Genomic DNA, 53842 nt, shown 5'->3' with positions numbered 1-53842 from the left:
CACCCGGTCTTGCGGGCGCTTCGGGCCGGCCAGCGACGGGGTCACCGAGGCCAGGTCCAGTTCCAGCGTGTCGGTGAACACCGGGTCGGCGGCGCCCGGCTCGTGCCAGAAGCCCTGGGCCTTGGCGTAGGCTTCCACCAGGGCGACGCGGTCGGCGGCGCGGCCGGTGGCCTTCAGATAGTCGATGGTCGCGCGGGTGATCGGGAAGAAGCCGCAGGTGGCGCCGTATTCCGGGGCCATGTTGGCGATCGTCGCCTGGTCTTCCAGGGTCAGGTGCGCCAGGCCCTCGCCGAAGTACTCGACGAACTTGCCCACCACGCCCTTCTTGCGCAGCATCTGGGTGACGGTCAGCACCAGGTCGGTGGCGGTCGCGCCTTCCGGCAGGGCGCCGGTCAGCTTGAAGCCGATGACTTCGGGGATCAGCATCGGGATCGGCTGGCCCAGCATGGCCGCCTCGGCCTCGATGCCGCCCACGCCCCAGCCCAGCACCGACAGGCCGTTGACCATGGTGGTGTGGCTGTCGGTGCCGACCACGGTGTCGGGATAGGCGATCTCGGCGCCGTCGGCGACGGCGGTCCACACGGTCTGGGCCAGATGCTCCAGGTTCACCTGGTGGCAGATGCCGGTGCCCGGGGGCACCACGCGGAAGTTGTTGAACGCCGACGAGCCCCAGCGCAGGAAGCGGTAGCGCTCCAGGTTGCGCTCGTATTCCCGCTCGACGTTCTCCCCGAAGCTCTTGGCCGTGCCGAAGTAGTCGACCATCACCGAGTGGTCGATCACCAGGTCGACCGGGTTCAGCGGGTTGATCTTCTCGGGGTTGGCGCCGAGCTTGGTCATCGCGTCGCGCATGGCGGCCAGGTCGACCACCGCCGGCACGCCGGTGAAGTCCTGCATCAGCACCCGCGCCGGGCGGAAGCTGATCTCGTGCTCGACGCTGCCCTTGTTGACCAGCCAGGCCGCGATCGCCTTGAGGTCCGCTTCGCCGACGGAGACGCCGTCCTCGTTGCGCAGCAGGTTCTCCAGAAGCACCTTCATCGAGACCGGCAGGGCGGAAATTCCGGCCAGACCGGCTTCCTCGGCGGCCGGCAAGCTGTAGTAAGCGTAGGTCTTGCCGCCGACCGTCAGGTCGCGGCGGGTTTTGAGGCTGTCGATAGACGCCATGAGAGGGTCCTTTCCCTGTTCCAGGCCGCCCGAAATCCGGTCACGGGATCGCGCGCTGATCGAGACGGACACACAGCGTCCGTCCCCGCGCGGCGTCGCCCCCGCACGGCCGCCGGCTTCATAGCCGTAGCCTTTCCCTACGTCCATGCGTCGGGGGCCCGCCATTGATCGAATCGATCACGATCTCGGGCCTCGCCCTGCAAAGAGGCGAACGTCTGCTGTTCAGGGACCTGACGGCGAGCGTCGCCCGCGGCGAGGCCGTGGCGCTTACCGGCGCCAACGGGGCGGGCAAGACCAGCCTGCTGCGCGCCGTGGCCGGCTTCATTCGCCCGGCGGCCGGCGCGGTCCGATTCGAGGGCCCCGGCGGGGCCGAGATCGAGGCGGCGGACGCGCGCCGGACCAGCTGCCACATTCTGGGCCACCAGGACGGCCTGAAGAGCGGGCGCACGGCGCGCGAGGAACTGATCTTCCAGGCGCGCTGGGCCGGCGGCGACGCGGCGTCGGCGCTGGAGGCGGCGCGGCTGCTGGGTCTGGTGCGGCTGCTGGATCTGGAGGTCCGCAAGTTGTCGGCGGGCCAGCGGCGGCGACTGGCGCTGTCGCGGCTGATCGCCGCGCCGCGCCCGGTGTGGCTGCTGGACGAGCCCATGGCGCCGCTGGACGGGGCGAACCGCGCCCTGTTCGGCGAGCTGATGGCCGAGCACCTGGCCGGGGGCGGCCTGGTGCTGGCGGCGGTGCACGACCCGCTGCCGGTGCCCGCGCGCGGCGTCGAGATCGCCCCGCCGGCGATGGCGCCGGCATGAGCGCGCTCGCCACCCTGTTCCGGCGCGAGCTGGCCCTGGCCTGGGGACGCGGCGGCGGCCCGCTGCTGGCGGTCGGCTTCTATGCCGGCGCGGTCACCCTGCTGCCGCTGTCCGTCGGTCCGTCGACGGCGAAGCTGGCGGCCATGGCCGTCGGCGCCTCCTGGGTCTGTCTGGCGCTGGCCTCCCTGCTGTCGCTCGAGCGGCTGTTCGAGCGCGACTTCGAGGATGGGGCGCTGGACCTGCTGGCGCTGGGCCCGCTGCCGCTGGAGATCGTCTGCCTGGTCAAGGCCCTGGCCCAATGGCTGACCACGGGGGCGCCGCTGGCCTTGGCCGCGCCGCTGGGCGCCATCGCCCTCGGCGCGCCGCTTGCGGCCGCCCCGCTGCTGGCGGTAGCGGCGGCGCTGGGCGGAGTGGCGTTCGCCTTCCTGGGCGGCGCCGGCGCCGCCCTGGCGCTGGCCAGCCGGCGGGGCGGGCTGCTGATCGCGGTGATCGTGCTGCCGTTGCTCGTGCCGCCGGTGATCTTCGGCGGCGCGGCGGTCAGCGCCTACCTGGCGGGGCTGCCCTGGACGGCCGGTTTCGCCTTCCTGGCGGCCTATGCCGCCGGCGCGGTGGGCCTGACGCCGTTCGCCATGGCGGGCGCCTGTCGCAACGCCCAATCCTGAGCCGCCCGCGCTCGCGGCCCTGACCGCATGGTCGTGATACCGCCGCCTTCACGACTGTAACAATCGGCGCAGGGCGCGTCATTCGCCGGACAAAACCAACCGTCACAGTGGCTCCAGTTCACTTGGAGACCCCTGATGACCGCACGACCCCTGCGCGCTCTGATGCTCGGCGGCCTGGTTCTGCCCTTCGCCTTCGCCACCGCGGGCCTCGCCCAGGACCAGCCGCCCGCGCCGCCGGCCGACGCGCCCGCCGGCGGACACCACCATGGCTGGGGCGACCCTGCCCAGCGTGCGCAGATGATGGCCAAACACCTCGAGCGCGAGGCGGCCCGCCTGCGCGACGCGCTGCAACTGCGGCCCGACCAGGAGAGCGCCCTGCACGCCTTCCTGGAGTCGATGAAGCCGCCGGCCGACGCCCTGGAGCACATGAAGAAGGACCGCGAAGAGGACGCCCGGCTGACCACGCCGCAGCGCCTCGACCAGATGATGGCGCACATGGACGAGCGGCGGGCGCACGCGGTGGCCCACGCCGAGGCGGTGAAACGCTTCTACGCCCAGCTGTCGCCGTCGCAACAGAAGGCGTTCGACGCCCTGGGGCCGATGATGCACGGCCCGCACGGCATGGGCGAACACCGCGGCATGGGGCCGCACGGACCGGAGGATGGTCCCCCTCCCGGTGGGCCGATGGACGGCCCGCCGCCGGCCGCCTGACGCGCCTTTCCAGCTTCGGCCGTCCGTCCAACCCCCCAGCGAGGGGCGGCCGCAGGGCCCCGGCGCTTGCTCGCAGGCGCCGGGGCTTCTATTGGGGGCGACGATGATCAACGCCCTGGCCAATCCGCACCGGTTCATGGCCTTCTCGCGCTGGGCGGCCCCGGTGCTGGGCGCGTTGTCGGCCGCGCTGATCGCCGCCGGCCTGTGGTTCGGCTTCAGCGGCCCGGGCGACTACCAGCAGGGCTCCACGGTGCTGATCATGTACATCCACGTGCCCGCGGCCTGGATGGCGATGTTCAGCTACGCCTGCCTGGGCGGCGCCAGCTTCTTCGCCCTGGTGTTCCGTCACAGCCTGGCCGACGCCGCCGCCAGGGCCGCCGCGCCGCTGGGCGCCGCCTTCACCTTCCTGGCCCTGGTCACCGGCGCCCTCTGGGGTCGGCCGATGTGGGGCACGTGGTGGGCGTGGGGCGACGCGCGGCTGATGTCGGTGCTGATCCTGTTCCTGCTGTTCATCGGCTACATGGCGCTGCGGGCCAGCATCGACGACGAGGCCAAGGCCGGCCGGGCCGCGGCGATCCTGGCGCTGGTGGGGCTGGTGAACCTGCCGGTGGTGAAGTTCTCCGTCGACTGGTGGAACACCCTGCACCAGGGCGAGAGCATCTTCCGCGCCGACGGCCCCGCCGTGGCGCCGGTGTTCCTGCTGCCGCTGGGGCTGATGGGGGTCGGCTACACCCTGGCGTTCGGCGCCCTGTGGATGGTCGCCACCCGCGCCGAGGTCTGGCGCCGCCGCGCGTCCAGCCTCGCCATGCAGGCCGCCTTCACTTGAGCCTGCCCCACTTCGACGTCGGCAAGTACGCCGCCTTCATCTGGCCGGCCTACGCGGTGAGCGCCGCGGGCTTCGCCTGGATGGTGGGCGCCACCCTGGCCCGCGCCCGCCGCTGGCGGCGCGAGGTCGAGCGGCTGGAAGCGGCGCGCCCGAAGAAGCCCGGCGCGGCCGGGGAGGGCGCCGCGTGAGGCGTCTGATCGCGCTGCTGCCGCTGGCCGCCATGGCCGTGCTGGTGCTGGTGTTCGCCTTCCGCTCGCTGCACCGCGATCCGCAGGTGACGCCGATGGCCACCGTCGGCCAGCCGATGCCGGCCGCCAGCCTCGCGCCGCTGGCCGGCGGTCCGGCGACGCCGATTCGCACCGCCATCAAGGGGCCGGTGCTGGTGAACTTCTTCGCCTCCTGGTGCGCGCCGTGCATCTCCGAGGCGCCGGCGCTGATGGCGCTGAAAGCCGAGGGGGCTCCGATCGTCGGCATCGCCTACAAGGACCGCACCGAGGACACCCAGGGCTTCCTGGCGCAGCACGGCAACCCCTATAGCCAGGTGCTGGCCGATTCGGACGGGCAGGCGGGAATCGGTTTCGGCGTCACCGGCGTGCCCGAGACCTACGCCATCGACGCCCAGGGGGTGATCCGCGGCAAGGTGGCCGGCCAGCTCAGCGCCGACCAGGCCGAAGCCCTGCTGCAGAAGATCGGCCGCTAGGGGGCTGGGCGGCGAGGGCGGAGCCCCTCACCCTCCCATGGCTATCGCCATGGGCCCCTCCCTCTCCCTGTGGGAGAGGGGAATTATGTCGCGGATCGTACTGGAGAAATTTCCTCTTCCACAGGGAGAGGAAGGGGCCCGCGCGGCTTGCGCAGCAAGGCGCGTGGGAAGGTGAGGGGTTACGCCCCCTCGCCGCGCGGCCACGCTGCGCCGTTAACGCCTCATTGACCATGTTTGGTCAGCTTCGTTAACCTCACGCCATGGCCGACATCCGTACGCCCAACTGGCCCGCCGCCGGCAACAGCGGCAACGCCCTGGTCCCCCAGAAGGGGACCGGCAGCCAGCGTGCGGAAGCCCAACGGGCCTTCTTCCAGGCCGCGCTCACCGGCCAGGCGGTGACGGCGCCCCAGACCGCCGCACCCGCCGCGCCGACCCAGGCGACGGCGACGTCGCAGGACGCCCCCCGTGGCCGCCGCCCGGACCTGACCATCGAAGTGCCCAAGGACGAGCCGCAGAAGATCCTGCGCCCCGGCTCGATCATCGACATCTGGGTCTAGGGCGGCTTTCGCGGAGGGGCCTGAACCCCTCACCTTCCCAAGTCCAGCGCTGACGCGCTGAACTCGGGCCCCTCCCTCTCCCTCTGGGAGAGGTGATTTTCCTGTAGCGCCGCAAGGGTCTGGTCCTCTCCCGTAGGGAGAGGAAGGGGCCCGCGTGGCTTGCGCGAGCAAGGCGCGTGGGAAGGTGAGGGGTTACGCCCTCCCCCGCCAAGCCCCCTAGGCCGCCGCTTCCACGGCGCGCAGGGTCTTGGCCGCCTTCTTGGCCTTCTTCTTCTTGGCCTTCTTGTCCGGCTTGTCGGCCTTGGGCTTGCGCGGGGCGTCGGCGTCGCCGTCGGTGAGGCTGGCCAGCATCTTCATGAAGCTGTCGCGCTTCTTCGGCGACAGCAGGGCCAGGAAGCGGGCGTCCGCCTCGCTGGCGGGGCCGGCGCCCTCGGCCAGGGCCACGCGGCCGGCCTCGGACAGGCGCACGGAGTTGGCGCGCGCGTCGGTGGCCGAGCGCTCGCGCTCCAGCAGCCCCTTGCGGATCATGCGCGCCACCAGGTCGGCCAGGGTCGAGCGGTCGATGCCGGTGGCCCGCACCAGGTCGCTCTGGGTCAGGCCTTCGGCGGCGCCGGCGGCGGCCAGCACCGCGAACTGGCGCTGGGTGAGGCCCTCCGAACCCGCCGCCTCGGCGTGGTAGTCGAGCGCGATCTGCAACGCGCGGTGCAACAGATGGGTCGCCGACGCGGACAACACGTCGCTGGATGCCTTGCCCTTGGTCTTCGCCATGGCGAACCCCCTTCGCCGCCGGTTGACGTCGGCATGAGGAGTATCCGCGTTTCGTTGCGGTTTGACGACACCTCCGTCGGCGGAAGGATGCCGCCGCCGCGTCGCGCCCTCAGAACCCCGGATCGGGCGGCTCGGGCGGCTTGGGCGTCTCGCTGAACGCGCCGTTCTTCAGCAGGAACGGCGTCTGGGCCAGGGAGAAGACAATCGCCGCGCCCAGGATCACCAGACGGAACACCCCCCAGACCTCGGCGGTCTGTGTGCGGCGCACCACCTCGTTGGCGGCGGCGCAGAACCACCAGAAGGCGCCGTAGCGGATGGCCAGGGTCGCCCAGGCCTTGTCCGACAGCTGGAAGGCCTGGCCAAGCATCAGCTTCAGCGGGTTGCGCCCCATCGCCAGGCCGATGAACAGCGCCGCGCCCAGCAGGCCGTCGACGATGGTCATCTTCATCTGCAGGATGTCGTTGCGGTGCAGGGCCAGGCTCAGCCCGCCGAACACCAGGGCCAGGCCCCCGGACACCGCCGGCAGCGGCGCGATCCGGCGCTCCGCCACCAGGTTCGCCGCCAGGGCGACCGCCGAGGCGGCGACCAGCGCCCAGGTGCCCTTGCGAAAGTCGTGGGTGATCAGCAGCACCGCCAGGAACAGGATGGCCGGGGCGGCGTCGATGCTGTTGCGCAGCCAGGGCGGCGCCTTGCGCGCGGAGCGTTGCGGAGCGGCCATCGGTCAGGCGGCGTCCAGGCCGACCAGGGAGCGCGAGAAGGCCCGCGCATCGAACGGCTGCAGGTCCTCGATGCCCTCGCCGACGCCGATCAGCTTGATCGGACTGTCGGAGGCCTGCGCCACCGGCACCAGCACCCCGCCGCGGGCGGTGCCGTCCAGCTTGGTCATGACGATCCCGGTCACCCCGATGGCGTTGCCGAAGATGTTCTCCTGGTTCAGCGCGTTGCGCCCGACGGTGGCGTCCAGCACCAGCAACACCTCGTGCGGCGCATCGTAGTCGAGCTTGCGCACCACGCGGATCATCTTGGTCAGCTCGTCCATCAGGCCTTGCTTGTTCTGCAGCCGCCCGGCGGTGTCGATCAGCACCACGTCGTAGCCCTCGGCCTTGCCCTTCTCGACGGCGTCATAGGCCAGGCCGGCGGCGTCGGCGCCGTTGGGCGCGCTGATGAAGTCCGCGCCGGCGCGGTCGGCCCACACCTTCAGCTGTTCCACGGCCGCGGCGCGGAAGGTGTCGCCGGCGGCGATCAGCACCTTGGCCCCGCGCCCGGTCAGGTCGGCCGCGATCTTGCCCAGGGTGGTGGTCTTGCCCGAGCCGTTGACGCCGATGAACAGCACCACATATGGCCGCGGCCCCGACAGCGGGTCGAACACGCCCTGGCGGCTGACCAGTTCATTGGCGACGGCCTCGGCCAGGGCCTGCTTGATCTCGTCCTCGGAGCATTCCTTGCCGAACCGCTGCTCGGCGAAGCTCTGGGTGATGCGCGCCGCAGCCTTGGGGCCGAGGTCCGCCTCGATCAGCATCTCCTCCAGCTCGTCCAGCTTCGCCTGATCCAGCGGCTTCTTGACGAAGGCGCTGGTCACCTGCTCGGTCATCTGCCGCGACGAACGCGACAGCCCGTCGGTCAGGCGCTGGAACCAGCCTTTCTTGGGTTCGGTCATGGGGGCTTTCTAGTGGAGGGCGCGGGCCGCGGCGAGACGTTCAGTCATGGTCGGGGTGCTGATAGCTGACGATCTCAGCGATCCACGGCGTGTCGTCCTCGGGGCGGACCGGCAGACTTGCCAGATGCTCGAACCACGGCACGCGGCTCGCCGTCGAGAACTGGATGGTCGGCGGAGCGACGGACGGATCGTCGAAGGCGCCGATGGCCAGGGCCACCAGCTTGTCATTCCATTCAAAGGTCAGTGGCGTGCCGCAGTCGGGACAGAAGCCGCGCTTGACCCTGTTGGAGCTCTGGAAGCGCTTCGGCTCGCCCCGGCTCCAGGTCAGGCCCTCGGGGGCGTTCACATACGGCCCGAACGGCCCGCCGGTGGCCTTCTGGCACATGCGGCAATGGCAGATCGAGGCGACGCCCAGCGGCCCCTCGACGGCGAAGCGCACCGCGCCGCACTGGCAGCCGCCGGTCCAACGTTCGCTCATGCCGCCGTCCAGTCGCCCAGCCTCGCGCGCCGGCCGTCGTGGCCGGTGACGACGCCGCGGATCAGGGCGCCGGAGGGGGCGTCGCCGGCGAAGGCGATCTCGGTGAAGTCCTCGGCCCGGGCGGTTCCGTCGCGCTCCACCAGCACGCAGAGCTCGCGGCCGAGCTGCCGATCCAGGTGGCGGGCGAGGGCGGCGTCGCCGGCGGCGCGCAGGCGTGCGGCGCGGTCCTTGATCACCTTGCCGGGGACCGGCGGCATCCGCGCGGCGGGGGTGCCGGGGCGAGGGCTGTAGGGGAACACGTGCAGGAAGGCCAGGCCCGCCTCCTCCACCAGCTTCAGCGTGTTGTCGAAGGCCTCGTCGCTCTCCGTGGGAAAGCCGGCGATCAGGTCGGCGCCCAGGGCGATGTCGGGCCGCGCGGCGCGCACCGCGGCGACCAGGGTCAGGGCGTCGGCGCGCAGGTGGCGGCGCTTCATGCGCTTGAGCACCAGGTCGTCGCCCGCCTGCAGCGACAGGTGCAGATAGGGCATCAGCCGTGGTTCTTCGGCCAGGCAGCGCATCAGGTCGGCGTCGATCTCCGCCGCGTCGATCGACGACAGGCGCAGGCGCGGCAGCTCGGGGACCAGCTTCAGGATGCGCGAGACCAGCTGGCCGAGCGTCGGCTGGCCGGGCAGATCGGCGCCCCAGCTGGTCAGGTCCACGCCCGTCAGCACCACCTCGGCGTAGCCGGCGGCGGCGAGGCCGCGCACCTGGTCCACCACCGTGCCGGCGGGGACCGAGCGGGAATTGCCCCGGCCGTAGGGGATCACGCAGAAGGTGCAGCGGTGGTCGCAGCCGTTCTGCACCTCGACGTAGGCGCGGGCGCGCTCCTTCAGGCCGCCAAAGCCGCTTTCGACCAGGTGGCCGGCGGTTTCCCGCACCGACATGATGTCGTTGACCCGCACCCGGGCCCCGGTCTCCAGCAGCGCCCCCGGCGCGGCCTTCTCGGCATTGCCCAGCACCAGGTCGACCTCCGGCATGGCGGCGAAGGCGGCCGGGTCGATCTGCGCCGCGCAGCCGGTGACGATCAGGCGCGCGCCCGGCCGCTCGCGCCGGGCCTTGCGGATCGCCTGGCGCGCCTGGCGCACCGCCTCGGCGGTGACCGCGCACGTGTTGAACACCACCGCATCGCTCAGCCCGTCCGCCGCCGCCTGCTGGCGGATGGCCTCGGATTCATAGGCGTTCAGCCGGCAGCCGAAGGTGACGATGTTCACGCCATCCCCCTCTCCCTCTGTCATCCCGGAAAGCGCGGAGCGCTTATCCGGGACCGCGGCAGACGCCGACGTCACCGAAGCGGCTGGCGACAGTGCTTCCGGCGGTCCCGGATCGTCGCTGCGCGCCGTCCGGGATGACAGAGAAAAGGAGGGAGGAGGTTCAGCCACCCGTCTCGTCCTTCGGGCCCGTCTCGTCCTTCAGGAACGCCGCGAAGGCGTCGGCGTAGTCGGGATGCCAGCGGCTGAGCGGAGGCCGGCCCTGGGTGATGTCCTGCATGGTCCAGGTCATCCGCGCGTTGTCGATCTCGCGCGTGACGTCGTTGTCCGGGCAGATGATGTAGAAGTCGCCGGCGGCCATCCGGGCCAGCATGAAGTCGGCCACCTGTTCGCCGGTCCAGGCGCCCGGCGGCTTTTCCCCCGCGCCGGGCCGGGTCATGCCGGTAAAGGTGAAGCCGGGGACCAGCAGGTGCGCCGTCACCTGGCTGCCCGCGACGTTGCGCAGAGAGTGCTGCAGCCCCTCGGTCAGGGCTTTGATGCCCGCCTTGGAGGCGTTGTAGGCGGTGTCGCCCGGCGGCATGGTGATGCCCTGCTTGGAGCCGGTGTTGACGATCGCGGCCGGGCGTCCAAGGTCCAGCATCGCCTGGGTGAAGGCCTGCGTCCCATGCAGCACGCCCATCAGGTTGACGGCCAGGATCCGCCGCCAGCCATCCAGGTTCTCGTAGGCCGAGCCGCCGCGGCCGACGCCGGCGTTGTTCATCAGCAGGGCCACGTCACCGAACCGCTTCAGGGTCGCGTCGCGCAGCGCCTCGACCTGGGCATGGTCGGAGACGTCGGTGGCGATGGCCTCGACCTGGGCGCCGTGCGCCGCCGCCGCCAGCACGGCCGAGGCGGCGTAGTTCAGCGGCGCGCTCGGCACGTCGGCCAGCACCACGTTCAGCCCCAGGCCCGCCAGGCGCACGCCCGTCGCCAGGCCGATGCCACTGGCGGCGCCGGTGATCACGGCGGTGCGGCCGGCAGTGATGGCGGGGTGCTGGGCGGTCATGCGGCGCGGTCCTTCAGGGTCCCGGTGAACTCCACGGCCACCGGGCCGGTCATCAGCACGTGGCCGTCCGACTCGCGCCACTCGATCACCAGCTCGCCGCCATCCATCTCCACCGTCGCCTTGCGGTCGGTCAGGCCCCGGCGGGCGGCCGCCACCAGGGCGGCGCAGGCGCCGGTGCCGCAGGCCTTGGTCAGGCCCGCGCCGCGCTCCCAGACCCGCAGGCGGATGCGGTCGCGGCCCTTGATCTGCGCAAAGCCGACGTTGGCGCGCTCGGGGAACAGCAGGTGGTGTTCGATCATCGGCCCCACCTCGCGCACCGGCGCGGCCTCGGCGTCGGGCACGAAGAACACCACGTGCGGATTGCCCATCGAGACGCAGCCGGGGGTGTGCAGGATCGGATCGTCGATCGGCCCGACCTGCAGCTCCACCCCGCGGGTGTCCATTTCCTCGGCCAGGGGGATGTCGCGCCAGTCGAGGCCCGGGACGCCCATGTCGACGGTGACCTGCTTGGCGCCGTCCGCCGCATCCTCGGCGCGGGCCACCTGCAGCAGGCCGGCCTCGGTCTCGATCGCCGCGCTGGGCCGCCCGCTGGCCTCCAGCAGCAGCCAGCCGACGCAGCGGGTGGCGTTGCCGCAGGCGGAGACCTCGCCGCCGTCGGCGTTCCAGATGCGCATGAAGGCGTCCGCGCGGTCCGAAGGTTCGATGCCGATGATCTGGTCGCAGCCCACGCCCGACGCCCGGTCGGCGATCGCGCGCGCCTCGGCCTCGCTGGGGCGGAAGGGGGCGCTGCGGGCCTCGACCACGACGAAGTCGTTGCCGAGCCCGTTCATCTTCAGGAACGGACGGCTCATCGCCGCCATATAGTCGCAAACCCGCGCCGACGCACCTTCGCGCAGGGGCGGCTTGCGGCCCCGGTCGCGCGGCCTATGGTTGCGCCCTTCGCGCCCAAGCTATCCGAGGTCTCATGCGCCTTGCCGTCCGCTTCGCAGCCGCCGTCGCCGCGGCCCTGGCTTTTCCCGCCCTCCTGCACGCCGAGACCCCGCCCGTGACCAACGCCGCCGCAGTCCCCGCCCCCGCCGCCGCCCTGCCGGACGACCCGTACATCTGGCTGGAGGAGATGGAGGGCAAGCGCGCCCTGGACTGGGTGAACCAGGAGAACGCCCGCTCGCTGGCGATCCTCAAGGGCGACCCCCGCTACGAGGGCCTGCACCAGGATGCGCTGAAGATCGTCAACGCCACCGACCGTATCGCCTATCCCGCCCTGATCGGCCGCACGGTGTTCAATTTCTGGCAGGACCCGACCAACGTGCGGGGCCTGTGGCGGCGCACCACCCGGGCCGACTACGCGACGGCGGAGCCGAACTGGGAGACGGTGCTGGACCTCGACGCCCTGTCCAAGACCGAGGGCGCGAACTGGGTCTGGAAGGGCGCCAACTGCCCGCCGCCGCGCTACGACCGCTGCATGCTGTTCCTGTCCAACGGCGGCGAGGACGCCATCGAGGCGCGTGAGTTCGACCTCAGGACCAAGGCCTTCACCCCGGGCGGCTTTCATCTGAGCCGCTCGAAGCAGGATATCGACTGGCTGGACGACGACACCCTGATCCTGACCCGCGACTGGGGTCCGGGCACGATGACCACCTCCGGCTACGGCTTCGTGGTCAAGACCCTGAAGCGCGGCCAGAGCCCGGACCAGGCGGTGGAGGTGTTCCGCGGCCAGGCCAGCGACGTGGCGGCGGGCGCGAGCGTGCTGCACGACAGCGACGGCGCCCGGCTGGTGCTGCTCAGCCGCGCCACCGACTTCTTCCACACCGAGTACTCCATGCTGACCGAAAAGGGCGTGGTGCGCCTGGCCCTGCCGGCCAAGGTGGCGATCCACGGCTTCTTCCAGGGCCAGCTGATCTTCGCGGTGGAGGAGGACTGGAGCTTCGGCGGCCACGCCTATCGCCAGGGGGACCTGCTGTCGGCCGCGCCCGCGACCCTGGCCGGCGGCGGCGGCGCCGTCAGCCTGATCTTCGCGCCGGGGCCGCGCCAGTCGATCGAGCAGGTGGCGACGACGAAGAGCCGGCTGGTGGCGGCGATCTACGACAACGTCCGCGGCGGCCTGACCAGCTTCACTCGCGAGGGCGGCGCCTGGAAGGCGGCGACGCTGCCGGTGGCGGCCAATTCCTCGGTCGGCGTGATCAGCGCCAGCGACCTCGATGACAGCCTCTACTACAACGTCGACGGGTTCCTGGATCCCTCGCGGCTGTGGCAGGCCGACGCCGCCACGGGCAAGGCCGTGTCGATCAAGGCCCTGCCGGCCCGTTTCGACGCCTCGCGCGACCGCGTCGAACAGTTCGAGGCGACCTCCACCGACGGGACCCGCATCCCGTACTTCGTGGTGCATCCCAAGGACATGAAGCTGGACGGCTCGAACCCGACGCTGCTCTACGCCTACGGCGGCTTCCAGGCCTCGGAGCTGCCGACCTATTCGGCCAACATCGGCAAGCTGTGGCTGGAGAAGGGCGGGGTCTACGTCCTGGCCAACATCCGCGGCGGCGGCGAATTCGGGCCGGCCTGGCACGAGGCCGGGCTGAAGACCCACCGCCAGCGGATCTACGACGACTTCGCCGCGGTGGGTAAGGACCTGATCGCCCGCAAGATCACCTCGCCGCGGCGGCTGGGCATCGAGGGCGGCTCCAACGGCGGCCTCTTGATGGGGGTGGAGTTCAACCAGCATCCCGAGCTGTGGCGCGCGGTGGTGATCCAGGTGCCGCTGCTGGACATGCTGCGCTTCGAACAGATCGGCGCCGGGGCGTCCTGGGCCGGCGAGTACGGCTCGGTGTCGAACCCTGAGGAGCTGGCATTCCTGAAGACCATCTCGCCCTATCACAACCTCAAGGCGGGCGTTGCCTATCCCGAGCCGTTCTTCGTCACCTCCACCAAGGACGACCGGGTGACGCCGGTGCACGCGCGCAAGATGGCGGCGCGGATGCAGGCCATGGGATTGCCGTTCCTGTACTTCGAGAACACCAACGGTGGCCACGCCGCCTCGGCCAACCTGCAGGAACGGGCCGAACGGGTGGCGCTGGAGTTCACCTACCTGATGCGCAAGCTGGTGGACTGACCGCATGGACCGCGCAGCGTTGCTGGCCGCCTTCGACGCCCAGATGCGGTCGGACCCGCCGCCCGAGGCCGGGGTGGCGCGGGTGTGGGTTCCCTATGGCGCCGGCCGGGTGCTGCGCACGGTGGGGGCCTACAACTTCATCGGCTGGTGGTCCCTGACGCCGCAGACCATGGGGCAGGCGGCGGACGGCGAGGCGACGTACTTCCGGGCGCTGGGCCAGGAGGCCGAGTGGAAGGTGTTCAGCCACGACCAGCCGGCTGGGCTGGAGCGGGCCCTGGCCACGGCGGGCTTCGTCGCCGGCGGACCGGAGACCTTCCTGGCGATCGATCTGGCCGAGGCGACCCTGGCGGCGCCGCGGACCGAGGGCATTTCCGTGCGCCGCGTCACCGACCGGGCCGGCGTCGACGACCTGGTGGCCGCCAACAGCGCCGCCTTCGGCAAGGCCGAGCCCTGGCGCGCCGACGCCCTGGCGCCGCGGCTGAACGACGGTTCGCTGGCGCTGTTCGTCGCCTATGCCGACGACGGCCGGCCGGTCTCGTCGGGGCGGCTGGAGCTGGCGCCGGGGCGTGACTTCGCGGGCCTGTACGGCGGCGGCACGGACCCCGCCTTCCGCGGGCGCGGGGTCTACCGGGCGCTGGTGGCGGCGCGCGCGGACGAGGCCCGCCGCCTGGGGGTGCGCTACCTGACGGTCGATGCGCGCGAGACCAGCCGGCCGATCCTGCAGCGTCTGGGCTTCACCCCGCTGGCGACGATCACCGGTTGGGAAATCCACCCGTAGAGGCCCGCCGTCGGCGAAGCCGGCCCTCAGTCCGGGCCGCCGGACTCCAGCGTCCAGGCCATCGCCTCGCGCACGGCGAAGGCCAGGATCAGGCCGCGCAGCGAGGGTTCGTCGACCAGCTCGGCCGCTTCTTCGGCGGAGAACCAGTGGCCGGTGCGCTGGCCCTTCTCGCGCCAGGTCTGGCGCTGGCGAACCACCCTGAGCGGATAGACCTGCACCGTGCAGTCCAGGGGCGCGCCGTTCTTCAGCCGCTTGACGTAGACGTATTCCCCCAGGGGGGTCTTCTCGACCTTGCCGGTGACGCCCGCCTCCTGGCGCGCCTCGATCGCCGCCACCTGGTGCGGCTTGCGGCCCTTCATCGGCCAGCCCTTGGGGATCACCCACCGCCGGGTCTCACGCGAGGTGATCAGCAGCACGTCCACGTCGCCGTCCCCGGTGGGGCGATAGGGCAGGGCGGCGTACTGTTGCCCCGGCTCGGGCGAGCGCAGGGCGACGGCCGTCGCGGACTCGTCGGCGAACGATTCGCGTGCGGATGGATGTCTCGCGCTCAGCCCCATCCCCGTTCCTTAACCAGCGCCGACGGTGACGCCCAGCCGGCGCGAGGTCGCGGGCCTGCCTGACGCCCGGCGCCTATTCGGTGATCACCACCGCCTGGGGCAGGTTCACATGGATCACCACGGTGTCGTCGGCATGCAGGGTGTGGCCTTCGCCGGGCGGGGTGAAGATGTAGTCGCCCGGACCGAAGGCGATGTCGTTGAGCCGGCCCGAGCCCTGGACCACGTAAATCTCCTCGCCGCCCGGGTGATCGTGGGCGGGCGAGCGCGAGCCGGGCTCGAAGCGCATCAGGAACGAGCCCGCGCCGGCCGTCATGTTCAGCGGCGCCAGCGTCACGCCCTCGCGCACGGGACGCCAGACGAGCCCCTCGTTGCGGGTATGGTCCATGCGCGTCTCCACCTTCTGATTGTGCGCAAGCCTAGGCCCATCGTCCGCGGCGGGCTAGCGTGGGCAAAACAGGCCATGGGAGGCTGCCGATGCGTTCACCCGATTTCCTCACCGCCGTGGGCATCGGCGTTTCCGACCTGGCCCGCTCGGAGGACTTCTACGCCCGGGTGCTGGGCATGAAGCGCACCGCCGTGTTCAAGCTGGCTGAGATGGACGAGGTGATGCTGGCGCACGAGGGGCGCAGCGCCGTGGTGCTGATGCACTACACCGACGGGCGGGCGATCAGCTATCGCGACAACCCGGTGAAGCTGGTGTTCTACGTCACCGATCCGGCGGCGATGATCGAGGCGATCCGCGCCGAGGGCCTGGCCATCACCCTGGAGCCGGCGCCGAACGCCAGCCTGGGCGGCGCGGTGGTGGGCATGGGCAAGGATCCTGACGGCTACGGCGTCGAGCTGATCCAGGCGCCGGCGCGCGCCGACGCTCCGACCGGCTGACCTCAGGCTTCCTGCAGCACCTCGGCCAGCAGGCGGCCCTCCAGCGCCCGGCTGGAGCCGGCCCGCCAGGCGACCACGATCTCGCGACTGGCCTGCTCGGCGTCCAGCGGCCGCACGCTGACGTGCGCGGCGTCGGCCAGGCCAGCCTCAACCGCCATGGCGGGCAGGAAGGACACGCCGAGGCCCGAGCCCACCATCTGCACCAGGGTTGGCAGGGAGGTGGCGGCGAAGCCCTCGTCGTCGGCGTGCCGCGGCGGGGCCAGACCGCAGGCGGCCAGGGCGTGCTCGCGCAGGCAGTGGCCGTCTTCCAGCAGGATCAGCTCCTCGCCCTCCATGCGCGCCGCCGAGACCTTCTTGTTGGCGGTCAGGGGATGGTTGGCGGGAAAGGCGGCCATCAACTCGTCGTCGTCGACGTGCTCCCAGTCGAGGCCGGCCATGTCGTAGGGCAGGGCGATCAACGCGGCGTCCAGAGCCCCGCTCTTCAGCCCCGAGATCAACCGGTGGGTCAGGTCCTCGCGCAGGAACAGCCGCAGCTTAGGGAAGCGCTGCTTCAGCATCGGCAGGGCCTTGGGCAGCAGGAACGGCGCCACCGTGGGGATCACGCCCAGGCGAAAGCGCCCCGACAGCGGCTGGCCCGCGCCGCGCGCGGCCTGCACCAGATCCTCTGTATTGGCCAGGATCGCGCTGGCCCGGGCGATGGCCTCCTCGCCAGCGGCGGTGAAGATCACGCCCGAGCGGTTGCGGTCGACCACCGGGGTGCCGAGAATCTTCTCCAGCTCCTGGATGCCGGCCGAGAGAGTGGGCTGGGTGACGTGCGCCGCCTCGGCCGCCCGGCTGAACGAGCCGTGCTCGGACAGGAGCTTCAGGTACTGGAGTTGGCGCAGTGTCGGCAGCATGGCTGTCATATAGAGACTGCCAATCGAGATTTGAATATCAATCGACCGTATTTGGAGCTTTCCTGTGGACCGATTGGGGACCATCTAAGGGCCATGCTTCTGGACTCGCTGATCCAGGCCCTGCCGCCGCATGCCCGAGATGTGGCCCGCGGCCTCACCGCCCTCGAGGCCGAGACCGTGCTCTCGGCCGTCCAGTTGTGGGGCGTGGTGCTGGCGAGCGCACACGCCGTCGGGACCCGGGCGGTGGTGGAGATCGCCGAGCGCGCGGCGGCCCAGGCAGGCCTTGGCGAGACGGCGCGCGCGGCCGCCCGCGGCGCGGCCGCGGTGATGGCGCAGAACAACGTCTATTTCCGCGCCATCGAGCTGATCGGCGACCCGGTGCTGGAGGCCGAGCCCTCGCGCCTGCGCATGAACACGGTGCACCGGCCGGCGGTGGCCGCCGTGGACATGCACCTGATGTGCCTGGCGGTCTCGGCGATCAATGGCTGCGGGGCCTGCATGCGTTCGCACGTCGACGCCCTGAAGGCGCTGGACGCCCGTCCGCCGACCCTCGCCGCAGCCCTGCGCGCGGCGGCGCTGATCCACGCGGCGAGCCGCGTGCTGGCCGCCAACGATGGCGCCCCTCCCCTTCATGGGGAGGGACAGCCCGCGTAAGCGGGTGGACGAAATTTCTGCCTGGAAGAGCCCGCTGAGGATCACCAACCCCTCATCCGACCCGCTGGCGCGGGCCACCTTCTCCCGCAAGGGGAGAAGGGCTGTCGCGCCGTGCTCGACAGATGCGTGAGCTTGTCCGGCCGAAGGACAGAGGGCGGCCTCAGGCCGCGGAGGGGCGCGCTTCCTGGGTCAGCAGGGCGCGGATGGCGTCCGCGCCGCGGGCCTGCCGCAACTGCTCACGCAACTCCGCTTGGCGCAGGGCGCGGGAGACACGGGCCAGGGCGCGCAGGTGCTCGGAGCCGGAGGCCGGGGGACTGAACAGGGCGAACACCAGGTCCACCGGCTTGTCGTCCAGGGCGTCGAATTCCACGGGCTGCTCCAGGCGAACGAACACCCCGCGCAGGCGATCGACGCCGGCCAGGCGCGCGTGCGGCACGGCGACGCCATGACCCACGCCGGTGGATCCGCCGGCTTCGCGCTCCATCAGGGCGTCGAACACCTCGGCGGCCTTGAGGCCGAAGGTGCGTGCGGCGATCTCGGAGATCACCGACAGCGCCTGCCGCTTCGATGCGGCGCTCACGCGTGGCGATATGGCCCCGCGCTCGAGCAGTTCCCCCAGGTTCATCAAGGACTTCAGGCTCGCTTACTATCCAACTGGACCGTGGGCTCCCAGCGACGATCTCGTCGGGAGCGACCCAGCCCGGTCAGCTCCCGTGAGACCCTTTGCCGTTGAGGGCTTTGGTTCGTTCGGGGTCAATCCAGCCGATGTTGCCGTCGGGCCGGCGATATACCACGGACAAATGGCCGTGGGCGGCGTTCCTAAACACGATTGTTTGACTTTCAGTCAAGTCGAGTTCCATGACCGCCATCGAAACGGTCATCGTCTTCAGCGCCTCTTCGGTTTCGGCGATGACCACCGACTCGACCGGGGCGCCCTCGGCGTCCCAGGTGTCCTCGAAGTCGTCGCCCTCGGGGGCCCTGAGCACGAAGAACGAAGCCGTTTCCGCCGCCTTGGCTGTGGCCGCCTCGGTGTGGCTCTTGAGCCGTCGCTTGTAGCGCCGGATGCGGGTTTCGATCTTCTGCAGCGCCTGGCCGAAGGCCGCGTGGGCGTCGCCGCCCAGGCCGTGGCTCTGCAATCGCTGGCCCGAGGCCAGGGCGACCGTACAGTCGACCCGGAATCCGAAGCCGTCACGGCTGACCACGACGTCGGCGTTTCCGCCACGTTCGAAGTACTTGCCGATGCTGCTGGTGAGTTCGTCGTCGACCCGCTCTCGCAGGGCCACGCCGACGTCGACGTGCTTGCCGGAGACTTGGACTTGCATGCCTTGAAGAACGCGCCTGCGACGGTTTCGTGTCAAGCGCCGAGGCCGATTTACGACCCGTCCTGGGGATGGCCTAGGCGGTTTCCTTCAACAGCCGCTTGCGCTCCACCGACGAGGGGATGCGCATGGCCTCGCGGTACTTGGCCACGGTGCGCCGGGCGATGTCGACGCCGGCCTCCTTGAGGATGTCGACGATGGCGTCGTCGGAGTGCACGTCGGCGCCCGCCCGCTCGTTGTCGATCAGCTGCTTGATCTTGTGTCGCACGGCCTCGGCCGAGTGCGCCTCGCCGCCGGAGGACGAGGCGATGGCGCTGGTGAAGAAGAACTTCATCTCGAACACGCCGCGGGGCGTGGCCAGGTACTTGTTCGAGGTCACCCGGCTGACGGTGCTCTCGTGCATGCCGATGGCGTCGGCCACGGTCTTCAGGTTCAGCGGCCGTAGATGCTCGACGCCGAACGCCAGGAAGCCGTCCTGCTGGCGGACGATCTCGCTGGCCACCTTGAGGATGGTCTTGGCCCGCTGATCGAGGCTCTTGATCAGCCAGTTGGCGCTAGCCAGGCAGTCGGAGACGAACACCTTCTCCTGGTCCGAGCGCGCGCCGCCCGAGACGCGGGCGTGATAGCGCTGGTCGACCAGCAGCCGCGGCAGGGTGTCGGCGTTCAGCTCGACGTGCCACAGGCCGCCCAGGCCCTCGCGCACATAGACGTCCGGGGTCACCGACTGGGCGGGCTCGCCGCCGAAGGCTGCGCCGGGCCGCGGGGTCAGCGCCTTCAGCTCGGCGATCATCTCGCGCAGGTCCTCGTCATCGACGGCGCAGACCCGCTTGAGGCCCGCCATGTCGCGCCGCGCGAGCAGCTCCAGGTTGGCCACCAGGGCGGCCATCGCCGGGTCAAAGCGGTTGCGGTCCTTCAGCTGCAGCGTCAGGCATTCGGCGACGTCGCGGGCGCAGACCCCGACCGGCTCGAAGCCCTGCATGACGGTCAGCACGTCCTCGACGAACTCGAGTTCGCAGCCCAGCCGCTCGGCCACCTCGGCCAGGTCGGCGCGCAGGTAGCCGCCCTCGTCGACCGCGTCGATCAGCACCTGGGCGACGACCCGTTCAGGCCCGGTCAGGCCGGCCACCGCCACCTGTTCGGCCAGGTGCTCGGCCAGCGTCAGCTCGCGCGCGTGGTTCTCGCGCGGGTCGCCGTCCTCGCCCTCGAAGCTGCCGCCGTTGCGGCTGGCCTTGGACCAGTCGACGCTGCCGCCGGCGTCGGCGCCCGCCGCGGCCGGCCCGGCGTCGCCGGTGGCGTGGTCGCCGGGCGAGGCGCTGTCGTAGAGATCGTCGGCGCGGGCGTCCATGTCGGCCTCGGCGGCCTCGCCCGGGATATGGTCGGCTTCGAACGGCTCGCTGTCGGCCTTGACCGGCTCGGCGTCGGGCTCGTGGTCCGCCTCGTCGCGCGCCAGCAGCGGGTTGCGCTCGAGTTCGCCCTCGACGAAGGCCTCGAGCTCGAGGTTCGACAGCTGCAGCAGCTTGATGGCCTGCTGCAGTTGCGGCGTGATGACGAGGCCTTGCCCCTGCCGCAGCTCTAATCGTGGACCCAGCGCCAAGACGGCTTCCCGAACCAGTTACCCGGCAAGCCTAGGGGCGCATCGGCAATCGATTGGTTAATGCTGGCAAGAAATTTGCAGGGGGCCCGCGACGGGCTGTCGCGCGGGCGTGCGGCGCGGCCCCTCACCTTCCCACGCCCCTTGCTGTCGCAAGGGCCGCGGGCCCCTTCCTCTCCCTCGAGGGAGAGGAACACAATCCGCGCGTCGCGTTGAACAATCCTCTCCCTGCAGGGAGAGGAAGGGGCCCGACCGCGTAGCGGTTGGGAAGGTGAGGGGCCGCACTGCCCCTCAGTCCTTATTCGAAGTTGTCGCCCAGATAGACCCGGCGCACGTCGGGATTGGCGACGATCTCTTCCGGGGTGCCTTCGAACAGCACTTCGCCGGCGGCGATGATCGAGCAGCGGTCGATGATGTCCAGCGTCTCGCGCACGTTGTGGTCGGTGATCAGGATGCCGATGCCGCGCTTCTTCAGATAGCCGACCACCTCGCGGATGTCGGCGATGGCCAGGGGGTCGATGCCGGCGAAGGGCTCGTCCAGCAGCATGAAGGCCGGCTCGCTGGCCAGCGCCCGGGCGATTTCCACGCGGCGCCGCTCGCCGCCCGACAGGGCCACCGCCGGGGAGGTGCGCAGGTGGGCGATGTGCAGCTCTTCCAGCAGCTCGGTGGTGATGGCGCGGATCTTGTCGCGACGCTTCTCGCGCATCTCCACGACGGCCATGACGTTCTGCTCGACGGTCATGCCGCGGAAGATCGAGGTCTCCTGCGGCAGGTAGCCCAGGCCCTCGCGGGCGCGCTGGTACATGGGCTGGGCGGTGATGTCCTCGCCGTCCAGATAGATCGCCCCGTAGTCCACGGCGATCAGGCCGGTGATCATGTAGAAGCACGTGGTCTTGCCGGCGCCGTTGGGACCCAACAGGCCGGCCACCTCGCCGCGGTTCAGGTGCAGGCTGACATTCTTGACCACCTGGCGGCCGCGGAAGGTCTTGCCGATGCGGTCCACCACCAAGCCGGACTGGTCGGCGCCGGCGGCGGCGGCCGGCTTGAACGACGCCATCCGCTCGCGTTCGACGCCCTGCGGCGGCACGCCGGGCGGCAGCGGACGGGCTGAGCCTTCCGCCGGTTGGGCGGGTTCCCCGGCCGCCACCGATTCGCCGGGCCGCTTGATGGCCCCCATCAGCGGACCCTGGGTGCTGGCGATGGTGGTGATGCGGCGGGGAGTATCGTTCATGCCGCCCTCAGGACTGCCCGGGCGCCGGCGTCGCCGGCGGGGCGGGGGCCGGAGTCGATCCGGTGGCCCCGTTCTGGTCCTTCGGCTCCGGATAGAACACCCCGCGGACGCGGCGGGCCGAACCGACGTTCGCCGCTCCGCTCTCGAGCCGGGCGGCCTTGGTGGAGAGGTTGTAGGTCAGCTTGTCGCCGCGGGCGACGTTGTTGCCCTGAACGACGATGACGTTGCCGGTCATCACCACCTGGTCGGAGGCGTTGCTGTAGACCGCGTGATCGCCGCGGGCGTTCTGGTCGGTGGTGACGAAATAGACGTTGCCGTCGGCCTCGATCCGGTCGGTGCCGCCGCACACCGGCGCGCCGTTGGCCTGCACGCTCTTGGTGTGAGAATAGACGCTGATGGTGTTGGCCCGCAGCCGGGACTTGCCCTGCAGCGCCTCGGCCGCGCCGCGGAAGATCACCAGGCACTTGGAATTGACCACCTCCATCTCGTTGGCGGTCGTGTCGATCGGAGCCGTGGAGCGCGAATCAAGTTGAGCCAGGGCGGGACCTGCGGCCGCCAGCGACAGGATCGCCACCATGGCCAGACGAGGGCCCAGGGCTGTGCGATCAGTCATGGAATCAGTTCTCCGGGCAACTCTGCGACCTTGGAGGCCCAGTCTTAGTGCTGATTGAGCCGCGCGTGAACGCCGCCCTTGTAAATCACCCGATCGCCCTTGTCGTACACATCGAAGCTGCCCGACTTCACATTGCCGACGTTGGTCTGGCCCTGGATCGCCTGGGGTCCGGTGACCGAGCCGGTGCGGGTGTTGATGATCGCTTCCTGGGTGGCGAACGCCGAGTCCTTGGAATTGTCGGCATGCACGTTGCCGCGCATGATCAGGATGCGGGTGTCCTCGCGATAGACGCCGCTGTCGGCGGTGAGCGTCTGCGGGTTGGCGCCGTCCACGTCCTGGGTGATGTGCGGGTACTGCAGCAGCACCTTCTGGAAATCCTGCGGATCGCGCGCCGCCTGGCGGGCGCTGAGCATGAAGGCCCGGCCCTGGCTGTCGCGGCCGAAGAAATGCGGATTGGTCATCACGATCTGGTTGGCCGGCTCGTGCGCCGCGCCGCGGCGGCTGAGCGAATGCTGGCCGATCAGCCCGGCGATCAGCCCCAGCACCGCCACCATGCCCATCGGCAGGGCCCAGCGCATCACCCGCACCAGCCGGCTGTGCTGGCGCGCCTTGGCCCGGGGCGGGGGCCCGAGCGAGGTCGGCAGGGTGGGATTGGTGATGCTCAAGGGTGCGGGTCTTTACGTCTAGCTGTGGGCGAAGATGTCCTGGTCCTCCCAGCCGGCCACGTCGAGCGCGGCGCGGTGGGGCAGGAAGTCGAAACAGGCCTGGGCCAGATCCATTCGGCCCTCCCGGACCAGCATCGCGTCCAGACGGTTCTTAAGCGCATGAAGGTTAAGAACGTCGGAGGCTGCATAGGCCAATTGTTCGGGCGAAAGTTTGTCCGCGCCCCAGTCCGAGCTTTGCTGCGCCTTGGAGATGTCGATCCCCAGCAGTTCCTTGGTCACGTCCTTCAGGCCGTGCCGGTCGGTGTAGGTGCGGGCGATGCGCGAGGCGATCTTGGTGCAGTAGACCGGCGTGGTGATCACGCCGAGCGCCAGCTGGAACATGGCGATGTCGAAGCGGCCGAAATGGAAGATCTTCAGCACCGCCGGATTCGTCAGCAGAGCCTTGAGGTTCGGCGCCGCATAGCCCGGCCGGGTCAGCCGCACCACGTGGGCGTCGCCGTCGCCGGCCGAGATCTGCACCACGCACAGCGGGTCGCGGCCCAGCCGCAGGCCCATGGTCTCCGAATCGACCGCGACCGAGGTGGCGCCGGAAAACACACCGTCCGGCAGGTCGCCTTCATGCAGATAGTTCGCCAAGGGGGTAGAGCTCTCCGTTTGGCCGGCTTTTAGAGCTTGGCCGTCGCGCCGTTATGTCGGCCCTGCAAGAGTACGCCGCCGATCGCGTCGGCAAGCCCCCGAAATGGGGGCCCTGACCGTCGAAGTCCAGCCGCGTTTTTGCACCGATGCGGCAAAACGCCAGCCATGCTGACACGGGGCTGGCGGGGAGCGGCCGTCAAGGCCGGGGCAGATCCCGCGGGCGGCCGACCTTTGGCAGAGGGCGCTTGGCCCTGGTCGGCTCCCGGTCCCGATCCGATCGGGAGAGTGGTGCCCAGGAAAGGACTCGAACCTTCACGGCCGTTAAGCCACTGGCACCTGAAGCCAGCGCGTCTACCAATTCCGCCACCTGGGCCCAGCGCCTCAGCGCGGGAGGGCCGGACGCATAGGGCGCCGTTTTTTCCGCGTCAATGCCCGTTTGCATGCAAGGCGAAACGACCGCGGGCGGCGTGGCGTCGCCGCCATGGCGCGCCGGCCGCGCCCAGGCGTTGCCCCAGACGTTGCTTAAGGGCGCCCCCTCGTCTATCCCGGGGCTTTCCGACGCGGAGGTGAAGGCGCGCCATGAAGGGTCTGGTGACGGTGTTCGGCGGCTCGGGCTTCGTGGGCGGCCAGATCGTGCGCGCCCTCGCCCGCAAGGGGCTGCGCGTACGCGTCGCCGTGCGCCGGCCGGGCCGGGGCTATCGCCTGCGCATGCTGGGCGACGTCGGCCAGATCGAGGTGGTGCAGGCCAACGTCCGCGACGCCGCCTCGGTGGGCCGCGCGCTGGACGGCGCCGAGGGTGTGGTCAACTGCGTGGCCGTGCTGCACGAGTTCGGTGGCCAGACCTTCGACGCCTTGCATGTGGAGGGGGCGACGGCCATCGCCGAGGCGGCCGCGGCCCGGGGCATCGACCGCTTCGTGCAGATCTCCGCCATCGGCGCCGATCCGGCATCGCCGGCCCGCTATGGCCGCAGCAAGGCCGAGGGCGAAGCGGCGGTGCGCAGCCGCATCCCGGCCGCGGTGGTGATCCGTCCCTCGATCGTGTTCGGCCAGGACGACCATTTCTTCAACAGCTTCGCCCAGATGGCGCAGATGTCTCCCGTGCTGCCGCTGATCGGCGGCGGGGAGACGAAGTTCCAGCCGGTGTTCGTCGGCGACGTCGCCGCGGCCGTGGCGCGGGCGATCACCGACCCGGACTGCGCCGGCAAGACCTACGAGCTGGGCGGCCCCGCGCCGCACAGCTTCAAGGCCCTGATGGAGCTGCTGCTGGCCGAGATCCACCGCAAGCGCGCCCTGGTCCCGGTGCCGTTCGGCGTGGCCAGCGTGCTGGGCTTCGTCGGCGACCTGCTGTGCGGCGCGCACGGCGTGCTGGGCCTGATCCCGCTGCCGCCGATCACCAGCGACCAGGTGGAGATGCTCAAGGCCGACAATGTGGTGTCGCCCGGGGCCCTGGGCCTGGCCGACCTCGGCGTGACGCCCACCGCGCTCGAGCCGATCCTGCCGACCTACCTCTACCGCTACCGCCGCGGCGGCCAGTACGCAGAGGCCATGGCCTCGGTCTGACGCCCCGAGCGTTCAGGGCGCGGCAAGGCCGAGGGCCCGCGCCGTCCCCGGATGGGCCAGCACAGCCGTCGAGTCGCTGAACTGGTCGACGCCGCCGATCAGTGGCCGGGCGCGGAGCGCGGCGTCGCCGATCTGCGAGCGGATCGCTGCGGCGATCTCGTCGGCGTTGATCACCTGGAAGGGCCGCTGGAAATAGCCGCCGACACGCGGGCTCAACAGGCCCGGCAGTCCGCGGGTCAAGTGCAGCTCGGCCGCCGCCATCGCCGCCTCCGCCAGTCCGGACTCGCGCGCGCGCCAGTCGTCGGCGGCCAGCGCCTTGGCCAGGCCGGGGGCCAGGGCGGCGGCGCACGGCAGGCGGGCGAAGGCGCTGCCGAACCACTTGGCATAGGGGGCGTAGGTCCGCTCGATCAGGAAGCCCAGGCCCATGATGTCGCGCGCCAGCCGCGCGGTCACCAGGCGCGAGCCGATGTCGTCCCCCGCCTCACCGGTGCGCCCGACGAAGGCCCGTTCCTCGGCGACGCGGCCCCATTGGCAGGCCAGGCGATAAAGCCAGACATCGTCCGGATAGTAGGCCAGACGCGTCCGCAGCGCGGTGAGGGCCCCGTCGTCGTCGTGGAAGACCGCTCCGGACGTGGCGCCCAGCAGCCGGGGCTCCGGTGTCGCCAGCCAGTCGCGCCAGCTCTGAGGTCCCTCGGCGCTCATCGCCAGATTGGCGGCGGTCCAGGCGGCCAGGGTGGTGACCTCCGCGCCAGGAGCCGGCCAGCCCAGGAAGGTCACGGGCGGTGGCTCCAGCGCCCTTGCCGCGGCCGGCTCGGCGAACACCAGCACCCGGGCGCCCCAGTCGTGGTCCGTGGACATCGGGGTGTCGAAGCCCAGCACCTCCGACCCGTCGCCGATCAGCGCCGCGGCGTGCGGCCATCCTCGCAGCCGGGGGGCCACCCAGTCCTCGTAGAACCGCCGCGCCAGGGTCAGGCCCGGGATGAACGCCGTCATCGCGCCGCTCCGGAACGAAAAAGCCCCGGCCACTGGCCGGGGCTCTGCGTGTGTTGCGCTGTCCTCAGGCTCAGCGGCGCGAGCCGCCCATGAAGTACAGCAGGAAGCGGAACAGGTTGATGAAGTCCAGGTACAGGCTCAGCGCCCCGTAGCTGGTGGCCACGCTCATGGCCGCCTGGTTTCCGCCCAGCTGGTAGTAGGTCATCTTCATGCGCTGGGTGTCGAAGGCGATTAGCCCGGCGAAGATGCCGACGCCCAGCAGGTTGATGATGAACACCAGCATGGCCGAGTGGAAGAAGAACGTCGCCAGCGAGGCGAAGATCAGGCCCCACAGGCCCATGATCAGGAAGCTGCCGAAGCCGCTGAGGTCGCGCTTGGTGGTGTAGCCCACCAGGCTGAGACCGCCGAAGGCCGCCGCCGTCACCAGGAAGGTCTGGTAGATCGCCGCGTCGGCGTAGATGGCGAACAGCATGCCCAGCGACGCGCCGATCAGGGAGACCACCACCCAGTAGGTGATCGAAGCCGCCTGAGGCGAGGTCTGCCGCGCGAAGCTCTGGAACAGCAGGATGCCGAGCGGCGCGAAGGCCACCACCATGCCGAGGATCGTGTAGCCGACGTGGCCGGCGCCATCGACCTGGAACAGCAGGCGCTGGACCGGCGCATAGTGCCCGGTGAACCACGCCAGACCCGCCGACAGCAGCAGGCCGATGGCCACCTTGTTGTAGACGCCGAGCATGAAGGAACGCAGGCCTGCGTCCACTGCCATGTCGGGGCGGGCCTGGGCGCCGAAGCGCGGGGCGCCGCCGTGGAAGTCGCTCATGGGAACTTGACCCTTAAGATGCGTCCCTATCGGACGCTCAGGCCCAAATATCGGCCCGCGGCGGACGCCGCGCAAGGGCCTACAGGTTAAGGGGTTTTCATGTTCCCGCGCCGGCGCGAAGGGCGTCCGGCGCTCAGAACCAGCCCAGCACGGCGCCCAGCACCATCACCGTGCCGGCGATGCCGACGCCCCAGGCCAGCGGCCGCACCAGCGGAACGCCCGCCAGGTACAGCGCGGCGTGCGCCAGCCGGCTCCAGAAGAACAGCTCGGCTCCCAGCTGCGTGGTGTGCGTCGAGATATGCGCCACCGCCGCCACCAGCACGATCGGCGCGAAGATGGTCAGGCCCTCGCGGTGATTGTCGACCACGCGCTTGGTGCGCGCCTGGAAGGGCTTCGGCTCCGGCAGGTTGTCGCGCGGGCCGGCCATGGGGACCGCGCCCTGCGCCCGCACGCCCGCCCCGGCCTGGATCAGCACCAGCACCAGCAGAAGGCCGGCCGACCAGGCCAGCATCGTCAGTTCCACGCCCATGTCCCCGCTCCCCATAGGACTGTTGTCTGCGGCGAATTGGCTCAGAATGCGCGAATAAGGTCAACGCCGGCAGGCGTTTGGCCTAAGAGGACGCCCCGCTCGCAGGCTGGTGACGCCGGTTTGCCGCAGGGGCCGGCGGCGCAACCGCTGGTAACTGTTTTCCCGTCGTCAGCGAATCAGCCGGCGCGGACGGGCCCTCAGGGCGCCGGCCGTGACGTGAGCCGCGACGGCGACACCCAGTCCACAGAGGCCCGCAACCGCCAGCACAAACCCTTGAAGCATCGTCAGTCCCAGCATGGTCCCCCCCAGGACGCTCGAGATGAACGGTGGCTTAACGACCCGTTAGCCTCTTCTTCAGACGCCACGGTCTAGGGTCCTCCTCAACGTCCCGCCCGACGCGCGGGTTTTTACGATCAGAACGATGGCTCTCATGGAATTCGCTCAACGCCGCCTCGACTGGGTCCTGATCGACCCGAAGTCCGGCCAGACCCCTCAGGTCGGCGACCTGGTCTCCGCGGACGCCGGCGGCATGCCGGTCTACCGCGTGATGGCCCTGGCCGACGGCTCGGCGCAGCTGCACGACGACGCGCACAACGCCGAAAAGGTCATGCCGATCGCCGCCTTCCGCTGGAAGGCCGCCAGCTAGGCGCCGCCGCCCATCTATCGGGGCGGCTCCATCTGGCTAGCTCGAACGCCGATCCGCGCCTAACCTTGCCCCATCACTCGACGCAGCGGGGGCGCGGATGCGGCTGGAAGACGTGGATTTCGCGCAGCAGGCCAACACCTTCTGGGCGGTCTTCCTGGGCGCCTTCCTGGCCACCGTTGGCGGTATCGCCGCCACCCAGGCCGAGGCCTGGATCCACCGTCGCGACCGCGAGCGGGACAGTGCGCGCCTGTTCGGCGAGATCCTCACCACCCTGCACGCCCTGATCCGTGTCTCCGGCCAGACCCGCAACGTCGGCGATCCCTACGGCCCGATCACCCTGCGCATGCTGCGCGCCGCCCGGCGCGAACTGGACGTCTACGACCGCAACCGCGAAGCCCTGGCCGAGCTGCGCGACCGCGACCTGCGCGCGCGCCTGCACAGTTTCATGGTGCGGCTGACCATGCCGGTCGACGGTGTGCTGGAGGGCTCGGCCGAGATCGCCGCCCTGAAGGCCTCCCTGCGCACCCCCGGCCTGACCGAGGACCTTCGCGCCGAGACCGAAGCCATGATCGCCACGGCCGAGAGCCGCCGCGACCAGGGCTTCGACTTCATCGTCGAGGCGGGCGACGACATCCCCGACCTGATGGTCGGCATCGCCAGCATCTCGCGGCAACCGTTCAAGCCGTACAGCACCGAGCCCTGAGGGGAACCTCCAGCTGGCGTGGCCGTCAGCCCACCACTTCCGGCTCTTCCGCCGCCACGAAGCCCTTCCAGGTGCTCATGTACTGCACGAAGGCCGGGCCGAGGCCCTCGGCGCGCAGGTGGGCGGCCGGGACGGGCAGGGAAAGCGGGGTGAAGTGCGGGTCGGCGGCGACCTTCTTCGGCCAGTCGTGGTGCAGGATGGCCCCGCGGCCCACCAGCACGAAGTCCGCGCCATGCTCCAGCGCCCAGCGGGCGTCGTCGCCGCTCATGATCTTGCCGGCGACGCCCAGTCGGGTCTGGCCGCGGTCCAGCTCGGTGAAATAGGACATCAGGCTGCGGCCCTGGAAGTCCGGCTCCACCGGCTCCTTGCGCACGTCCCACAGCGACATGTCGATATAGTCCAGCGCCCCGCCGCTCATCAGCGTCTGAGCCAGTTCGCGGATCTCGGCCAGCTGCACCCCGAACCGCTCCGGCGACAGGCGCAGGCCCAGGGTGAAGTCCGGCCGGCAGCGGGCGCGCACCCCGGCGATGATGTCGGTGATGATCCGCGCGCGGTTCTGCAGCGAGCCGCCCCACTGGTCGTCCCGCCGGTTGATCTCCGGCGACAGGAACTGGCACAGCACATAGCCGTGCGCGCCGTGCAGCTCGACGCCGTCGAAGCCCGCCTTCTCCGAGCGAACCGCCGCGGCGATGAAGTCCTCGGTCAGCTGCTCCACCTCGGCCGCGGTCAGGCCACGGGCCTTGAATTCGTCGTTGTCCGACGGGCAGACCGGCGCCTCGCCGATGATCTCGGCGGGCGAGCGCATGCCGGCATGGTGCAACTGCACCGCCGAAAGGCTGCCCTCGGCGCGGATCTTGGCCGCCAGCCGGGTCAGGCCCTCCAGGTGGTCGTCCGACCACACCCCCATCTGGCCGGGAAAGCCCTGGCCGATGCGCTGCACGTGGGCCGCGCAGGTCATGGTCAGGCCGAAGCCGCCGGTGGCGCGCATCGTCAGCCAGCGGAACTCGTCGTCGGACATGCGCCCGTCCACGTGGCTCTGCAGGTTGGTCAGCGGCGCCAGCATGATGCGGTTCTTCATGGCGGGGCCGCGGACGAAGTCCATCGGCGCGAAGAGGTCGGTCATGCGCGGGTCCGTCTGCTGTGGAAAGGCGTTGCGTCAGCCTAGGCCGTCGGCGAAATCCGCGGCAAGGCTGACTTGGCGTTAGCCGCTCGCCGCCATGGACGCCAGCTTTGTGCTGGCCTTCCCCAGCGTCCGGGCGATCACAAGCCCGCGAGAGGGTCTCTTTCAGCTACCCAAGAGGACGCATGACCGAGTTCACCGAATTGCTGGCGGGGGTGGCGCGGAGCGAGGCGGGCTGGACGAGCCACGTCTCCGACGACTGGCTGCAGGGGCGCACGCTGTATGGCGGCCTTTCAGCGGCCCTGTGCCTGAATGCGGCGCTGGCGGCGTTTGAGGGGCTGCCGCCGCTGCGCTCGGCGCAGCTGACCTTCATCGGCCCGGCCACCGGCGCGGTCACGGCCAGCCCGAGCCTGCTGCGCCAGGGCAAGTCCGCGGCCTATGTCGGCGTGGACCTGACCGGCGACGCGGGGCTGGCGACGCGGGCGGTGTTCACCTTCGGCGCCGCGCGCCAGAGCGCCTTCTGCGAGCGCCGCATGCCCGCGCCGGCCGCCCCGCCGCCGGAGGCCTGCGAGCCGTTCTTCGTCTCCAGCCGGCCGACCTTCGCGCAGCACTTCGAGGTGCTGAGCGCCGGCCGGTCGCGGCCGGTGACCGCCGCCGAGCCGGACTATCTGGTCTGGCTGCGGCACAGGGACCCGGCGGCGCGCTCCGGCGTGCTCGGGCTGATGGCGCTGGCCGACGCCACGCCGCCGGCCGCCATGGCGATGTTCGCCGCCGGCGCGCCGATCAGCACCATGACCTGGATGGTCGACCTGCTGGCGGACGCCGACGAACTCGGCGGCGACGGCTGGCTGCTGCTGGAAAGCCGCGCCGAAACCGTCTGCGAGGGCTATTCCGCCCAGCCGATGGCGATCTGGACGTCCGACGGACGGCCGCTGGTGTCCGCGCGGCAGTGCGTGGCGGTGTTCGCCTGAGGATCTGTCATCCCGGAGTGGGCGTCAGCCCATATCCGGGATCGCCGGAAACGCTCAGGTTGCAGGCCGTAGCGGGCATGGGCGCCTGCCGCGGTCCCGGACATCCGCTGCGCGGATTCCGGGATGACAGTGTTGGGGCGCAAGCGGGAGAGGTCGCTACCAGATCCGCACCCGCCGGTCGGGCGGCAGGTACAGCTTGTCGCCCGGTTTGACGTCGAAGGCGGCGTACCAGGCGTCGAGGTTGCGCACCACGCCGTCCACCCGGTACTGGCGTGGCGAATGCGGGTCGCTGACCAGCTGGCGGCGCAAGGCGTCCTCGCGCGCCTTGCCGCGCCAGGCCTGGGCCCAGCCCAGGAACACGCGCTGGTCGCCGGTCATGCCGTCGATCACCGGCGCGGGCCGGCCTTTCAGGGAGGCGTGGTAGGCGTCCAGCGCCAGGGTCAGGCCGCCCAGGTCGGCGATGTTCTCGCCCATGGTCAGGTCGCCGTTCACGTGCGCGCCGGACAGCGGCTCGAACGCGGAATACTGCGCGCCCAGCCGGGCGGCGCGAGCCTGGAAGGCGTCGGCGTCGGCCTTGGTCCACCAGTCGCGCTGGCGGCCGGCGGCGTCGAACTTGCGGCCCTGGTCGTCAAAGCCGTGGGTCATCTCGTGGCCGATCACCGCGCCGATGGCGCCGTAGTTGATCGCCGGATCGGCCGAGGCGTCGAAGATCGGCGCCTGCAGGATGCCGGCCGGGAAGACGATGTCGCGCAGCGCGCCGTTGTAGGCGTCGTTGGTCTGCGGCGTCATCTGCCAGTCGGCGCGGTCCACCGGCCCCTTGCGCCGGCCCGTCTGGAACGCCCAGTCCCAGGCCGCCGCGCGGCGCACGTCGCCCAGCAGGTCGTCGTCGCGGATCCTCAGCCCCGAATAGTCGCGCGCGTGGTCCGGATAGCCGACCTTGACCACATAGGTGTCCAGCTTGCGCAGCGCCTCGGCCTTGGTCGCCGGGCTCATCCAGTCCAGCGCCTGGAGGCGGGCGCGGAACGCGCTCTTCAGGTCGCCGACCAGGCTCTCGATCGCCGCCTTGGCGCTGGGCGGGAAATAGTGCTCCACGTACAGCTGGCCCACGGCCCAGCCCATGTCGCCGAAGCGGTCCAGCCGCTCGCCGGCGCCGTAGTCGCCGCCGCCCACCGCCCGCACCGCCCGTTTCCAGCGCGCCCTGGGTTCGGCCTGGCCAGAGAGCGCCTTGTCGCGAAACTCGAAGCTGGCCGCCTGGAACGGCGACGACAGGTAGCTGGCGGCGTTGTCGGCGACCTGGAAGGCCATCCAGGCCTTCAGGGTGTCGACCGGGGTCTGGCTCCAGATCAGCGCCAGCTGGCGAAAGGCCGTGGGCTCGCCGACGATCACCTTGCCGCCGACCCCGCCGTCGACGCCCCCCGCCCGCAGCCACGCCTTCCAGGGAAAGCCGCCGGCCAGGCCCTCCAGCCGGCCGATTGGCATGGGATTGTACACCTTGTCCGGGTCGCGTTGCTGCGCCTTGCTCCAGCTGACCTGCGCGATGCGGGTCTCCAGGGCGACGATCTCGGCCGCGCGCGCCTGGGCGCCCGGCCAGCCGGCCAGGGTCAGCAGGCGCGCCACATAGGCCTGATAGGCGGCTTTCTGCGCCGCGAACTGGGGCTGCAGGTAATAGTCGCGGTCGGGCAGGCCGAGACCGGCCTGGTCGACGAACACGGCGTAGCGGCCCGGGGTCTTCGGGTCGACGTCGATGACGGCCTGGAACAGGCTGCCGTACAGGTCGCTGTTGGCCTGGCCCATCAGGGCGCCCAGGTCGGGCCGCGAGCGGGCCTGGCGGATGGCGGCCAGATGCGGGGCGATCGGCGCGGCGCCCAGCGACTCGATGCGGCCCTCGTCCATGAACGCCTTGTAGAAGGCGCCGACCTTGCCCTCGGGGGTGGAGGGCTCGTCGCCGGCGTGCGCCGCGGCGTCCTCCAAGAGGCCGTGGACGTTGGCCTCGATGCGGTCGGTCATCGCCAGGCGCAGGCTGGCGCCCGGCTTGTCGGCGGGGATCTCCGCCTTGGCCAGCCAGCCGCCGTTGGCGAATTCGAAGAAACTGTCCCCGGGGCGGGTGGCCTGATCCTCGCCGGCGGAATCGAAGCCCCAGGCCCCGTAGTGCAGCTCGTCTGGCGCGCCGAGCATGCCGGCGGCATGGCGCCGCGCAAGACCCTGTCCGGCGCCGGTCAGGCCAAGCATGGCCAGCGCGCCGAACGCCGCCGCCCCGATCCGCCTCCAGCCCGGCCTGCCGCCCAACGTCATCACCGCTCCTGCATCGGCCGCAGCCTTCGCCTGTCGCGCGAATTTGGCAAGCTGATGGCATGCCCGGTCCGGGCGTCGTCGCCGGCATGGTCTTGCCGCGATTTTGGCGCTAGGGGAGGGCCATGCCCGCCCAGATCGATCCCTTCCAGGCCATTTCCGTCAGCCGGCTGGCCCACCAGCTCAAGGCCGAGGGCCGCTCCATCCTGCACATGGAGTTCGGCCAGCCCTCCACCGGCGCCCCCGCCGCGGCCATCGCCGTGGCGCACGAGGTGCTCGACACCGACGGCCTCGGCTACTGGGAGAGCCCGGCCCTGCGCGAGCGGATCGCCCGCCGCTACCAGGAAAAGCACGGCGTCACCGTCGAGCCCGACCGGGTGATCCTCACCTGCGGCGCCTCGCCGGCCCTGGTGCTGGCGCTGAGCTCGGCCTTCGAGCCGGGCGACCGCATCGCCCTGGCCCGCCCCGGCTACGTCGCCTACCGCAACACGCTCAAGGCGCTGCACATGGTCCCGGTGGAGATCGAGGCCGGGCCGGAGAGCCGCTTCCAGCTGACCGCCGCCCACCTCGAGGCGCTGGAGCCGGCGCCCGCCGGGGTGATCGTCGCCAGCCCTGCCAACCCCACCGGCACCATCATCGGCAAGGCGGAACTGGCGGCCATCGCCGAGGTCTGCCACCGGCGCAACATCCGCATCGTCTCCGACGAGATCTACCACGGGCTCAGCTACGTCGAGCCGGCGCATTCGATGCTGGAGTTCGCGCCCGACGCCCTGATCGTCAACAGCTTCTCCAAGTATTTCAGCATGGTGGGCTGGCGCCTTGGCTGGCTGGTGGCGCCCCGGGCGCACGTGCACCGCGCCCGCGCCTACATCGGCAACCTGTTCCTCACCGCCCCCTCGCTCAGCCAGCACGCCGCCCTGGCGGCGATGGACGCCGAGGACGAGCTGGAGGGCCACGTCGAGGTCTACCGCCGCAACCGCGAACTGCTGCTGGACGCCCTGCCGCGGCTCGGCCTGGCGGACATCGCCCCGCCCGACGGAGCCTTCTACATCTACGCCAACATCGGCCACCTGACCGACGACAGCCTGGCCTTCTGCAAGCAGCTGCTGGCCGACACGGGCGTCGCCACGGCGCCGGGCGTCGACTTCGACCCGGTCAACGGGCATCGCTACATCCGCCTGTCCTTCGCCGTGTCGACCGCCGAGGTGGAGGAGGCCCTGCGCCGCATGACCCCGTGGTTCGCCGCGCGCATGGCTCACGCCGCGGAGTAGCCGACAGCCCCCGTCCACCGCAGTGATGGCGGGCCTGTAGCGATCGGCCGAATTGCTCTAGCCTCCCGCCCATGTCCCGTGCCGGGAGCGCACCGTCGTGAGCCTGGGGCCCGTACAGCCGACGTCCGCCGGCGGCGGGGCGCAGCCGGTCGCGCCGACGGGGACCAATCCGGCGGCGCCCGTTCCGTCCGCCGCGGGTCAACCGGCCATCGCCGGGCAGACTACGGCGCCGGCCGCTTCCGCTGGCGGCGCCGCGGTGGCGAGCGTGATGGCCTCGCTGCTGGCCGAGGCGCTGCCCACCCAGGACGGGATCGCCCCACTGTTGGCCGACCTGGCGACCGCGTTGGCCACGCCCGCCTCCGCGGCCGGGGAGACTCTGCCGGCCGCCGCCCGGCTGGCGGCGCAGCGCATCCTCGCCGGCCAGGCCCCGCTGGGTCAGAACGTCGGCGCCGGGGACGTCCGGACGGCGCTGCAGGCGAGCGGGATTCTGCTCGAGGCCACGCTGGCGGCGTCGGGGCGTCCGGGCGCGCCGCCCCCCGACCTGACCCGGGACCTGAAGGCGCAACTGCTGCAGCTGTCGGCGGCTCTGGACCCGACCGTGGAGGCCGAGGCGGCGTCGCTGGCCGCGCCCCGGCCGCTGCCGCGTCGGGATCCGGCGCATCGCCCACCACCGCCGGCCCGCGGCGCCCCCACCGCCGGCCAGGCCGCCGCGCACCCCAGCGCCGAGGTCGAGCACGGCGGCGCCGAAGCCCGCGCCCGGCTGCGGCAGGAGGCCGACGCCGCCCTGGCGCGGCTGCAGCTGTCGCAGCTGGCCTCGGCCGGCGCCGGCGCCCCCTCGGAAGAGGCGGAGGAGACGGTCTGGCGCTTCGACGCGCCGCTGGAGACCCCGTCCGGGACCGCTCTCGCGCAGATCGAGATCCGTCGCGAGGGCCACCGGGCCGGCGGCGGCGGGGAGGCCGCGCCCGTCGTCTGGCGCACCCGCCTGTCCGCCGACCTGGAGCCGAGCGGTCCGGTGCATGCCGAGATCAGCCTCAGCGCCGGGCGCACCCGCGTGACCCTTTGGGCGGAACGCGACGGCGCGTTCGGCGACCTGTCCGCCGCCCAGGCCGAGCTGGTCCAGGCCCTGGCCGGCCCGGATCATGCCGACGCCGCCGTGCGGGTGCTGTTCGGCGCGCCGCCGCCGCCCGCGCCGGCCGTGCGCGGCGGGCCGGTCGGCCACTACCTGGATCGCCGGTCGTGAGCGGCGCCGCCGACGACCCACCGGGCGGCGAGACGCCGCTCGATCCGCAGCCAGATCCGCGCCCAGACCCACGCCTCGCGGTGGCGCTCAGCTACGCGGCGCCCAACGCGCCCAAGGTGGTGGCGGTCGGCCGCGGCTGGGTGGGCGAGAAGATCGTCGAGACCGCCCGGGCGCACGGCGTGCCGCTGCGCCAGGACGCCGCCCTGGCCGAGGCGCTGGCCACCATCGAGCTGGATCAGGAAATTCCCGAGGCGCTGTACCGCGCCGTCGCGGCCGTGATCGGCTTCATCCTGCGCGCCAACGCTGCGGCCGCTACCGGACGTTGACTTCACAGCGGCGGTTGGCCTCCATGGCGGGCATGGACCCGCGCGACACCTTCGACACCGTGGCCGACCTCTACGGGGAGGTCCGCAAGGGCTATCCCGCCGCCCTGTTCGACGACCTGGAGGCCCTGGCGGGGCTGGGGCCCTCGGCCCAGGTGCTGGAGGTCGGCTGCGGGGCGGGACAGGCCACCGGCGACCTGGCGGCGCGCGCCGGCCGTGTCACCGCACTGGATCCCGGCCCGGCGCTGATCGATCAGGCCCGCGCCCGCGTTCCGGCGACCAATGTCCGGTTCGTGGTCTCCGGTTTCGAAGGCTTCGAGGCGCCGCCGTCCTCGTTCGACCTGGTGGCGTCGGCCCAGGCCTGGCACTGGATCGCGCCCCAGGTCGCCTTCGCCAAGGCCGCGGACCTGCTCAGGCCCGGCGGGACCCTGGCGGTGTTCGGCCATGTGCCGTTTCCCCCGCCGGAGCCGTTCGCCACGCCGTTCCGGGCGGCCTACGACCGGTTCATGCCGGGCGCCTGGGGAACGCCGCCGCCGCAGGCCGCCTACCGGCCGGACGGGCCGTTCGCCCCCGGCTTCGACGCCTCGGGCCGGTTCGGGCCGGTGACCCATCGCGCCTATGCCTGGACCTGGTCGATGGATGGCCCGACGCTCGGCAAGTACATGCGCACCGACTCCAGCTATCGCGGCCTGCCTGACGCGGTGCGCCTGGCCCTGTTCGACGCCCTGCAGGCGGCGGTGGAAGCGTTCGGCGAGCCGTGCCCGATGCCCTGGGAGACGCACCTCTACCTCGCGCGCCGCGCGTGAGTGGGCTTCGCGTGAGGTATCATTGGCTTTCGGCGGGGCTGACGGCCCTGGCGCTCGCCCTGGCCGGTCCGGCCGCGGCCCGGAGCAAGGCCGTCACGACCCTGGATGGCCGGCGCCTGTCGCCGGTGCAGGTCGATGCCGACGTGCGCGAGCTGATGGCGTCCAATGCGGTGGTCGGGCTGGACGTCGCGCTGATCCGCGACGGCCAGGTTGTCTACGCCCGCGCATTCGGCGAGCGGAACGTCGAACAGGGCCTGCCGATGACGCCGCAGACGGTGATCTATGGCGCCTCCCTGACCAAGGCGACCTTTGCCTATCTGGTGATGCAACTGGTCCAGGAGGGGCGCATCGACCTCGACCGGCCGACCGCCGACTATCTGCCCAAGCCCCTGCCGGACTATCCGAAATACGCCGACCTGGCGGGCGACGCGCGTTGGCGCCGGCTCACCTTCCGCAGCCTGATGAATCACACCACGGGCTTCGCCAACTTCCGGTTCCTGGAGCCGGACGGGAAGCTGCGCTTCCATCACGATCCCGGGACGCGGTTCGGCTATTCCGGCGAAGGGATCAATCTGGCGCAGTTCGTGCTGGAGCAGGGCCTGGGGTTGGACGTCGGCGCCGAGATGCAGCGACGGATTTTCGCGCCCCTCGGCATGTCCCGCACGTCGCTTACTTGGCGCGCGGACTTCGCGGGCGATGTCGCCGACGGCTATCTGAAGGACGGCAGCCTCAAGGCGCATCACCGGCGCGAGGACGTCCGCGCCGCGGGCTCGATGGACACGACCCTGGATGACTGGTCGAAGTTCCTGGCGGCGGTCTCCCGCGGCGACGGCTTGACACGCCGCGCCCGGGCCGAGCTCACCCGCCGCTCCATCGACATCGACAGCATGACCCAGTTTCCGACGCTCAGCGAGGCCGCCACGGACGCGTATCGGCCGATCCGACTGGGCTATGCCGTCGGCTGGGCCGTCTACGAGACACCCTACGGCCACGCCTTCTTCAAGGAGGGGCATGACGACGGGGCCGGCAATTTCGCCCTCTGCGTCCAGGCCCAGCGCGCCTGCATCCTGCTGCTGTCCAACTCCGATCGGGCGGAGGGGATCTACAAGGCGATGGTGGAACGGCTGCTGGGGCCGGTGAACCTGCCCTGGCGCTGGCAGGGCTATATCCCCGCCACGGTCGGGGTCGCGGGCGTCAGGCCTGCAGCGCCGCGCGCTCCGCCGCCAGCACCCGCCCTACCGCCGCGACCGTGAGATCGACGTCCTCCGGTCGCGTGCGGGCGCCGACCACGCTGATGCGCATGGTGCGCCGGCCCTGCCACTGGCCGGTGCTGAAGAAGGCCGTCCCTTCGGCGTTGATCGCCGCGACCATGCGCAGGGTGAAGGCGTCGTGGTCGGCGTCCGTGGCCCCCGGCCGCGGATCGAGGAAGCGCACCAGGCCCTGGTTCAGGCTGGGCGCGCCGGCCGGCAGCACGACGCCCTCGAACGCGCCGATGCCGGTGGTGATCGCCTGGGCGAAGTCGCAGCAACGGTCGATCATCGCCTCGACGCCCTCGCGCCCCAGTTCGCGCAGCACCGCCCACACCGGTATCCCCCGCGCGCGGCGGGTCCAGTCGGGGGTGAAGTCCATGGCGTCGCGCGCGCCGTCCGCCGCGCGGACGATATAGCTGGCGGCCAGGCCCATGGCGGCGCGATGCGGCGCCGGCTCGGCGACCACGGCGATGCCGATGTCCTTGGGCGTGTTCAGCCATTTGTGGCCGTCGGTGGCCCACGACTGGGCCAGCTCGATGCCCCGCGTGCGATCCCGGTAGCGGCGGCTGGCGCGGGCCCACAGGCCGAAGGCGCCGTCCACGTGCGTCCACGCCCCGGCCGCGCGGGCCAGGGGGATCAGCGCCTCGAATGGGTCGAAGGCGCCGACGTTCAGGTCGGCCGCGTCGAGGATCACAATGGTCGGGGCGTCGCGTTCGCCCAACGCCCGGGCCAGGGTCTCCGGCTGCAGCCGCGACGCGGCGTCGGTGGGCAGGGCGACCAGGCTGTCGGTCCCCAGGCCCAGCTGCCGCAGCGCCCGGTCGACGGTGCCGTGCCGGTGTTCCGTGGCCAGCACGCGGATCGCTGGCCCGCCGGCCAGGCCGCGGGTCTCCACGTCCCAGCCGCGCGCGGCCAGCACCGCGTTGCGCGCCGCCGCCAGACCGGTGAAGTGCGCCATCTGGCAGCCGGTGGTGAAGGCGAACGAGGCGTCGCGCGGCAGGTCCAGGATCTGCTTGATCCAGTCGCCGGCCACCTCCTCAGCCACAGAACCGGCCGGGCTGGAGGCGTGGATGGCGGCATTGTTGTCCCAGGTCGACACCAGCCAGTCGGCGCCCAGGGCCGCGGGCAGGGGGCTGCCGATCACCCAGCCGAAAAACCGCCGCCCGGCCGAGCCAAGGTGCCCGCCCTCCGTGGCCGCGACCAGGGCGTCGACCACCTGGGCCGGCGGCTCGCCCCGCTCCGGCAGGGGGCCGCCAAGGCGCTGGCGCAGCTCGGCGGCCGTGACCGTGGCCGCGACCGGCCGATCGTCCAGCCCGCCCAGGAACGCCAGGGCGTGCTCGCGCGCCCGCCCGAGCGCGGCTTCGAAATCATCCATGCCAACCTCTCCCGACAAGGCGGCGGACCATAGCCCCGCTTGCCGCCGCGCGCCGCCCGGAAGTTGCTCCCTCTTACCGTCGGGCGCGGGCGGCCTCGGACGGAGGGGCGGAGGCTGGGGCGAGAGTCCCGTCATGGTCGAGCCGCCCGGGCCTGGAGATGACTTTGCTGCGGTGCGTGATTCTGTTGTGCGCCTGCGAGATAACCCGCTGAATTCAAGCTCGCCGGCTGCAGGCTCCGGCAAAGTATCCAAGATGTGAATTCAGCAGCCTTCACGGGGCAACCTGCGGCCGTGCTTCGTGTTACTGTGGTCTGGTTCCACTTCGCCAAAGGGGAGCTTCTATGGCGACTACCCTGGACCCTTCCGGCCGCGGCGGCGACCCGTACTTCGCCGCCCACGCCACGTCGTATCACCGCTTCATGCTGGGCCTGAAATGGGTGGCCATCACCCTGGGCAGCCTGCTCGTGGCGCTGACCCTGTGGTTCGCCACCAACACCGGCTTCATCGGCGGGGCGTTCTGCGGCCTGGTGGTGTTCGGCCTGGGGGTGCTGGCGATGAACAACGGCCTGCAGCACTCCACCGAACAGGACAATCCCGGCGGGCCGCACAGCTAGGCTGGCCCGTCTGGGGGCGGAGCGCGTTATGATCGGCGGATGACCGATCCCGCGCCGCCCGACATCGACGCCCCCGCAAGCGCCCCGGCGGGTCCGCAGGCGGCGCAGGCGGTCCGTTGGCTCTGGCCGTTGCTGCTGTTGGCGGGCGCGGGCGCGCTTGGCCTGGCGATCCACCTGATCGACGAGATCGCCGAGGGCGAGCGCTTCCGCCTGGACACCGCGCTGCTGCTGGCTCTGCGCCAGCCGGGCCATCCCGGGGTCCCGATCGGGCCGGCGTGGCTGCTGCAATCGGCCATCGACGTCAGCGCCCTCGGCGGCTTCACCCTGCAGTGGCTGCTGGGCGGCGCGGCCTGTCTGTTCCTGGTCGCCGTGCGGCGCAGGGCGGAGGCGGCGTGGCTGGCCGTGTCGCTGGCCGGCGCCTCGGCGATCAACACCGGCCTGAAGTCGCTGATCGACCGGCCGCGGCCGCAGATCGTGCCGCACCTGGCCCAGGTCTCGAACGCCAGCTTTCCCTCCGGCCACGCGATGATCTCGGCGGCGGTGTACCTCACGGCCGGGGCGATGCTGTGCGAAGCCATGCCGCTTCGTCGCGGGCGGCTGTTCGTGATGCTGTTCGCCGGCCTGCTGGTGGTGCTGATCGGCGCCAGCCGGGTCTATCTGGGCGTCCACTGGCCCAGCGACGTGCTGGCGGGCTGGTGTCTGGGCGGCCTCTGGGCGCTGGCGGTGTTCGCCGCGGATCGCTGGCTGCGGCGGCGATCCGCCAGGGCGGCTATTCCCCGGCCCTGAGCGTGGCGGCCGGACGGCGGCCCATGGCGACCGCGGCGGCGGCCAGGCCGCCCAGTCCCGCCAGCCCCGCCGCGCCCAGCACCAGGGCGGCGACGCCGCCCCAGTCGACGCTCCACTTCGCCTCGAACACCTTGACCACCACCGGCCAGGCCGCGGCGTAGCCGAGCGCGACGCCGGCCACCCCGGCGATCAGGCCCACCGCGCCGTACTCGATGCCGTAAGCCGCCAGGATCTGGGCGCGCGAGGCCCCCAGCACCTTCAGCGTCGCCGCCTCCTTGGCCCGGCCCTGCGCCCCGGCGCTGATCGCCCCGGCCAGCACCAGCAGGCCCGCCAGGGCGGCGACCGCCGCCGCGCCGCGGATGGCCAGGGCCAGGCGGCCGAACAGGTCGGTGGCGGCCTCCAGCTGTTCGCGCACGCTGATCACGTTCACTTCCGGGAAGCTCTGGCCGAGCTGGCGCAGCGCCCGCTCCTCCTCAGGCTTGGAGGCCTTGGCGATGGCCACGTGGCGCAGGTCGGCGCCGGCGAGGGCGGCCGGATCCAGCACCACCGGGAAGCTGGCGCCGAAGCCGCCGAAGTCGACCTTGCGCAGCACGGCGACCCGCGCGTCGATCTGCCGTCCGAGGATCGACAGGGTGATCGTGTCGCCGACCCGCAGATGGCCGCCGCGCGCCGCGTCCTGGGAGAGGGCGACCTGCGGCGGGCCGGCGTAGGCGGCGGGCCACCATGCGCCGTCGGTGATGCCGGCGTTGAGCGGCTCGGGGCCGATGGCGGACATCTGGATGTCGTTGTCGTAGGCCCAGCGGTCGGCCCGCTCGATGTGGTTGCGGTCCACCGGCTGGCCACGCACGGCGACGATGCGTCCGGTGACGAACGGCGCGCGCAGATAGTCCTTCGGCCCCAGCGCCCGGCCGAAGGCCTGGGCCACGGCGGCGTCGAACGCCTGCGCCCGCTCGCCGGGAATCTCGGTGAACACCAGGGCCGGCGCGCTGCGCGGCGCGACCACCGCCACCTGGGCCAGCAGGCTGGACTGGATCAGCACCACCGCCGACAGCAGGGCCACGCCCAGGCCGATGGCCGGGCTGGCGGTGCGCGCGGCGCTGCGCGGGCCGGCGAGGTTGGCCAGGCCGATGCGCCAGGGGCCGCGCATCCCGGCCCGGGCGCGCCCGGCCAGGGATGCTGCGCCCAGGCCCAGGCCCCACAGCACCAGGAAGCTGGCGGCTACCCCGGCCATCATGATGCCCGCGGCCATCGGCGTCGGCGCAGTGACCACGGCCAGCACGGCCAGGCCCACGGCCGCCAGGGCGGCGACCACCGTCTCGACGCTGAGGCTCAGGCGGCCGGTCAGGTCGTGGCGAAACAGGGCGCTGGGCGGGGTGGTGCGCGCCCGGGCCAGCGGGCCCAGCGAGAAGGCGGCGGCCGAGAGCAGGCCGAAGGCGCCGGCCTTGACCAGCGGGGCCGGATAGACGGCGAACAGGGCCGGGATCGGCAGGCTGGCGCCGACGATCGCGCCCAGCCCGAACGGGGTCGCCGCGCCGATCGCCAGCCCGATCGCCACACCGAGCGCGGCCAGCAAGGCGATCTGGGTCAGATAGGCGTTGCGCACCAGCGCGCCCTCGGCGCCCAGCGCCTTGAGCACCGCGATCGCCGGCTTCTTGCCTTCCAGATAGGCGCTGACCGCGCCGGAGACGCCGAGGCCGCCGGCCACCAGCGAGGCCAGGCCGATGAAGCCCAGGAAGTACTCCAGCTGGTCGATCAGCCGGTGCACGCCGGGCGTGGCGTCGTTGCGGTCGCGGATGCGCCAGCCCCCGCCGCCTTCACCGCCCGGCAAGGTGTGCTTCAGCCGGGCCACCTCGGCCGACGGATTGGCGCCTGGGGGCAGGGCGATGCGCGCGGTCTCGCCGAACGGCAGGCCGGGCTGCAGGAAGCCGCCCTTCTCGACGGCGGGCAAGGTGGTGAGCACGCGCGGGCCGAGGGCGAAGCCGCGCGACAGGCGGTCCGGCTCGGCCACCAGCACGGCGCGGGCCACCATCGGCACATTGCCCACCTGGAAGGTCTCGCCGAGGCGCAGGTGCAGGCGGTCCAGCAGGGCCTGTTCGACGACCGCGCCCTGCACGCCGTCCCTGACCTCCAGCGCCTGCGACAGGGGCATGGCCGGCGCCAGGGTGACCTGGCCGACCAGCGGATAGCCGCCCTCGACGCCGCGCAGTTCCACCAGCCGGCGCTCGCCGCCAGACGTCTGGGCCATGGCCTGCGAGGCCACGGCGTAGGACACCTGACCCTCGCGGGCGAACACGGCCCGCTCGGCTGGCGAGAACCGCCGCTGGCCCAGGGTCAGGGCGATGTCGCCGCCCAGGATCTGCCGCGCCTGCGAGGCCAGCCCCTGGCGAAACGCCTCGGCGGTCGAGCCTGCGGCGGCGATGGCCGCCACCCCCAGCGCCAGGCAGGCCAGGAAGATGCGGAAGCCGCGCACGCCGGAGCGCATCTCGCGCCAGGCCAGGCGCAGGAAGACGAACGGCGGGGTGCGGAAGGCGGTTGCGCCGGCGGCGGGCGAGGCGACGCTCACTGTTCGCCGACCATTCGGCCGTCGGCCATCCGCACGGTGCGGTCGGCCCGCGCGGCCAGGCTCTCGTCGTGGGTGACCAGCACCAGGGCCGCCGAGGTCTCGGCGATCAGGGCGAACATCATCTCGGCCACCGCCGCGGCGTTGGCGCCGTCGAGATTGCCGGTGGGCTCGTCGGCGAACAGCAGGGTCGGGCGCGCGGCGAGCGCCCGCGCCAGGGCGACCCGCTGCTGCTCCCCGCCGGACAGCTGGTGCGGATAGTGGGTCAGGCGGCCGGAGAGGCCGACGCGGTCCAGCCAGTCGCGCGCGGTCTTGGTCGCCCCCGCCTGGCCGGCGATCTCCAGCGGCGCGGAGACGTTTTCCTCGGCGGTCATGTTGGGCAGCAGGTGGAAGGCCTGGAACACCAGGGAGACCCGGCCCCGGCGCAGACGCGCCCGGCCGTCCTCGTCCAGGCGGGCCAGGTCTGCGCCCAGCAGGCGCACGTGCCCGCTGGTCGGCCGCTCCAGCCCGGCCGCGACGGAGATCAGCGATGACTTGCCCGAACCCGAAGGCCCGACCACCGCCACCCGCTCGCCCGGGCTGACCACGAAGTCGACGCCCTTGAGGATCTCCACCGGCCCGGCCGCGGAGGGCAGGGTCAGGGTCACGGCGTCCAGGGCGAGCGGCGCATCGGCCGCGGCGGCGTCGAACATCAGGCCTCTTCTTCCCCTACCGGGAATTCACGTTGAGGGACGGCGATCCCGGTCTAAATAAGGTGCAGTCATGGGAAGCACACCTGAACAAGTCTTAACCCGCCGCGGCCTGCTGGCCATGGGGCTTGCGCTGGCGAGCCCGGCGCTTGTTACGGCCGAACCCGCCCGCAGGATCACGCCGCCCGGTCGCCGGGCGAAGGTGGTCACCATCCTGGGCGATTCCATCACCGCGGGCCTCGGCCTGCCGGCCGACCAGGCCCTGCCGGCGCGGCTGCAGGCGGCGCTGGCGGCGATCGGCGCGCCCGCCGTGGTGCGCGGCGCCGGAGTCTCCGGCGACACCATGGCCGCCGGCCTGGCGCGGGTGGACTTCTCGGTGCAGGCCGACAGCGACCTGTGCATCGTCGCCCTGGGCGGCAACGATCTGCTGCAGGGGCTGGACCCCAAGGCGACCCAGGCCAGCCTCGAGCGGATCGTCAGGCGGCTGAAGGCGCGCCGCATCGGTGTGCTGGTGGCCGGCATGGTGGCCCCGCCGGTGATCGGCCACGGCTACGCCCATGATTACGACTGGGTGTTCCCCGCGGTGGCGCGCGCCGAGCGCGTGCCGCTGTACCCGAACCTGCTGGACGGTGTGGGCCAGATCATCAACCTGACCCAGCGCGACGGCATCCACCCCAACGCCCAGGGCGTGCAGGTCATCGCCCGGCGCCTGGCGCCGGTGGTGGCCCGGGCGCTGAAGGCCCACGCCTGATGTCGCCGTGATGATCCGCCTGTTCGCCGCCATCACGATCCCCGAGCACATCGGCGAGGGCCTGATCCGCCACCAGGTCGGGCTGGACGGCGCCCGCTGGCGCCCGCTGGACGCCCTGCACATCACCCTGCGCTTCGCCGGCGACGTGCCCGAGAACGTCGCCGAGGACCTGGATTCCGAGCTGGCGGTGATCGGCGGCCGGCCCATCGACCTGACCCTGTCCGGGGTGGGGGCGTTCGGGGAGGGGGTGGACATCCACGCCATCTGGGCCGGGGTGGAGGACAACGCCGAGCTGCGCCACCTGGCCGCGCGCTGCGAGACCGCCTGCCGCCGGGCGGGCCTGGCCGCCGACACCCGGGCCTACAAGCCGCACGTCACCCTGGCCTATCTGCGCCGGCCGGACCCAGCCAAGGTCGCCGCCTGGATCCAGGCGCACAACCTGCTGAAATCCCCCAGCTTCAGGGTCATGGGGTTCCGCCTGTTCTCCAGCTGGCAGACCGACGCCGGCTCGGCCTATCGCGAAGAGGCGGCCTATCCGCTGGGCTAGTTCGCCGGACCGTCAGGCGCCGTCCCCAGGGCGGGATGCGGCCTGGGGACGGGCGCGGTGTCGCCGCCGGCCATGTCTGCCGAACCCTCTCTGGATTCCAGACGCAGCGGCACGGAGCCGGGCTTGGGGTCGCGCGGCGGCGCCCATTCCGAGGCCGGCGGGACCGGCGGCGGATGATCGCCATAGACCACGTTCAGGTTCACCCGGCGCGGGGACGATACGGTCCCCCGGGCCAGGCCGATCTGCCCTCGCTGTGCCTCGGCCAGGGCGCGCTCGCCCAGTCCCGCGCCCCGCGGTGACTGCCAGAGCACGCGGCACTGGCTCATCCGGCCGCTGCTCTGCGCCACACAGGAGAGGATCACCCGGCCATCGATCTGCCGCGCGATGACCGGCGGCGCGGGCACGGCCTGGATGCGCACGGCGCCCGAGGCCACCTGCTCGCCCACGGGCGCGGTGAACTCCACCCACCCCGGCGGGCCGGGCGGGGCCTTCAGCACCCCGTCCTGGGCATAGTTCACGGCCAGGTCGCCCAGCCCGATGCCGGCCGGCGTCTCGCTCAGCGCCTGGCAGCGGCTGAGGCCGCCCTTGTCGTCGCGCAGGCAGCGCAGCCGCACCGTGCCGTTGACCTCGACGAAGCCAGGGTCGGCCTGCCGCCCGGCGCCGTCCGCCGCGTCGTCACCCGGGACTGGCCGGAATTCGGTCACCGTCACGCGGATCGCCGGCGTCTGGCCGGGTCCGGCGGGGATGAAGCGCAGGTCGGCGTCGAAGGTCTCCCAGGATTGCGGCGCGTCGCTAAGGGTGTGCAGCTTGCCGTCCAGCGCCATCTTCCGGGCGGCCTGCGCCAGGCCATGCGCCGGCGGCGCCTCGGAGATCAGGTTGCACGATCCCAGCTGCCCGTCGTACCGCGCCCGGCAACGCAGCACGACCTCGCCGCCGACCCGCGCCTGCAGCGCCGCGGGCGGATAGTATTGCGCCACCAGGGCGGCCTGTTCGCGGCGCTCGGCCTGCACGGCGAAGGTCACCACCAGGGCGAAGGCCGCCAGCACCGCCAGGGCGAAGGGGTTGATCCGCGCGATGCGGAAATAGCCGTCCCACGCCTTGACGGTCGCGGCCGGGATGTCGTTCAGCAGCGCCGGGTGCTGGGTGCGCAGCGCGCCCAGCAGCTGGCGGATGCGGCCGTGCCGGCGGGGCTGCAGCATCTGCAGCAGGGCCTCGGCCGGGCCGGGGGGCTTCTGGAGGGCGAGCCACGCCCGGTGCAGGCGGTGGGCGGGGCTGCGCAGGCGCTGGCGCGCCAGGGCGTCTTCGCGGCGGGCGATGATCTGCGGCGCCCGCTCGTCGAAGTATTGCCGGTCCCAGGCCAGCGCTCCTGCGATCGCGCCGATGAATGGGTCCAGCCGCGGCGCGCAGTCCAGCACCAGCCGGCACAGCTCCGACTCGGTGAAGCGGTAGACCGCCTCGTCCTGCATCACGCCTCGGGTGACCTCGGTCAGGGCGCGGTCGAGGTCGTTCTCCGTCGACGAGTCCTGCCGCAGCACGGCTTCCAGGGCGGCGATCGCCGCCTCCTGCCGCGCCTGCCGCTCGCGCCACATCGCCTGCAGCACGTCCGGACTGGCGGTGCGCTGCTCGGCCAGCGCCAGCCAGTCGAAGCGGGCGCGGGCAGGGGCGATCAAGGGATCGGTGCGCGGCGCGCCGCGGGCGATCAGCGCCGCCACCCGCTGTTCGGCGGCCATGTAGGCGCCCAGCTCCTCCAGGCGCGGGTGGAAGAGGATGGCCTCCAGGGCCGCGGTCAGCGCCTTGGAGTCGGCCGCGTCCGGCCCGAACACCAGGCTCTCGAGCCGACGCCAGAGGTTGTCGTAGTCGACCTGGGACGAGGACTCGGCCCGGGCCTCGTCGGCGGGCTCCGGGGCGCGCGGCGCGGCGGCCGGCGGAGCCTTCCAGCCCGTGTCCCAGTCGTCGTCCGGGCGGGAGGCTTCCTCGTGATCCTCGTCCTCGTCCGACCACGCGTCGTCGTCGCCATCGGCGGCGGCCGGCGCGAACGCCCGGCTGCGCGCCATGGCCAGGGCCGTCTCGTAGGCCTCGCGCAGCTGGCGGAAGCCCTCGGCGTCATCCTCGGGATGGGTGACCTTCAGCCTGGCGGCATAGGCGCGGCGAATGTCGCCAACGTCGCGCGTGGCGGCGATGCCCAGCACGGCCCAGATCGAACCCTCGGTCACTTGCAACGCCCCCGCACCCAACCCCCACGCGCCACGGTAGCGGTGGCGACGACGGCGCGGAAGGGGTGTCGAGCGACCTCAGTCGACCGGGGCGGCGTGATCCTTCAGGACGCCCAGCGGCGTGATCGCCAGGGTCTCCTCGTGGGTCGAGGCCAGCACCACCGGCGGAGCCACCCCGGCGTCCAGGGCCTCCTTCCAGCGCGGCGCGCACAGGCACCAGCGGTCGCCGGCCTTCAGCCCGGCGAATCCCAGGTCCGGTCGCGGCGTCGACAGGTCGTTGCCCGCCGCCTGGGAGAAGGCCAGGAAGGCGTCGGTCATCACCGCGCAGACCGTGTGCAGCCCAACATCGTGCGGTCCGGTCTCGCAGCAGCCGTTGCGGAAGAAGCCCGTCACCGGGTTCATCGAGCAGGGCTTCAGCTCCCCGCCCAGCACATTGCGTGCGTCCGCATCGTAACGGGTGGTCATGGGACGAGATTAGGGCTTAACACTGGTGTTAAGCCAGTCCCTTCGCATCTGCCGGAAGCCCATCGTTTCGCCGCCATGACCAGCCCTGCCCGTCCCCGCCGCAGCGCCCTCTACATGCCCGCCTCCAACGCCCGGGCGGTGGAGAAGGCGCGCGCCCTGCCGTGCGACGTGGTGATCCTGGACCTCGAGGACGCGGTCGCCCCGGAGGCGAAGCCTGAGGCGCGGGCGGCGGCCGTGGCCGCCGTGCGGGCCGGCGGCTTCGGGCGCCGCGAGGTGGTCGTGCGCGTCAACGCCCTGTCGACCCCCTGGGGCGCCGACGACCTGGCGGCCGTCGCCGAGGCCGGCCCCGACGCCGTGCTGGTCCCCAAGATCGAGGGGCCGGGCGACGTCGACGCCTACAACGCCGCCCTGTACGGCGCGCTGGCGCACACGCAGCTGTGGGCGATGATCGAGACCGGCCGGGCGATCCTGCGCCTGGACGCCATCGGCGCGCGGTCGGCCGACACCCGGCTCTCCGGCTTCTGCATGGGGGTGAACGACCTCGCCAAGGAGATGGGCGCGCGCCAGGTCCCCGATCGGGCGCCGTTCCAGGCGGCCCTGTCGCTGTCGGTGATGGCGGCGCGGGCCTGGGGCCTGATCATCCTCGACGGGGTGCACAACGAGATCGAGGATCTGGCGGCGCTGGAAGCGGTGTGCCGCCAGGGCGTCGACTTCGGCTTCGACGGCAAGAGCCTGATCCATCCGACCCACCTCGACATCACCAACCGGGTGTTCACGCCGCCGGCGGCGGACGTCGCCTGGGCGCGGGCGGTGATCGCGGCCTTCGACGATCCGGCCAACGCCGGCCGCGGCGCGCTGCGGGTGGAGGGACGGCTGGCGGAGCTGCTGCACCGCGACCAGTCTCGCAAGCTGGTGGCCGTGGCCGACGCCATCGCCGCCGCCGAGGCCGGGGCGGAGGCCGCCTGAGGTGCGCCCGCCGCTGAGCTTCATCCTGGTCGCCCTGATGGCCGCCCCGGCCCTGGCGCAGGACGCCGGCAGGCCCGACCCCATCGGCGCGGCGATCAGCCAGTCGACGGCCGCCGCCCCGACCGCGCCGCCGCCGGCGGCGATGCCGGGCGCCGGACCCGCGCCCGCCCTGCCGCCCGGCGCCATCGCCCTGGATCAGGCGGGGCGCACGCCTGACGGACCGATGTCCGACACTGATCTGGCGTTCGAACAGCGGCTGCGCCAGTCGGTGGCGTCGGCCGAGGGCCTGCAGGGGCCGCTCGATGGCGAGTGGACGCTGTACGGCGCGGACGGCAAGCCGCTCTATGTGTTCATGTTCGTCGATCCGGCCGGCGGCCGCGGCCCGCTGGAAGCGGCCTGGCGCGACCTGCGCCGGCCGCGCGGCGCCGACGATCTGGGGGTGGTCGACAGCCTGCAGCATGCGGGACCGGTGCTGACCCTCAACTTCGCCGCCCATCCCGGCGCGACCGCGACGGTCGTGCAGCTGCAAGGCGCCGGGGCCGCCTGGAACGGCCAGATCACCGAGGGCGGGACGCTGCAGAAGGTCAGCCTGCGGCGCAACTAGCCCCGCTTCCCCCGCGGCACGGGCCGAACCCCTCTCGACCAGCGCCCGTCCGTCGTGGTATCGGCCCCACGCGTCCTGCCGGACCGTCTACGGACTGGCGGGGACCTTGGCCGGGACACGCGACGTTCTTCGTCGACTGATCCCAGAGCCTTCCCAGCCCGTGCGTCCTTCAGGGCGCCAGTCCAACCCCCCGCGCGCCGGTCCATCAGGTCGGCTCGCCCGTCGCAAGACCTCAGTCGAAAGACCCATGAACGCAATTTTCAAAGGCGCTACCTTTTCCGACCGCATGAAGACCTCCGCCGAAGCCAAGAAGGCCCTGCTGGCGAAGTTCAAGCCGAAGCCGACGGTCACCGATCCGATGTTCGAGCAGCGCGAGGCGCTGCGGCTGGCCGAGGTGGAGCGGGTGCGCGCCGAGCGCGCCGCCGCCAAGGCCGCCGCCCGTGAGGCCGCCGAGGCCGCCGAGGCCGCGCGCCTCGAGGCGCTCGCCAACGACGAGGCCGCCCAGCTGGACCTGAAGCGCAACGAGCGCAAGGAACGCAAGGCCATGGTCAAGGCCCAGGCCCGCGCCAAGCGCGAGCAGAAGGCCGCGGCCCGCCGCAACGGCTGAGCCGTCGCTCCCGCCGCCGCGGGGGCTCGACAAGCCCGGCCGAACCCTGGACTCTTCGCTTCGCCCGGAGTGGCCGGGCGTGGCGGGGCTTGCCGTGGCCGATCCTTCCGAAGCCGCCGGACCTTTCGTCGCGGGCGCCGGTCCGACCCCGGGGGCGCGGTCACGCCAGGACTACCTGGAGCAGCGGCTGTTCGTGGTCTCGCCGCTGGGCGTCTGGTCCACCGGCGCGGCGCTCTACCTGCTGCTGGCGGGACTCTACGCCCTGGCGCTCGCCGCCGACGGCGGCTCCTGGCTCACGGCCGGCCCGGCCGGCCTGTCGCTCACCGGCCCGTCGCGTATCGCCCTCGTGCTGGCCTTCATCGTCGTCGCCGTCCTGACGCTGCAGCGCTACTCGCGGCTGCGGGACGAGGCTGATGCGCCGATCCTGGCGCGGGTGCTGGACGAGGGCGCAAGCTGGATCCCGCCGGACCACGCCGCCCTGCGCCTGCGCACCATGACGGCCGTGGGCGCGGTGGTCAGCCTGATGCTCAGCCTGCTGTCGCTGCCCCGCGCGCACGCCTCCGGAGCCTATGCGACCTTCGCCTGGTTCCTGGGGGTCTCGACCCTGCTGGGCATGCTGTTCTTCCGTGGCGTGGAGCTGACGCGGATGGGCTCGCGGCATGCCGCCGGCCTCGTCCGTGGCCTGAAGATCGATCTGCTGCGCATCGACGACCTGTTCCCATGGGGGCGGGCCGCCGCGCGAACGGCGATGATCTGGTTCACGGTCAGCGCCGCGACCTGTTTCATGTTCGGCGAGAACGGCCTCAGCCTGGCGGTGGTCGCGATGCTGCTGGCCTGCGCGGGCATCGGGGTCTGGGTGTTCGTCAGCACCCTCAGCCTGATCCATCACCGCATCCGCGCCGCCAAGGGCGAGGCGCTGGAGGGCCTGCGCGACGAGATCGCCGCCGCCCGCGGCCGGCTGGACGACGACCCGGCGGCGCCGGCCCGGCTGCAGTCGCTGCTGGCCTACGAGGCGCGCATCGCCGCCGCCCCGGAATGGCCGTTCGACCAGACCATCCTGGTGCGCGTGGGCGCCTCGGCCCTGATCCTGACCGTCCCCTGGTTCGGCCAGGCCTTCGCCGGCCTGATGGTGGAGCACCTGGGCAAGGCGTTTCAGTAGGCCGAAGTCGGGCGTCGGCCGGGCAGGCTCAGGGCGCCAGGATCGCCAGCGCCGCCTGTCGCGCCCGCGCCCGTCCGCTGTCGTCGTAAGGACCGGCGCCGGTCACGCCCCACACCGGACCTGGCCAGGCCGCATCGTCCGTCCGCCGGCCGACGACGTGCACATGCAGCTGCGGCGTGACGTTGCCCAGGGCGGCGAGGTTCAGCTTGAACACGGCCCGGCCCGCCGCCTCGCCCATCGCCCGCACCGCCGCGCCGGCCAGCACCGCCTCCTCCATCAGCGCCGCGCGCTGCGGCGCCTCCAGGTCCTCGAGCTCCCGCGCGCCGTCGATCCGGGGAATCAGGATCAGCCACGGCCAGCGCGCGTCGTCCTGCAGGCGCACGTGACAAAGGCCAAGCTCGGCAAGGGCTTGCGAGCCGGCGGCGAAGGCGGGGTCGGGCCGGAACATGGCCGAGCCTTGCAGGGGCGGCTTTGCGGGTCTAGACCGCGCGCGGATTTTGCACCGCACACTTCTGGAGACGACTGAATGGCTCGCGCGAAGATCGCCCTTATCGGCGCCGGCATGATCGGCGGCACCCTGGCCCACATCGCCGCGCGCGAAGAGCTGGGCGACGTGATCCTGTTCGACATCGTCGACGGCGTGCCGCAGGGCAAGGCCCTGGACCTGAACGAAGCCACCCCGGTGTTCGGCAAGGACAGCCTGCTGAAGGGGACCAGCGACTACGCCGACATCGCCGGCGCCGACGTGTGCATCGTCACCGCCGGCGTGCCGCGCAAGCCCGGCATGAGCCGCGACGACCTGCTGGGCATCAACCTGAAGGTCATGAAGGCCGTCGGCGAGGGCATCAAGACCCACGCCCCCAACGCCTTCGTCATCTGCATCACCAACCCGCTGGACGCCATGGTCTGGGCGCTGCGCGAGTTCTCGGGCCTGCCGCACCAGAAGATCATCGGCATGGCCGGCGTGCTGGACTCGGCCCGCTTCCGCTTCTTCCTGGCCGAACGGCTGGGCGTGTCGGTGCAGGACATCCACGCCTGGACCCTGGGCGGTCACGGCGACGACATGGTGCCGATGGTGCGCCACTCCACGGTCGGCGGCCTGCCGCTGCCGGAACTGGTCAAGCAGGGCGCGATCACCCAGGAAGAGCTCGACGGCATCGTCAAGCGCACCCGCGGCGGCGGCGGCGAGATCGTCGCCCTCTTGAAGACCGGTTCGGCCTATTATGCCCCAGCCGAGAGCGCGATCGCCATGGCCAAGTCCTACCTGAAGGACCAGAAGCGCGTGCTGCCGTGCGCCGCCTACGTGAACGGCCAGTACGGCCAGAAGGACCTCTACGTCGGGGTGCCGGTGGTGATCGGCGCCGGCGGCGCTGAAAAGATCCTCGAGTTCTCGCTGAACGACGAGGAGAAGGCCATGTTCGCCAAGTCGGTCGCCTCGGTGCAGGGCCTGATCGAAGCCTGCAAGGGCATCGAGCCCTCGCTGGCCTAGGACCAGGGCGGATGGGCGTCGCGCCAGGCCCCACACTCGAAACCGAGCGGCTGATCCTTCGGCCGACGTCGGGCGAGGACTTCGAGGCCTGGGCGGCGTTCATGGCCGACGAGACGGTGACCCGCTACCTCGGCGGGGTGCAGCCGCGCTCGACCGCCTGGCGCGGCATGATGCAGGTGGCCGGCGCCTGGGCGGTGCAGGGCTTTTCGATGTTCTCGGCGATCGAGAAGGCGTCGGGACGCTGGGTCGGACGGCTGGGGCCGTGGCGGCCGGAGGGCTGGCCCGGCCCCGAGGTCGGCTGGGGCCTGGCCCAGGAGGCCTGGGGCAAGGGCTATGCGCTGGAAGGCGCGGTGGCCGCCATCGACTGGGCGTTCGACGCCCTGGGCTGGGACGAGGTGATCCACTCGATCGAGAGCGGCAACACGGCGTCCCGCCGGGTCGCCGAGCGCCTGGGATCGGCAATCGTCCGCTCCGAGCCGTTGCCGCCGCCCTACGAAGACCATTTCGTCGACATCTGGCGCCAGAGCCGTGGCGAATGGCGGGCGCGGCGGGCGGGGCTCGCGTTTCCGCCGGCGAAGGTGGTGGGGTAGGGGCGCTTCCCCTTTTCGACCACGAACCACACGAACCACACGAACAGGTTCCGACTCACCCCCTAGCTCCGCTCACCCCGGCGAAGGCCGGGGCCCAGGCAAGACTCGCCTCCGGCAGGATGCCTGCCCCAGCCAAGCTGGACTAAAGCCCAGTGAATTGAAGCTTTTGCCTGGGTCCCGTGAGTTCTCAAACGAAGTGCAACACTCCCTTGTGGGAGTGTGGGGATGGGACGCAGCTACACACAGCTCGATCTGGAGGAGAGGTGTGCGATTGCCCGCCTTCATGAAGGCGGGCAATCGATCCGGCAAATCGCTGCAGCTCTGGATCGCTCGCCATCGAGCATCAGTCGCGAGCTGAAGCGCAATACG

The 53842-nt window shown here is 71.8% G+C and carries 60 protein-coding genes and 1 tRNA gene (1 of these 61 cut by a window edge); 31 read left to right on the top strand and 30 right to left on the bottom strand.

Annotated features, from left to right (window positions below):
- A protein-coding gene (gene acnA / locus ACO2Q3_RS17955; RefSeq protein ID WP_423309033.1) for an aconitate hydratase AcnA crosses the window boundary here: on the bottom strand, positions 1–1161 show its start. It extends 1533 nt beyond the left edge of the window; 1161 of the gene's 2694 nt are visible here — the first part of the coding sequence; the start codon lies at positions 1159–1161; its stop codon lies beyond the left edge, outside the window.
- Positions 1162–1325: 164 nt separating this feature from the next.
- Between acnA and ccmA the strand changes: the two genes are divergently transcribed.
- The 7 genes from ccmA to ACO2Q3_RS17920 all read left to right on the top strand — a co-directional run bounded on the left by ccmA (position 1326) and on the right by ACO2Q3_RS17920 (position 5417).
- Entirely contained in the window at positions 1326–1961 is a 636-nt protein-coding gene (gene ccmA / locus ACO2Q3_RS17950; protein ID WP_423309031.1) for a heme ABC exporter ATP-binding protein CcmA, read from the top strand.
- Positions 1958–2623, top strand: coding sequence for a heme exporter protein CcmB (gene ccmB, locus ACO2Q3_RS17945; RefSeq protein ID WP_423309029.1), 666 nt, complete (start codon positions 1958–1960; stop codon positions 2621–2623). The genes ccmA and ccmB overlap by 4 nt, the downstream gene beginning before the upstream one ends.
- Positions 2624–2758: 135 nt before the next feature.
- Positions 2759–3334: a Spy/CpxP family protein refolding chaperone gene (locus ACO2Q3_RS17940; protein ID WP_423309027.1), complete on the top strand. Its 576-nt coding sequence runs from the start codon at positions 2759–2761 to the stop codon at positions 3332–3334.
- Between the two features lie 103 nt (positions 3335–3437).
- Positions 3438–4160, top strand: coding sequence for a heme ABC transporter permease CcmC (gene ccmC, locus ACO2Q3_RS17935; protein WP_423309025.1), 723 nt, complete (start codon positions 3438–3440; stop codon positions 4158–4160).
- Complete coding sequence (gene ccmD / locus ACO2Q3_RS17930) at positions 4157–4348, top strand: heme exporter protein CcmD (RefSeq protein ID WP_423309023.1); 192 nt, start codon at positions 4157–4159, stop codon at positions 4346–4348. The genes ccmC and ccmD overlap by 4 nt, the downstream gene beginning before the upstream one ends.
- Positions 4345–4860: a DsbE family thiol:disulfide interchange protein gene (locus ACO2Q3_RS17925; RefSeq protein ID WP_423309021.1), complete on the top strand. Its 516-nt coding sequence runs from the start codon at positions 4345–4347 to the stop codon at positions 4858–4860. The genes ccmD and ACO2Q3_RS17925 overlap by 4 nt, the downstream gene beginning before the upstream one ends.
- Positions 4861–5120: 260 nt before the next feature.
- On the top strand, positions 5121–5417 hold the full coding sequence (locus ACO2Q3_RS17920; protein WP_423309019.1) for a hypothetical protein: 297 nt from the start codon (positions 5121–5123) through the stop codon (positions 5415–5417).
- Positions 5418–5633: 216 nt separating this feature from the next.
- Here the strand turns inward: ACO2Q3_RS17920 and ACO2Q3_RS17915 are convergent, their stop codons facing one another.
- The 7 genes from ACO2Q3_RS17915 to dapF all read right to left on the bottom strand — a co-directional run bounded on the left by ACO2Q3_RS17915 (position 5634) and on the right by dapF (position 11463).
- Positions 5634–6185, bottom strand: a complete 552-nt coding sequence (locus ACO2Q3_RS17915; RefSeq protein ID WP_423309017.1) for a MarR family winged helix-turn-helix transcriptional regulator — start codon at positions 6183–6185, stop codon at positions 5634–5636.
- A gap of 109 nt (positions 6186–6294) precedes the next feature.
- Complete coding sequence (locus ACO2Q3_RS17910; protein WP_423309015.1) at positions 6295–6903, bottom strand: inner membrane-spanning protein YciB; 609 nt, start codon at positions 6901–6903, stop codon at positions 6295–6297.
- Between the two features lie 3 nt (positions 6904–6906).
- Positions 6907–7842 (bottom strand): signal recognition particle-docking protein FtsY, encoded by a 936-nt coding sequence (ftsY, locus tag ACO2Q3_RS17905; protein WP_423309013.1) that lies wholly within the window; start codon positions 7840–7842, stop codon positions 6907–6909.
- A 40-nt stretch (positions 7843–7882) separates the two neighbouring features.
- Positions 7883–8320, bottom strand: coding sequence for a GFA family protein (locus ACO2Q3_RS17900; RefSeq protein WP_423309011.1), 438 nt, complete (start codon positions 8318–8320; stop codon positions 7883–7885).
- A complete protein-coding gene (gene mtaB, locus ACO2Q3_RS17895) occupies positions 8317–9594 on the bottom strand; it encodes a tRNA (N(6)-L-threonylcarbamoyladenosine(37)-C(2))-methylthiotransferase MtaB (protein ID WP_423309009.1) in 1278 nt (425 codons plus the stop codon). The genes ACO2Q3_RS17900 and mtaB overlap by 4 nt, the downstream gene beginning before the upstream one ends.
- A 136-nt stretch (positions 9595–9730) precedes the next feature.
- On the bottom strand, positions 9731–10612 hold the full coding sequence (locus tag ACO2Q3_RS17890) for an SDR family NAD(P)-dependent oxidoreductase (RefSeq protein ID WP_423309007.1): 882 nt from the start codon (positions 10610–10612) through the stop codon (positions 9731–9733).
- A complete protein-coding gene (dapF, locus tag ACO2Q3_RS17885; protein ID WP_423309005.1) occupies positions 10609–11463 on the bottom strand; it encodes a diaminopimelate epimerase in 855 nt (284 codons plus the stop codon). The genes ACO2Q3_RS17890 and dapF overlap by 4 nt, the downstream gene beginning before the upstream one ends.
- A 113-nt stretch (positions 11464–11576) precedes the next feature.
- Here dapF and ACO2Q3_RS17880 point away from each other — a divergent pair, with 113 nt between their 5' ends.
- Both ACO2Q3_RS17880 and ACO2Q3_RS17875 read left to right on the top strand, forming a co-directional pair.
- Positions 11577–13718, top strand: a complete 2142-nt coding sequence (locus ACO2Q3_RS17880; RefSeq protein ID WP_423309003.1) for a prolyl oligopeptidase family serine peptidase — start codon at positions 11577–11579, stop codon at positions 13716–13718.
- Between the two features lie 4 nt (positions 13719–13722).
- The gene (locus ACO2Q3_RS17875) at positions 13723–14496 is read left to right on the top strand and encodes a GNAT family N-acetyltransferase (protein ID WP_423309001.1); all 774 of its coding nucleotides are present in this window, start codon (positions 13723–13725) and stop codon (positions 14494–14496) included.
- A 26-nt stretch (positions 14497–14522) separates the two neighbouring features.
- Here the strand turns inward: ACO2Q3_RS17875 and ACO2Q3_RS17870 are convergent, their stop codons facing one another.
- Together ACO2Q3_RS17870 and ACO2Q3_RS17865 are read right to left on the bottom strand one after the other, a co-directional pair.
- A complete protein-coding gene (locus tag ACO2Q3_RS17870) occupies positions 14523–15053 on the bottom strand; it encodes an NUDIX hydrolase (protein ID WP_423308999.1) in 531 nt (176 codons plus the stop codon).
- Between the two features lie 73 nt (positions 15054–15126).
- Complete coding sequence (locus tag ACO2Q3_RS17865) at positions 15127–15438, bottom strand: cupin domain-containing protein (RefSeq protein WP_423308997.1); 312 nt, start codon at positions 15436–15438, stop codon at positions 15127–15129.
- An 89-nt stretch (positions 15439–15527) separates the two neighbouring features.
- Here ACO2Q3_RS17865 and ACO2Q3_RS17860 point away from each other — a divergent pair, with 89 nt between their 5' ends.
- Positions 15528–15935 (top strand): VOC family protein, encoded by a 408-nt coding sequence (locus tag ACO2Q3_RS17860; RefSeq protein WP_423308995.1) that lies wholly within the window; start codon positions 15528–15530, stop codon positions 15933–15935.
- A 2-nt stretch (positions 15936–15937) separates the two neighbouring features.
- On the opposite strand, the gene ACO2Q3_RS17855 is transcribed toward ACO2Q3_RS17860, so the two are convergent.
- Complete coding sequence (locus ACO2Q3_RS17855; RefSeq protein WP_423308993.1) at positions 15938–16831, bottom strand: hydrogen peroxide-inducible genes activator; 894 nt, start codon at positions 16829–16831, stop codon at positions 15938–15940.
- 93 nt (positions 16832–16924) lie between these two features.
- Here ACO2Q3_RS17855 and ACO2Q3_RS17850 point away from each other — a divergent pair, with 93 nt between their 5' ends.
- Complete coding sequence (locus ACO2Q3_RS17850; protein ID WP_423308991.1) at positions 16925–17485, top strand: carboxymuconolactone decarboxylase family protein; 561 nt, start codon at positions 16925–16927, stop codon at positions 17483–17485.
- Between the two features lie 160 nt (positions 17486–17645).
- Here ACO2Q3_RS17850 and ptsN read toward each other — a convergent pair whose 3' ends face one another.
- The 8 genes from ptsN to ACO2Q3_RS17810 all read right to left on the bottom strand — a co-directional run bounded on the left by ptsN (position 17646) and on the right by ACO2Q3_RS17810 (position 23913).
- Positions 17646–18110 carry a PTS IIA-like nitrogen regulatory protein PtsN gene (gene ptsN / locus ACO2Q3_RS17845; protein ID WP_423308989.1) on the bottom strand — a complete coding sequence of 155 codons (465 nt, stop codon included), beginning with the start codon at positions 18108–18110 and terminating at the stop codon, positions 17646–17648.
- 79 nt (positions 18111–18189) lie between these two features.
- On the bottom strand, positions 18190–18807 hold the full coding sequence (gene hpf / locus ACO2Q3_RS17840; protein WP_423308987.1) for a ribosome hibernation-promoting factor, HPF/YfiA family: 618 nt from the start codon (positions 18805–18807) through the stop codon (positions 18190–18192).
- A gap of 73 nt (positions 18808–18880) precedes the next feature.
- Complete coding sequence (gene rpoN, locus ACO2Q3_RS17835; protein ID WP_423308985.1) at positions 18881–20398, bottom strand: RNA polymerase factor sigma-54; 1518 nt, start codon at positions 20396–20398, stop codon at positions 18881–18883.
- Positions 20399–20693: 295 nt separating this feature from the next.
- A complete protein-coding gene (gene lptB, locus ACO2Q3_RS17830; RefSeq protein WP_423309713.1) occupies positions 20694–21452 on the bottom strand; it encodes an LPS export ABC transporter ATP-binding protein in 759 nt (252 codons plus the stop codon).
- Positions 21453–21633: 181 nt separating this feature from the next.
- Positions 21634–22239 (bottom strand): LptA/OstA family protein, encoded by a 606-nt coding sequence (locus ACO2Q3_RS17825; protein WP_423308983.1) that lies wholly within the window; start codon positions 22237–22239, stop codon positions 21634–21636.
- A 44-nt stretch (positions 22240–22283) separates the two neighbouring features.
- On the bottom strand, positions 22284–22904 hold the full coding sequence (gene lptC, locus ACO2Q3_RS17820) for an LPS export ABC transporter periplasmic protein LptC (RefSeq protein ID WP_423308981.1): 621 nt from the start codon (positions 22902–22904) through the stop codon (positions 22284–22286).
- A gap of 18 nt (positions 22905–22922) precedes the next feature.
- Positions 22923–23540, bottom strand: coding sequence for a ribonuclease D (locus tag ACO2Q3_RS17815; protein WP_423308979.1), 618 nt, complete (start codon positions 23538–23540; stop codon positions 22923–22925).
- 286 nt (positions 23541–23826) lie between these two features.
- Positions 23827–23913: transfer RNA gene (locus ACO2Q3_RS17810), tRNA-Leu, on the bottom strand.
- A 206-nt stretch (positions 23914–24119) separates the two neighbouring features.
- On the opposite strand from ACO2Q3_RS17810, the gene ACO2Q3_RS17805 reads away from it, so the two are divergent.
- Complete coding sequence (locus ACO2Q3_RS17805) at positions 24120–25100, top strand: complex I NDUFA9 subunit family protein (protein ID WP_423308977.1); 981 nt, start codon at positions 24120–24122, stop codon at positions 25098–25100.
- A 12-nt stretch (positions 25101–25112) separates the two neighbouring features.
- On the opposite strand, the gene ACO2Q3_RS17800 is transcribed toward ACO2Q3_RS17805, so the two are convergent.
- The 3 genes from ACO2Q3_RS17800 to ACO2Q3_RS17790 form a co-directional block, all read right to left on the bottom strand.
- Complete coding sequence (locus tag ACO2Q3_RS17800; protein ID WP_423308975.1) at positions 25113–26093, bottom strand: DUF4037 domain-containing protein; 981 nt, start codon at positions 26091–26093, stop codon at positions 25113–25115.
- Between the two features lie 70 nt (positions 26094–26163).
- The gene (locus tag ACO2Q3_RS17795) at positions 26164–26913 is read right to left on the bottom strand and encodes a Bax inhibitor-1/YccA family protein (protein ID WP_423308973.1); all 750 of its coding nucleotides are present in this window, start codon (positions 26911–26913) and stop codon (positions 26164–26166) included.
- A gap of 133 nt (positions 26914–27046) precedes the next feature.
- A complete protein-coding gene (locus tag ACO2Q3_RS17790; protein WP_423308971.1) occupies positions 27047–27442 on the bottom strand; it encodes an MAPEG family protein in 396 nt (131 codons plus the stop codon).
- Positions 27443–27872: 430 nt separating this feature from the next.
- On the opposite strand from ACO2Q3_RS17790, the gene ACO2Q3_RS17785 reads away from it, so the two are divergent.
- Together ACO2Q3_RS17785 and ACO2Q3_RS17780 are read left to right on the top strand one after the other, a co-directional pair.
- Positions 27873–28088: a hypothetical protein gene (locus ACO2Q3_RS17785; protein WP_423308969.1), complete on the top strand. Its 216-nt coding sequence runs from the start codon at positions 27873–27875 to the stop codon at positions 28086–28088.
- A gap of 97 nt (positions 28089–28185) precedes the next feature.
- Complete coding sequence (locus tag ACO2Q3_RS17780) at positions 28186–28791, top strand: hypothetical protein (protein ID WP_423308967.1); 606 nt, start codon at positions 28186–28188, stop codon at positions 28789–28791.
- Between the two features lie 25 nt (positions 28792–28816).
- On the opposite strand, the gene ACO2Q3_RS17775 is transcribed toward ACO2Q3_RS17780, so the two are convergent.
- Positions 28817–29914: an NADH:flavin oxidoreductase gene (locus ACO2Q3_RS17775; protein WP_423308965.1), complete on the bottom strand. Its 1098-nt coding sequence runs from the start codon at positions 29912–29914 to the stop codon at positions 28817–28819.
- A gap of 182 nt (positions 29915–30096) precedes the next feature.
- On the opposite strand from ACO2Q3_RS17775, the gene ACO2Q3_RS17770 reads away from it, so the two are divergent.
- Positions 30097–30882 carry a thioesterase family protein gene (locus ACO2Q3_RS17770; protein WP_423308963.1) on the top strand — a complete coding sequence of 262 codons (786 nt, stop codon included), beginning with the start codon at positions 30097–30099 and terminating at the stop codon, positions 30880–30882.
- A 156-nt stretch (positions 30883–31038) separates the two neighbouring features.
- Here ACO2Q3_RS17770 and ACO2Q3_RS17765 read toward each other — a convergent pair whose 3' ends face one another.
- Positions 31039–33174 carry a M13 family metallopeptidase gene (locus tag ACO2Q3_RS17765; protein ID WP_423308961.1) on the bottom strand — a complete coding sequence of 712 codons (2136 nt, stop codon included), beginning with the start codon at positions 33172–33174 and terminating at the stop codon, positions 31039–31041.
- 122 nt (positions 33175–33296) lie between these two features.
- Between ACO2Q3_RS17765 and ACO2Q3_RS17760 the strand changes: the two genes are divergently transcribed.
- From ACO2Q3_RS17760 to ACO2Q3_RS17740, 5 genes are all read left to right on the top strand, one after another.
- The gene (locus ACO2Q3_RS17760; protein ID WP_423308959.1) at positions 33297–34442 is read left to right on the top strand and encodes an aminotransferase class I/II-fold pyridoxal phosphate-dependent enzyme; all 1146 of its coding nucleotides are present in this window, start codon (positions 33297–33299) and stop codon (positions 34440–34442) included.
- Between the two features lie 97 nt (positions 34443–34539).
- On the top strand, positions 34540–35682 hold the full coding sequence (locus tag ACO2Q3_RS17755) for a flagellar hook-length control protein FliK (RefSeq protein ID WP_423308957.1): 1143 nt from the start codon (positions 34540–34542) through the stop codon (positions 35680–35682).
- Complete coding sequence (locus ACO2Q3_RS17750; protein WP_423308955.1) at positions 35679–36008, top strand: EscU/YscU/HrcU family type III secretion system export apparatus switch protein; 330 nt, start codon at positions 35679–35681, stop codon at positions 36006–36008. Before ACO2Q3_RS17755 ends, ACO2Q3_RS17750 begins: the two co-directional genes overlap by 4 nt.
- A gap of 23 nt (positions 36009–36031) precedes the next feature.
- Positions 36032–36811, top strand: a complete 780-nt coding sequence (locus ACO2Q3_RS17745) for a class I SAM-dependent methyltransferase (RefSeq protein WP_423308953.1) — start codon at positions 36032–36034, stop codon at positions 36809–36811.
- Between the two features lie 11 nt (positions 36812–36822).
- On the top strand, positions 36823–38064 hold the full coding sequence (locus ACO2Q3_RS17740; protein ID WP_423308951.1) for a serine hydrolase domain-containing protein: 1242 nt from the start codon (positions 36823–36825) through the stop codon (positions 38062–38064).
- On the opposite strand, the gene ACO2Q3_RS17735 is transcribed toward ACO2Q3_RS17740, so the two are convergent.
- On the bottom strand, positions 38006–39433 hold the full coding sequence (locus ACO2Q3_RS17735) for a pyridoxal phosphate-dependent decarboxylase family protein (protein WP_423308949.1): 1428 nt from the start codon (positions 39431–39433) through the stop codon (positions 38006–38008). The two genes, ACO2Q3_RS17740 and ACO2Q3_RS17735, sit on opposite strands and share 59 nt — an antisense overlap.
- Positions 39434–39774: 341 nt before the next feature.
- Here ACO2Q3_RS17735 and ACO2Q3_RS17730 point away from each other — a divergent pair, with 341 nt between their 5' ends.
- Both ACO2Q3_RS17730 and ACO2Q3_RS17725 read left to right on the top strand, forming a co-directional pair.
- Entirely contained in the window at positions 39775–40047 is a 273-nt protein-coding gene (locus ACO2Q3_RS17730) for a hypothetical protein (protein ID WP_423308947.1), read from the top strand.
- 39 nt (positions 40048–40086) lie between these two features.
- On the top strand, positions 40087–40833 hold the full coding sequence (locus ACO2Q3_RS17725) for a phosphatase PAP2 family protein (RefSeq protein WP_423308945.1): 747 nt from the start codon (positions 40087–40089) through the stop codon (positions 40831–40833).
- Here the strand turns inward: ACO2Q3_RS17725 and ACO2Q3_RS17720 are convergent.
- Both ACO2Q3_RS17720 and ACO2Q3_RS17715 read right to left on the bottom strand, forming a co-directional pair.
- Positions 40817–43396, bottom strand: coding sequence for an ABC transporter permease (locus tag ACO2Q3_RS17720; protein ID WP_423308943.1), 2580 nt, complete (start codon positions 43394–43396; stop codon positions 40817–40819). The genes ACO2Q3_RS17725 and ACO2Q3_RS17720 overlap by 17 nt on opposite strands.
- Entirely contained in the window at positions 43393–44085 is a 693-nt protein-coding gene (locus tag ACO2Q3_RS17715) for an ABC transporter ATP-binding protein (protein WP_423308941.1), read from the bottom strand. Before ACO2Q3_RS17715 ends, ACO2Q3_RS17720 begins: the two co-directional genes overlap by 4 nt.
- Positions 44086–44203: 118 nt before the next feature.
- On the opposite strand from ACO2Q3_RS17715, the gene ACO2Q3_RS17710 reads away from it, so the two are divergent.
- Together ACO2Q3_RS17710 and thpR are read left to right on the top strand one after the other, a co-directional pair.
- Entirely contained in the window at positions 44204–44833 is a 630-nt protein-coding gene (locus ACO2Q3_RS17710; RefSeq protein ID WP_423308939.1) for an arylesterase, read from the top strand.
- 10 nt (positions 44834–44843) lie between these two features.
- The gene (gene thpR / locus ACO2Q3_RS17705) at positions 44844–45380 is read left to right on the top strand and encodes an RNA 2',3'-cyclic phosphodiesterase (RefSeq protein WP_423308937.1); all 537 of its coding nucleotides are present in this window, start codon (positions 44844–44846) and stop codon (positions 45378–45380) included.
- On the opposite strand, the gene ACO2Q3_RS17700 is transcribed toward thpR, so the two are convergent.
- On the bottom strand, positions 45377–47593 hold the full coding sequence (locus ACO2Q3_RS17700; protein ID WP_423308935.1) for a J domain-containing protein: 2217 nt from the start codon (positions 47591–47593) through the stop codon (positions 45377–45379). The genes thpR and ACO2Q3_RS17700 overlap by 4 nt on opposite strands.
- Before the next feature lie 78 nt (positions 47594–47671).
- Positions 47672–48058 carry a DUF2237 family protein gene (locus ACO2Q3_RS17695; protein ID WP_423308933.1) on the bottom strand — a complete coding sequence of 129 codons (387 nt, stop codon included), beginning with the start codon at positions 48056–48058 and terminating at the stop codon, positions 47672–47674.
- 75 nt (positions 48059–48133) lie between these two features.
- Here ACO2Q3_RS17695 and ACO2Q3_RS17690 point away from each other — a divergent pair, with 75 nt between their 5' ends.
- The 4 genes from ACO2Q3_RS17690 (at position 48134) to ACO2Q3_RS17675 (ending at position 51394) form a co-directional block, all read left to right on the top strand.
- Complete coding sequence (locus tag ACO2Q3_RS17690; RefSeq protein WP_423308931.1) at positions 48134–49024, top strand: HpcH/HpaI aldolase/citrate lyase family protein; 891 nt, start codon at positions 48134–48136, stop codon at positions 49022–49024.
- Between the two features lies 1 nt (position 49025).
- Positions 49026–49628, top strand: coding sequence for a hypothetical protein (locus ACO2Q3_RS17685; RefSeq protein ID WP_423308929.1), 603 nt, complete (start codon positions 49026–49028; stop codon positions 49626–49628).
- 247 nt (positions 49629–49875) lie between these two features.
- Positions 49876–50235: a DUF6481 family protein gene (locus tag ACO2Q3_RS17680; RefSeq protein WP_423308927.1), complete on the top strand. Its 360-nt coding sequence runs from the start codon at positions 49876–49878 to the stop codon at positions 50233–50235.
- Between the two features lie 79 nt (positions 50236–50314).
- Positions 50315–51394, top strand: a complete 1080-nt coding sequence (locus ACO2Q3_RS17675) for a hypothetical protein (protein ID WP_423308925.1) — start codon at positions 50315–50317, stop codon at positions 51392–51394.
- A 28-nt stretch (positions 51395–51422) separates the two neighbouring features.
- Here ACO2Q3_RS17675 and ACO2Q3_RS17670 read toward each other — a convergent pair whose 3' ends face one another.
- Positions 51423–51842, bottom strand: coding sequence for an HIT domain-containing protein (locus tag ACO2Q3_RS17670; protein WP_423308923.1), 420 nt, complete (start codon positions 51840–51842; stop codon positions 51423–51425).
- 78 nt (positions 51843–51920) lie between these two features.
- Between ACO2Q3_RS17670 and mdh the strand changes: the two genes are divergently transcribed.
- From mdh to ACO2Q3_RS17655, 3 genes are all read left to right on the top strand, one after another.
- Entirely contained in the window at positions 51921–52883 is a 963-nt protein-coding gene (gene mdh, locus ACO2Q3_RS17665; protein ID WP_423308921.1) for a malate dehydrogenase, read from the top strand.
- Positions 52884–52894: 11 nt separating this feature from the next.
- Positions 52895–53473, top strand: a complete 579-nt coding sequence (locus tag ACO2Q3_RS17660) for a GNAT family N-acetyltransferase (RefSeq protein ID WP_423308919.1) — start codon at positions 52895–52897, stop codon at positions 53471–53473.
- Between the two features lie 225 nt (positions 53474–53698).
- Positions 53699–53842 (top strand): helix-turn-helix domain-containing protein (locus ACO2Q3_RS17655; protein ID WP_423308898.1); only part of this gene is annotated, 144 nt, incomplete at its 3' end.

The organism is Caulobacter sp. KR2-114 (genome assembly GCF_049446115.1).
Lineage (GTDB): Bacteria > Pseudomonadota > Alphaproteobacteria > Caulobacterales > Caulobacteraceae > Acaudatibacter.
The sequence above is the reverse complement of the archived record's forward strand: the minus strand, read 5'-3'. Positions and strand labels throughout refer to the sequence as shown.

Coding starts and splice junctions, on each gene's coding strand:
- ccmB (WP_423309029.1), top strand. CDS start 1,958: ATGAGCGCGCTCGCCACCCTGTTCCGGCGCGAGCTGGCCCTGGCCTGG.
- ACO2Q3_RS17940 (WP_423309027.1), top strand. CDS start 2,759: ATGACCGCACGACCCCTGCGCGCTCTGATGCTCGGCGGCCTGGTTCTG.
- ccmC (WP_423309025.1), top strand. CDS start 3,438: ATGATCAACGCCCTGGCCAATCCGCACCGGTTCATGGCCTTCTCGCGC.
- ACO2Q3_RS17920 (WP_423309019.1), top strand. CDS start 5,121: ATGGCCGACATCCGTACGCCCAACTGGCCCGCCGCCGGCAACAGCGGC.
- ACO2Q3_RS17915 (WP_423309017.1), bottom strand. CDS start 6,185: ATGGCGAAGACCAAGGGCAAGGCATCCAGCGACGTGTTGTCCGCGTCG.
- ACO2Q3_RS17910 (WP_423309015.1), bottom strand. CDS start 6,903: ATGGCCGCTCCGCAACGCTCCGCGCGCAAGGCGCCGCCCTGGCTGCGC.
- ftsY (WP_423309013.1), bottom strand. CDS start 7,842: ATGACCGAACCCAAGAAAGGCTGGTTCCAGCGCCTGACCGACGGGCTG.
- ACO2Q3_RS17900 (WP_423309011.1), bottom strand. CDS start 8,320: ATGAGCGAACGTTGGACCGGCGGCTGCCAGTGCGGCGCGGTGCGCTTC.
- mtaB (WP_423309009.1), bottom strand. CDS start 9,594: ATGACAGAGGGAGAGGGGGATGGCGTGAACATCGTCACCTTCGGCTGC.
- ACO2Q3_RS17890 (WP_423309007.1), bottom strand. CDS start 10,612: ATGACCGCCCAGCACCCCGCCATCACTGCCGGCCGCACCGCCGTGATC.
- dapF (WP_423309005.1), bottom strand. CDS start 11,463: ATGAGCCGTCCGTTCCTGAAGATGAACGGGCTCGGCAACGACTTCGTC.
- ACO2Q3_RS17880 (WP_423309003.1), top strand. CDS start 11,577: ATGCGCCTTGCCGTCCGCTTCGCAGCCGCCGTCGCCGCGGCCCTGGCT.
- ACO2Q3_RS17875 (WP_423309001.1), top strand. CDS start 13,723: ATGGACCGCGCAGCGTTGCTGGCCGCCTTCGACGCCCAGATGCGGTCG.
- ACO2Q3_RS17870 (WP_423308999.1), bottom strand. CDS start 15,053: ATGGGGCTGAGCGCGAGACATCCATCCGCACGCGAATCGTTCGCCGAC.
- ACO2Q3_RS17865 (WP_423308997.1), bottom strand. CDS start 15,438: ATGGACCATACCCGCAACGAGGGGCTCGTCTGGCGTCCCGTGCGCGAG.
- ACO2Q3_RS17860 (WP_423308995.1), top strand. CDS start 15,528: ATGCGTTCACCCGATTTCCTCACCGCCGTGGGCATCGGCGTTTCCGAC.
- ACO2Q3_RS17855 (WP_423308993.1), bottom strand. CDS start 16,831: ATGCTGCCGACACTGCGCCAACTCCAGTACCTGAAGCTCCTGTCCGAG.
- ACO2Q3_RS17850 (WP_423308991.1), top strand. CDS start 16,925: ATGCTTCTGGACTCGCTGATCCAGGCCCTGCCGCCGCATGCCCGAGAT.
- ptsN (WP_423308989.1), bottom strand. CDS start 18,110: ATGAACCTGGGGGAACTGCTCGAGCGCGGGGCCATATCGCCACGCGTG.
- hpf (WP_423308987.1), bottom strand. CDS start 18,807: ATGCAAGTCCAAGTCTCCGGCAAGCACGTCGACGTCGGCGTGGCCCTG.
- lptB (WP_423309713.1), bottom strand. CDS start 21,452: ATGGCGTCGTTCAAGCCGGCCGCCGCCGCCGGCGCCGACCAGTCCGGC.
- ACO2Q3_RS17825 (WP_423308983.1), bottom strand. CDS start 22,239: ATGACTGATCGCACAGCCCTGGGCCCTCGTCTGGCCATGGTGGCGATC.
- ACO2Q3_RS17805 (WP_423308977.1), top strand. CDS start 24,120: ATGAAGGGTCTGGTGACGGTGTTCGGCGGCTCGGGCTTCGTGGGCGGC.
- ACO2Q3_RS17800 (WP_423308975.1), bottom strand. CDS start 26,093: ATGACGGCGTTCATCCCGGGCCTGACCCTGGCGCGGCGGTTCTACGAG.
- ACO2Q3_RS17795 (WP_423308973.1), bottom strand. CDS start 26,913: ATGAGCGACTTCCACGGCGGCGCCCCGCGCTTCGGCGCCCAGGCCCGC.
- ACO2Q3_RS17790 (WP_423308971.1), bottom strand. CDS start 27,442: ATGGGCGTGGAACTGACGATGCTGGCCTGGTCGGCCGGCCTTCTGCTG.
- ACO2Q3_RS17785 (WP_423308969.1), top strand. CDS start 27,873: ATGGAATTCGCTCAACGCCGCCTCGACTGGGTCCTGATCGACCCGAAG.
- ACO2Q3_RS17780 (WP_423308967.1), top strand. CDS start 28,186: ATGCGGCTGGAAGACGTGGATTTCGCGCAGCAGGCCAACACCTTCTGG.
- ACO2Q3_RS17775 (WP_423308965.1), bottom strand. CDS start 29,914: ATGACCGACCTCTTCGCGCCGATGGACTTCGTCCGCGGCCCCGCCATG.
- ACO2Q3_RS17770 (WP_423308963.1), top strand. CDS start 30,097: ATGACCGAGTTCACCGAATTGCTGGCGGGGGTGGCGCGGAGCGAGGCG.
- ACO2Q3_RS17765 (WP_423308961.1), bottom strand. CDS start 33,174: ATGACGTTGGGCGGCAGGCCGGGCTGGAGGCGGATCGGGGCGGCGGCG.
- ACO2Q3_RS17760 (WP_423308959.1), top strand. CDS start 33,297: ATGCCCGCCCAGATCGATCCCTTCCAGGCCATTTCCGTCAGCCGGCTG.
- ACO2Q3_RS17745 (WP_423308953.1), top strand. CDS start 36,032: ATGGCGGGCATGGACCCGCGCGACACCTTCGACACCGTGGCCGACCTC.
- ACO2Q3_RS17735 (WP_423308949.1), bottom strand. CDS start 39,433: ATGGATGATTTCGAAGCCGCGCTCGGGCGGGCGCGCGAGCACGCCCTG.
- ACO2Q3_RS17730 (WP_423308947.1), top strand. CDS start 39,775: ATGGCGACTACCCTGGACCCTTCCGGCCGCGGCGGCGACCCGTACTTC.
- ACO2Q3_RS17725 (WP_423308945.1), top strand. CDS start 40,087: ATGACCGATCCCGCGCCGCCCGACATCGACGCCCCCGCAAGCGCCCCG.
- ACO2Q3_RS17715 (WP_423308941.1), bottom strand. CDS start 44,085: ATGTTCGACGCCGCCGCGGCCGATGCGCCGCTCGCCCTGGACGCCGTG.
- ACO2Q3_RS17710 (WP_423308939.1), top strand. CDS start 44,204: ATGGGGCTTGCGCTGGCGAGCCCGGCGCTTGTTACGGCCGAACCCGCC.
- thpR (WP_423308937.1), top strand. CDS start 44,844: ATGATCCGCCTGTTCGCCGCCATCACGATCCCCGAGCACATCGGCGAG.
- ACO2Q3_RS17695 (WP_423308933.1), bottom strand. CDS start 48,058: ATGACCACCCGTTACGATGCGGACGCACGCAATGTGCTGGGCGGGGAG.
- ACO2Q3_RS17690 (WP_423308931.1), top strand. CDS start 48,134: ATGACCAGCCCTGCCCGTCCCCGCCGCAGCGCCCTCTACATGCCCGCC.
- ACO2Q3_RS17680 (WP_423308927.1), top strand. CDS start 49,876: ATGAACGCAATTTTCAAAGGCGCTACCTTTTCCGACCGCATGAAGACC.
- ACO2Q3_RS17670 (WP_423308923.1), bottom strand. CDS start 51,842: ATGTTCCGGCCCGACCCCGCCTTCGCCGCCGGCTCGCAAGCCCTTGCC.
- mdh (WP_423308921.1), top strand. CDS start 51,921: ATGGCTCGCGCGAAGATCGCCCTTATCGGCGCCGGCATGATCGGCGGC.
- ACO2Q3_RS17660 (WP_423308919.1), top strand. CDS start 52,895: ATGGGCGTCGCGCCAGGCCCCACACTCGAAACCGAGCGGCTGATCCTT.